The organism is Deefgea salmonis (genome assembly GCF_020531905.1).
GTDB lineage: Bacteria > Pseudomonadota > Gammaproteobacteria > Burkholderiales > Chitinibacteraceae > Deefgea > Deefgea salmonis.
Genome location: NZ_JAJAWG010000012.1, coordinates 1 through 57671 on the forward strand (window position 1 = coordinate 1; position 57671 = coordinate 57671).

52 protein-coding genes and 1 tRNA gene (1 of these 53 running past the window's edge) are annotated in these 57671 nt (G+C 48.1%); 30 read left to right on the forward strand and 23 right to left on the reverse strand.

Going from position 1 to position 57671, the window contains the following annotated elements; translation table 11 throughout:
* Positions 1-192 precede the first annotated feature (192 nt).
* Together aceK and LG219_RS13505 are read left to right on the forward strand one after the other, a co-directional pair.
* Positions 193-1950 carry a bifunctional isocitrate dehydrogenase kinase/phosphatase gene (gene aceK / locus LG219_RS13500; RefSeq protein WP_226764980.1) on the forward strand — a complete coding sequence of 586 codons (1758 nt, stop codon included), beginning with the start codon at positions 193-195 and terminating at the stop codon, positions 1948-1950.
* A gap of 129 nt (positions 1951-2079) precedes the next feature.
* A complete protein-coding gene (locus LG219_RS13505) occupies positions 2080-3087 on the forward strand; it encodes a M14 family metallopeptidase (protein ID WP_226764981.1) in 1008 nt (335 codons plus the stop codon).
* 50 nt (positions 3088-3137) lie between these two features.
* Here LG219_RS13505 and LG219_RS13510 read toward each other — a convergent pair whose 3' ends face one another.
* From LG219_RS13510 to LG219_RS13520, 3 genes are all read right to left on the reverse strand, one after another.
* Positions 3138-3518 (reverse strand): hypothetical protein, encoded by a 381-nt coding sequence (locus LG219_RS13510; RefSeq protein WP_226764982.1) that lies wholly within the window; start codon positions 3516-3518, stop codon positions 3138-3140.
* Positions 3519-3783: 265 nt separating this feature from the next.
* Positions 3784-4893, reverse strand: a complete 1110-nt coding sequence (locus tag LG219_RS13515) for a GGDEF domain-containing protein (RefSeq protein WP_226764983.1) — start codon at positions 4891-4893, stop codon at positions 3784-3786.
* Positions 4894-5003: 110 nt separating this feature from the next.
* Entirely contained in the window at positions 5004-5765 is a 762-nt protein-coding gene (locus LG219_RS13520) for a sulfite exporter TauE/SafE family protein (protein WP_226764984.1), read from the reverse strand.
* 138 nt (positions 5766-5903) lie between these two features.
* Here LG219_RS13520 and LG219_RS13525 point away from each other — a divergent pair, with 138 nt between their 5' ends.
* The gene (locus LG219_RS13525; protein ID WP_226764985.1) at positions 5904-6926 is read left to right on the forward strand and encodes a patatin-like phospholipase family protein; all 1023 of its coding nucleotides are present in this window, start codon (positions 5904-5906) and stop codon (positions 6924-6926) included.
* Positions 6927-7234: 308 nt separating this feature from the next.
* Positions 7235-8161: a TraB/GumN family protein gene (locus LG219_RS13530; RefSeq protein WP_226764986.1), complete on the forward strand. Its 927-nt coding sequence runs from the start codon at positions 7235-7237 to the stop codon at positions 8159-8161.
* On the opposite strand, the gene LG219_RS13535 is transcribed toward LG219_RS13530, so the two are convergent.
* Entirely contained in the window at positions 8155-9105 is a 951-nt protein-coding gene (locus LG219_RS13535; protein WP_226764987.1) for a hypothetical protein, read from the reverse strand. The genes LG219_RS13530 and LG219_RS13535 overlap by 7 nt on opposite strands.
* 70 nt (positions 9106-9175) lie before the next feature.
* Here LG219_RS13535 and LG219_RS13540 point away from each other — a divergent pair, with 70 nt between their 5' ends.
* Positions 9176-9718 carry a DUF924 family protein gene (locus LG219_RS13540; RefSeq protein ID WP_226764988.1) on the forward strand — a complete coding sequence of 181 codons (543 nt, stop codon included), beginning with the start codon at positions 9176-9178 and terminating at the stop codon, positions 9716-9718.
* Positions 9719-10485: 767 nt separating this feature from the next.
* Entirely contained in the window at positions 10486-11115 is a 630-nt protein-coding gene (locus tag LG219_RS15455; RefSeq protein ID WP_226764989.1) for a cell wall hydrolase, read from the forward strand.
* On the opposite strand, the gene LG219_RS13550 is transcribed toward LG219_RS15455, so the two are convergent.
* The gene (locus tag LG219_RS13550; RefSeq protein WP_226764990.1) at positions 11112-11333 is read right to left on the reverse strand and encodes a cysteine-rich CWC family protein; all 222 of its coding nucleotides are present in this window, start codon (positions 11331-11333) and stop codon (positions 11112-11114) included. The genes LG219_RS15455 and LG219_RS13550 overlap by 4 nt on opposite strands.
* Positions 11333-12127: a TonB C-terminal domain-containing protein gene (locus tag LG219_RS13555; protein WP_226764991.1), complete on the reverse strand. Its 795-nt coding sequence runs from the start codon at positions 12125-12127 to the stop codon at positions 11333-11335. Before LG219_RS13555 ends, LG219_RS13550 begins: the two co-directional genes overlap by 1 nt.
* 505 nt (positions 12128-12632) lie before the next feature.
* Between LG219_RS13555 and LG219_RS13560 the strand changes: the two genes are divergently transcribed.
* Positions 12633-12709 (forward strand) — tRNA-Gln (locus tag LG219_RS13560).
* Positions 12710-12842: 133 nt separating this feature from the next.
* Here the strand turns inward: LG219_RS13560 and LG219_RS13565 are convergent.
* Both LG219_RS13565 and LG219_RS13570 read right to left on the reverse strand, forming a co-directional pair.
* The gene (locus tag LG219_RS13565) at positions 12843-13349 is read right to left on the reverse strand and encodes a hypothetical protein (protein ID WP_226764992.1); all 507 of its coding nucleotides are present in this window, start codon (positions 13347-13349) and stop codon (positions 12843-12845) included.
* Between the two features lie 102 nt (positions 13350-13451).
* Entirely contained in the window at positions 13452-13976 is a 525-nt protein-coding gene (locus LG219_RS13570; RefSeq protein ID WP_226764993.1) for a DUF6841 family protein, read from the reverse strand.
* 245 nt (positions 13977-14221) lie between these two features.
* Between LG219_RS13570 and LG219_RS13575 the strand changes: the two genes are divergently transcribed.
* Positions 14222-14500, forward strand: a complete 279-nt coding sequence (locus tag LG219_RS13575; protein WP_226764994.1) for a peptidylprolyl isomerase — start codon at positions 14222-14224, stop codon at positions 14498-14500.
* An 83-nt stretch (positions 14501-14583) separates the two neighbouring features.
* On the opposite strand, the gene LG219_RS13580 is transcribed toward LG219_RS13575, so the two are convergent.
* From LG219_RS13580 to LG219_RS13595, 4 genes are all read right to left on the reverse strand, one after another.
* Positions 14584-15231 carry a YiaD family glycine zipper/OmpA-like lipoprotein gene (locus tag LG219_RS13580; protein ID WP_226764995.1) on the reverse strand — a complete coding sequence of 216 codons (648 nt, stop codon included), beginning with the start codon at positions 15229-15231 and terminating at the stop codon, positions 14584-14586.
* Between the two features lie 495 nt (positions 15232-15726).
* Positions 15727-16686 carry a YcjF family protein gene (locus LG219_RS13585; protein ID WP_226764996.1) on the reverse strand — a complete coding sequence of 320 codons (960 nt, stop codon included), beginning with the start codon at positions 16684-16686 and terminating at the stop codon, positions 15727-15729.
* A 68-nt stretch (positions 16687-16754) separates the two neighbouring features.
* A complete protein-coding gene (locus LG219_RS13590; protein WP_226764997.1) occupies positions 16755-17435 on the reverse strand; it encodes a class I SAM-dependent methyltransferase in 681 nt (226 codons plus the stop codon).
* Positions 17436-17593: 158 nt separating this feature from the next.
* The gene (locus LG219_RS13595) at positions 17594-18343 is read right to left on the reverse strand and encodes a substrate-binding periplasmic protein (RefSeq protein ID WP_226764998.1); all 750 of its coding nucleotides are present in this window, start codon (positions 18341-18343) and stop codon (positions 17594-17596) included.
* Positions 18344-18592: 249 nt separating this feature from the next.
* On the opposite strand from LG219_RS13595, the gene LG219_RS13600 reads away from it, so the two are divergent.
* Complete coding sequence (locus tag LG219_RS13600; protein ID WP_226764999.1) at positions 18593-19186, forward strand: NAD(P)H-dependent oxidoreductase; 594 nt, start codon at positions 18593-18595, stop codon at positions 19184-19186.
* A gap of 146 nt (positions 19187-19332) precedes the next feature.
* Here LG219_RS13600 and LG219_RS13605 read toward each other — a convergent pair whose 3' ends face one another.
* From LG219_RS13605 to LG219_RS13620, 4 genes are all read right to left on the reverse strand, one after another.
* Entirely contained in the window at positions 19333-19635 is a 303-nt protein-coding gene (locus LG219_RS13605) for a P-II family nitrogen regulator (protein WP_226765000.1), read from the reverse strand.
* Positions 19636-19643: 8 nt separating this feature from the next.
* Complete coding sequence (locus LG219_RS13610; protein ID WP_226765001.1) at positions 19644-20582, reverse strand: sodium-dependent bicarbonate transport family permease; 939 nt, start codon at positions 20580-20582, stop codon at positions 19644-19646.
* 312 nt (positions 20583-20894) lie between these two features.
* Positions 20895-21596: a PEP-CTERM sorting domain-containing protein gene (locus tag LG219_RS13615; RefSeq protein ID WP_226765002.1), complete on the reverse strand. Its 702-nt coding sequence runs from the start codon at positions 21594-21596 to the stop codon at positions 20895-20897.
* Positions 21597-22061: 465 nt separating this feature from the next.
* Positions 22062-22835 carry a TFIIB-type zinc ribbon-containing protein gene (locus LG219_RS13620; RefSeq protein WP_226765003.1) on the reverse strand — a complete coding sequence of 258 codons (774 nt, stop codon included), beginning with the start codon at positions 22833-22835 and terminating at the stop codon, positions 22062-22064.
* A 129-nt stretch (positions 22836-22964) separates the two neighbouring features.
* Here LG219_RS13620 and LG219_RS13625 point away from each other — a divergent pair, with 129 nt between their 5' ends.
* Entirely contained in the window at positions 22965-24119 is a 1155-nt protein-coding gene (locus LG219_RS13625; RefSeq protein WP_226765004.1) for a pyridoxal-phosphate-dependent aminotransferase family protein, read from the forward strand.
* 291 nt (positions 24120-24410) lie between these two features.
* Positions 24411-24776 (forward strand): hypothetical protein, encoded by a 366-nt coding sequence (locus LG219_RS13630; RefSeq protein ID WP_226765005.1) that lies wholly within the window; start codon positions 24411-24413, stop codon positions 24774-24776.
* A 100-nt stretch (positions 24777-24876) separates the two neighbouring features.
* Here LG219_RS13630 and LG219_RS13635 read toward each other — a convergent pair whose 3' ends face one another.
* The gene (locus tag LG219_RS13635) at positions 24877-25113 is read right to left on the reverse strand and encodes a DUF2061 domain-containing protein (RefSeq protein WP_226765006.1); all 237 of its coding nucleotides are present in this window, start codon (positions 25111-25113) and stop codon (positions 24877-24879) included.
* Between the two features lie 276 nt (positions 25114-25389).
* Between LG219_RS13635 and LG219_RS13640 the strand changes: the two genes are divergently transcribed.
* From LG219_RS13640 to LG219_RS13665, 6 genes are all read left to right on the forward strand, one after another.
* Positions 25390-27030 (forward strand): histidine kinase N-terminal 7TM domain-containing protein, encoded by a 1641-nt coding sequence (locus tag LG219_RS13640; protein ID WP_226765007.1) that lies wholly within the window; start codon positions 25390-25392, stop codon positions 27028-27030.
* A 70-nt stretch (positions 27031-27100) separates the two neighbouring features.
* Positions 27101-27667 carry a cytochrome b gene (locus LG219_RS13645; protein ID WP_226765008.1) on the forward strand — a complete coding sequence of 189 codons (567 nt, stop codon included), beginning with the start codon at positions 27101-27103 and terminating at the stop codon, positions 27665-27667.
* Positions 27668-28048: 381 nt separating this feature from the next.
* The gene (locus LG219_RS13650) at positions 28049-29119 is read left to right on the forward strand and encodes a 3-deoxy-7-phosphoheptulonate synthase (RefSeq protein WP_226765009.1); all 1071 of its coding nucleotides are present in this window, start codon (positions 28049-28051) and stop codon (positions 29117-29119) included.
* 177 nt (positions 29120-29296) lie between these two features.
* Positions 29297-30856, forward strand: coding sequence for an aminotransferase class V-fold PLP-dependent enzyme (locus LG219_RS13655; RefSeq protein ID WP_226765010.1), 1560 nt, complete (start codon positions 29297-29299; stop codon positions 30854-30856).
* A gap of 166 nt (positions 30857-31022) precedes the next feature.
* Positions 31023-31775 carry a substrate-binding periplasmic protein gene (locus LG219_RS13660; RefSeq protein WP_226765011.1) on the forward strand — a complete coding sequence of 251 codons (753 nt, stop codon included), beginning with the start codon at positions 31023-31025 and terminating at the stop codon, positions 31773-31775.
* Between the two features lie 59 nt (positions 31776-31834).
* Positions 31835-32011, forward strand: a complete 177-nt coding sequence (locus tag LG219_RS13665; protein WP_226765012.1) for a DUF1289 domain-containing protein — start codon at positions 31835-31837, stop codon at positions 32009-32011.
* Between the two features lie 14 nt (positions 32012-32025).
* On the opposite strand, the gene LG219_RS13670 is transcribed toward LG219_RS13665, so the two are convergent.
* From LG219_RS13670 to LG219_RS13685, 4 genes are all read right to left on the reverse strand, one after another.
* Positions 32026-32919, reverse strand: a complete 894-nt coding sequence (locus LG219_RS13670) for an endonuclease (protein ID WP_226765013.1) — start codon at positions 32917-32919, stop codon at positions 32026-32028.
* Between the two features lie 611 nt (positions 32920-33530).
* Positions 33531-34895, reverse strand: coding sequence for a pyridoxal phosphate-dependent aminotransferase (locus LG219_RS13675; protein ID WP_226765014.1), 1365 nt, complete (start codon positions 34893-34895; stop codon positions 33531-33533).
* Between the two features lie 8 nt (positions 34896-34903).
* Positions 34904-36109: a cysteine desulfurase family protein gene (locus tag LG219_RS13680; RefSeq protein WP_226765015.1), complete on the reverse strand. Its 1206-nt coding sequence runs from the start codon at positions 36107-36109 to the stop codon at positions 34904-34906.
* Between the two features lie 55 nt (positions 36110-36164).
* The gene (locus tag LG219_RS13685; protein ID WP_226765016.1) at positions 36165-37025 is read right to left on the reverse strand and encodes a hypothetical protein; all 861 of its coding nucleotides are present in this window, start codon (positions 37023-37025) and stop codon (positions 36165-36167) included.
* Between the two features lie 723 nt (positions 37026-37748).
* Between LG219_RS13685 and LG219_RS13690 the strand changes: the two genes are divergently transcribed.
* The 7 genes from LG219_RS13690 to LG219_RS13720 all read left to right on the forward strand — a co-directional run bounded on the left by LG219_RS13690 (position 37749) and on the right by LG219_RS13720 (position 46880).
* Positions 37749-37946, forward strand: a complete 198-nt coding sequence (locus LG219_RS13690) for a heavy-metal-associated domain-containing protein (protein WP_182076044.1) — start codon at positions 37749-37751, stop codon at positions 37944-37946.
* Between the two features lie 125 nt (positions 37947-38071).
* Positions 38072-40504 carry a heavy metal translocating P-type ATPase gene (locus LG219_RS13695; protein ID WP_284691693.1) on the forward strand — a complete coding sequence of 811 codons (2433 nt, stop codon included), beginning with the start codon at positions 38072-38074 and terminating at the stop codon, positions 40502-40504.
* Positions 40505-40612: 108 nt separating this feature from the next.
* Positions 40613-41047: a Cu(I)-responsive transcriptional regulator gene (cueR, locus tag LG219_RS13700; protein WP_226765017.1), complete on the forward strand. Its 435-nt coding sequence runs from the start codon at positions 40613-40615 to the stop codon at positions 41045-41047.
* 152 nt (positions 41048-41199) lie between these two features.
* Positions 41200-42543 (forward strand): esterase-like activity of phytase family protein, encoded by a 1344-nt coding sequence (locus LG219_RS13705; protein WP_226765018.1) that lies wholly within the window; start codon positions 41200-41202, stop codon positions 42541-42543.
* A 253-nt stretch (positions 42544-42796) separates the two neighbouring features.
* Complete coding sequence (locus LG219_RS13710) at positions 42797-43726, forward strand: methylenetetrahydrofolate reductase (RefSeq protein ID WP_226765019.1); 930 nt, start codon at positions 42797-42799, stop codon at positions 43724-43726.
* Positions 43727-44070: 344 nt separating this feature from the next.
* Positions 44071-44679, forward strand: a complete 609-nt coding sequence (locus tag LG219_RS13715) for a nucleotidyltransferase domain-containing protein (protein WP_226765020.1) — start codon at positions 44071-44073, stop codon at positions 44677-44679.
* Positions 44680-44981: 302 nt separating this feature from the next.
* Positions 44982-46880 (forward strand): ATP-binding protein, encoded by a 1899-nt coding sequence (locus LG219_RS13720; protein ID WP_226765021.1) that lies wholly within the window; start codon positions 44982-44984, stop codon positions 46878-46880.
* Positions 46881-47568: 688 nt separating this feature from the next.
* On the opposite strand, the gene metH is transcribed toward LG219_RS13720, so the two are convergent.
* A complete protein-coding gene (gene metH, locus LG219_RS13725; protein ID WP_226765022.1) occupies positions 47569-51327 on the reverse strand; it encodes a methionine synthase in 3759 nt (1252 codons plus the stop codon).
* A gap of 197 nt (positions 51328-51524) precedes the next feature.
* Between metH and LG219_RS13730 the strand changes: the two genes are divergently transcribed.
* The 3 genes from LG219_RS13730 to fabI all read left to right on the forward strand — a co-directional run bounded on the left by LG219_RS13730 (position 51525) and on the right by fabI (position 53412).
* Positions 51525-51854 (forward strand): hypothetical protein, encoded by a 330-nt coding sequence (locus tag LG219_RS13730; protein ID WP_226765023.1) that lies wholly within the window; start codon positions 51525-51527, stop codon positions 51852-51854.
* Positions 51855-51954: 100 nt separating this feature from the next.
* On the forward strand, positions 51955-52386 hold the full coding sequence (locus LG219_RS13735) for a hypothetical protein (RefSeq protein ID WP_226765024.1): 432 nt from the start codon (positions 51955-51957) through the stop codon (positions 52384-52386).
* 255 nt (positions 52387-52641) lie between these two features.
* Positions 52642-53412 (forward strand): enoyl-ACP reductase FabI, encoded by a 771-nt coding sequence (gene fabI, locus LG219_RS13740; RefSeq protein ID WP_226765025.1) that lies wholly within the window; start codon positions 52642-52644, stop codon positions 53410-53412.
* A 186-nt stretch (positions 53413-53598) separates the two neighbouring features.
* Here fabI and pta read toward each other — a convergent pair whose 3' ends face one another.
* Entirely contained in the window at positions 53599-55650 is a 2052-nt protein-coding gene (gene pta / locus LG219_RS13745; RefSeq protein WP_226765026.1) for a phosphate acetyltransferase, read from the reverse strand.
* Positions 55651-55864: 214 nt separating this feature from the next.
* Here pta and LG219_RS13750 point away from each other — a divergent pair, with 214 nt between their 5' ends.
* The 3 genes in view from LG219_RS13750 to LG219_RS13760 are tightly spaced (at most 16 nt apart) and all read left to right on the forward strand, a layout consistent with a single transcriptional unit that may run on beyond the window.
* Entirely contained in the window at positions 55865-56839 is a 975-nt protein-coding gene (locus LG219_RS13750; protein ID WP_226765027.1) for a quinone oxidoreductase family protein, read from the forward strand.
* On the forward strand, positions 56836-57411 hold the full coding sequence (locus LG219_RS13755) for a YqiA/YcfP family alpha/beta fold hydrolase (RefSeq protein ID WP_226765028.1): 576 nt from the start codon (positions 56836-56838) through the stop codon (positions 57409-57411). Before LG219_RS13750 ends, LG219_RS13755 begins: the two co-directional genes overlap by 4 nt.
* Positions 57412-57427: 16 nt before the next feature.
* Positions 57428-57671, forward strand: the 5' portion of a protein-coding gene (locus LG219_RS13760; RefSeq protein WP_226765029.1) for a Dyp-type peroxidase. 680 nt of this gene lie beyond the right edge of the window; 244 of the gene's 924 nt are visible here — the first part of the coding sequence; it begins with the start codon at positions 57428-57430; its stop codon lies beyond the right edge, outside the window.

A 57671-nucleotide genomic window follows, 5' to 3' on the forward strand; every position in this document is an offset into this window, starting at 1 on the left:
ATAGTGCGGATTGCCCGTGTGAAAGTAGGTCATTGCCAGACTCCCCATACCAGAAAGCCCGATTCGAAAGAGTCGGGCTTTTTGCTGTCCGTGAGACTTATATGCAACGTATATGTCTAACTGAGCATTTTGTTGCGTCGCAATAATTCAAATTGGCTAGAATGAATTGATTATTTCATTTTGAGACACATTATGAATGTTGCTGTTTCTCCTTTATCTACCCTGGATATTTTACGTGCAGCGGCAATTGCTCAGGCTTTGCTTGATGGTTTTAATCATCATTATGCTTTGTTTCGTGAAGCTAGCTGTATGGCTAAATTTAATTTTGAAGCCGGTGATGTCATCGCACAAAGAAATAGTGTGCGAAATCGGATTACTTTTTATGATGCGCGTGTATTGGAAAGCGTATCACGCTTGAAACAAGAATTTGCTGCAGAAACGTTATCTGATTTGATGTGGTCTGCGGTAAAGCAGCAATATATTGCTTTGTTGCTGAATCATCAACAGATTGAACTTGCGGAAACATTTTTTAATTCGGTGTGTTGTCGAATTTTGCACCGAACTTATTTTCATAATGATTTTATTTTTTATCGCCCGGCTGTTTCTACTGAGTATATTGAAGAGTCAGAGGCGACCTATCGTAGCTATTATGTGAATGATTTAGGATTAGTGGCTACGTTTAAACAGATACTATTGGATTTTTCTTGGAATTTATCCTTTGTTGATTTGGATCGCGATGTAATGCGGATTTTATCGACATTACGTCATCATTTAGCGAAGAAGCTATCGCCTGAGTTTAATTCGCATATTGAAGTTTTGGCATCGCCTTTTTATCGAAGCAAAGCCGCCTACATTATTGGTAAGGCAACGCATGGTGAGTTGGAAATTCCATTTGCGATTCCCTTATATCGAAATCAAAATAATCAGCTTTACGTTGATGCCGCTTTATTTGAAATAGTACATATTCGCCAATTATTTTCATTATCTCGGGCTTATTTTTTGGTCGATATGGAAGTGCCATCGGCCTATGTGCAATTTTTGCATGATTTAATTCCGGGCAAATCGCGTGCAGAGTTGTACACCATGCTGGGATTGGGCAAGCAAGGTAAAACGATGTTTTATCGTGAATTAATTCATCATTTACGCCATTCTTCTGATCCATTTGTGAGTGCCCCGGGAACAAAAGGCATGGTGATGATTGTCTTTACCTTACCGTCTTTTCCCTTTGTATTTAAAATTATTAAAGACATATTTGCGCCGCCAAAAGAAGTGGATCGAGCCACTGTGCGGATGAAATATCTATTGGTTAAGCAGCATGATCGTGTCGGGCGTATGGCTGATTCTTTAGAGTTTTCCGATGTTGCTTTACCACGGTCGCGTTTTGATCCTGCGCTGTTGGCTGAAATGCAGCAATTAGCGCCATCGATTGTGGAAGAAGATGGCGATTCTATTGTGTTTCGGCATATGTATATTGAGTGCCGAATGAAACCACTTAATTTGTATATTGAGCACCGTAAAGATCAAGAGGTGGAGGCGGTGATTCGTGATTATGGTAATGCCTTGCGTGAATTGGCCATTGCTAATATTTTCCCTGGGGATATGTTATTTAAGAATTTCGGTGTGACTCGTGCAGGGCGGGTGGTGTTTTATGATTATGATGAAATCGAATATATGACCGATTGCGATTTTCGGCGGATTCCACCACCACCAACGCCAGAATTTGAAATGAGTGGTGAAACTTGGTTTAGCGGTAATAAAAATGAGGTGTATCCAGAAGAGTTTGGTAGTTTCTTATTGGCTCGGCCGGATGTGAAGCTGGCATTTAATCAATATCATGCGGATCTATTAACGCCCAAATTTTGGCAAGATACCAAAATGCGAATTAAAAACGGTATTGTGGAGGATTTTTTTCCATATCCACAAGCATTACGTTTTTCGCAAGATGAATAAAATGAATTTTGTATTTAAGCCTCTTCTTTGAAGAGGCTTTTTTTATTTAAATTTTTAGGCTTGATGATATACAGCAAGATTAATTCGGCTGATAATTCGGGCACGATTTGTTTTTGTTCTGAGGTTTATATGACGAGTGCTGCGGATTTATTGCCTTATCAACGCCTTCATTTGAAGTCGTTTACTTATTCTGCTTTGGATGCGGGTCCGAGCTTAATCGTACTTGGGGCGGTGCATGGTAATGAAGATTGCGGTACTAAAGCCATCGCCCGCGTGATGGCTGAACTCGATTCTGGTGCTTTGCATTTGCAGCGCGGTCGAATTACCTTTGTGCCGATTACCAATCCGCTGGCATTTGAACAGCAGCAGCGCAATGGCGACCGAAATCTGAATCGTAATTTGCGGATGACTGATCAGCCATTGGATTTTGAGGATCGGATTGCTAATGCGCTCTGTCCGTTGTTGGCAGATCATGATGTTTTGCTGGATTTGCATTCGACGAATAATCCCGGTGAAGCATTTATCATGCTTGGCCCTGAAAACAATGACGGTGATTTGCAGCCTTTTGCTTTGGCCAAACAAGAAGAAGCATTGGCGACTCGCTTAGGGCCGCATCGGATTGTGGAAGGTTGGCTGTGTACTTATGCCGAAGGGGTGAAGCAGCGATTGGCGTATACGCCGCAGTGTGAGCGTTCGCATTTACTCAATACTGATCCGAGTTACGGCGTGGGAACCACCGAATACATGCGTGCCCATGGCGGTTATTCGCTGACTTTGGAGTGTGGTCAACATGCGGATGCGAGCTCGCCTGAAGTGGCTTATCAGGGGATTCGCAATGCGATTGCCTGCTTGCAATTAGCCGATGTACCTGCTGCGCCGGTGCAAACGGAAATTGAATTTTTAAAGATTAGCCGTGTGATTGATCGACATCATGCGGGGGATGTTTTTGTGAAAACTTGGGCAAGCTTTGATCCGGTTCAGGCCGGTGAAGTGATTGGCTTGCGCCATGACGGTCAGCAGGAGCTCGCGCCGTGCGACGGTTTTGTATTGTTTCCAAACCCGAGTGCGGTGCCTGGTAATGAGTGGTTTTATTTTGCTCAATCAAGTGAGCGTCAACTCAACGCTTTGAATCAATAAATTAAGGTATAGCTCGCTAGGTCATGATACATATGGCCTAGCGCTTTATACTATGGGTGAATTAACGGGCTAACTGATTTAGGTTTGGCGGCTAAAATGGCTTCATGTACGGCGTCATCTTGTAAACCATGCCAAAACACATGGGCAGCAACGGCGTGGCTATGATCATTGATTTGTTGCCATGCGCGAACGGCATCACTGGCAAATTCAAATAGAATAATTGATTTGTGCGCTTCAATGGCCTGTGCTTCGATATTCATCCCAATATCACTTAAATAATCGAGCAAAGCATTGCGCGACTTCGTGGTGCGTTCATCGGTGGTATCGTAAGTTAAAAAAATGACGGCTTGTGCCATATCGGTGGTGGCTAAGCGAATAAAATCCACTCGCGATAAAATATTGACTTTGCCTTTGGTTTGAATCGCTTGCATGATGCGCTCCTGATCAATTTAGCCGGTGTCTGCGGTGTTACAGTGCTGCGGTTGTCGCTGGTTTTGCAATAAAAGCATTCAAATGATCCTGAAGCTAATTTGTGGATAACTCAGTAATTAGGTTGTTATTTTCTGCTTTTAACGCCGTCTATTTTTTATTTTTACAAGGGTATATCTATACAAGCTATTATTTAATTGGTTTGTATTAACATACCTTGTCAGTGCTATTTTTTATTCAGCTGTGTGTAAAATTGTGGATAAGCTGTTATTTTGTTGTTGGCTCATTGCTTAGGCTCTGGGCAAGTTGTTTGGATTCTTTGTAAATATGTTTCATGGCATACATTTGTTGATCGGCTTTTTCGATCAGCTCGATGCCTGATACATAGTGTTCTGGCCCGGTTGCAGCGCAACCTATGCTGAGTGAAACGCAGTCTTCTGATTTGTACATTTCTTCAAACAATCGGCGTAAATAAACCGCCTCGGCTTCAATTTTATTGCAACGACTCATTAAGATACAAAACTCATCTCCGCCATAGCGAAAACAGTAATCATCGCTACGCGAAATCTGCTTAATTGACCTGGCGACATAACGTAATACTTCATCGCCTTTGGTGTGGCCATGCACATCGTTAATTTGTTTGAAGTCATTGACGTCGATGTAGACCACCGCCACCGACTCCGCGCGTCGTTCAGCGGCGCGTAGCATGCGGGTCAGGGTTTCATGCAGATCACGCACATTGAGCAGGCCGGTTAATGGGTCGGTGCGGATCAATTCTTCGAGCTGCTGGGTGCGTTCTCGTACCTTGTCTTCGAGTGATCGAGCGTAGTCTTCGGATTTATTTTTTGAGCTTTCGATTTCAGCCACCAAGCTGCGAATATAGGTTTCAAACACCAAGGTGATATCAAACATAAACAATTTTTCTAGCGCCAAGCTCAGATTATTGCGCTCATGTTCTTTACCGATTGAGGTGGTATAGATGAGCTCAAGTAATAATTGTTTGAGGGTATGAATGCCTGAGAGATAGAGCTTAGGTTCAACGCCGATTCGTTTGTGCACCAGACCAATGCGTAAACGATTGTTAACGTAATCTAGGTTGTAAATGCCGCTGAATAAATCGAGGATGTATTTTCTTTGGGCATTACGTAAGCGATCTAAAGTATCGAGATCGCCGATGAGTAACGCAATTTCTGGAATGCTGGTTTGTAAATCATAAAATTGCCTGACAAGGATATCTAGATTGGCAATGACCGTCGTTTTAAAATGCAGCAGTAAGGCGATGTCTTCGCCGTTGAGTCCGACCAACGTTTTTCGGTGACTGATGTCAAACTCAGTGATCCTCATCTGTTCGAGTAAGGTTTGATCGGTTTGCCGCATAATTGAATCCCAAGCAGAGCGGATGAATGCTTGAGTATAGACTTCATCATAAAAAGTGCTTTCAAAACAACATTGTTTTCTTTTTGAAGTTTGAAAGTATTTCCGGATGATTAGCCATATTGTTGCCATATTAATTTGGCCAATAAGCTAACAGCCAGCATTAAAAATAAGCGGCGTATCCAAGCATTGCCACCGCGAAATGCCAAATAACTACCTACTTGTGCGCCAGCAATATTGGCCATGGCCATGGGGATGGCATAGCTAAATAGCACCAGTTTGGCGGGAATAAAGAACAATAAAGCGGCGATATTGGTCGCTAAATTAACGATTTTGGCGCTGGCGCTAGCGCGTAAAAAATCGAAATGGAAAAAGCGCACAAATAAAAACATCAAAAATGAGCCGGTGCCCGGGCCAAACAAACCATCGTAAAAACCAATCGCTGCGCCCATCACCATTCCGAGGATTAAATCGCGACGGGTTAAAATTCGGCCGGCATCTTCCTCACCAAAGTTGGGTTTGCGCCAGGTATAAACTAGCATCACTGCCAGTAAAACAATCACCAGCGGCCGAATGATATCGGCGGGTAAGTAATGGGTGATTCGAGCGCCAGCTAAAGAGCCAATAAAAGCGGTCGCTGCCGCAGGCAGAATCACTTTCCAGGGTATACGTATGCGGCGTACATAGCTAAAGGCGGCTGAAGCAGTACCCCATACGGCAGTAAATTTATTGCTACCAAGTAAGGCCGCAGGTAGTTCTTTGGGTAGGGCAGTGAGTAAGCTGGGCAATAAAATCAAACCGCCGCCGCCGACCGCCGCATCGATTAAGCCAGCAATAAAAGCCATTGGGACAAGTAAGAAAAGTGCGGTTTCCATCGGTGATTCCTGTCATTTATGTCAGCATAATCGCAGATTTGCTACGCGCTGCCTATCGCAATGATCATGTAGAAAACAATGGTTGCTGTAAATTTTGGCAAAAGGTATAAGTCAGACTCAACCCTTTGGAGATTCAGCATGGCAAAAACGGCACTGATTATTAGCGGCGGCGCACCGAATGCAACGCTGGTGGCTGGCGCTTTAGAGGCCTTTCATGAGCTTGGCCTGCAATTTGATGTGATCTCCACGGCGGGAGCAGGTGCTTTGCTAGGGTTGATGTATTTGGCCCCCAAAAACGCCGACCCAGTTAAAACATTACGTGGCTTACAGGAAATGGGGATTGCCGATTTTTTATATCGCGCTTTTCCCGTTAATTTTAAAGTCTTTAATAAACCCGGCAATATGGCCGATGGCTACCGGCAAATGACGGCGCCTTTGCAAGCCATGTTGGCGCAATGGCAGCCGCAAGATCCTTTGTCGCAAACGCTCAAAGACGCCACCCAGCTGGGCATTGCGAGTGGATGTCCAAGTGATGTGAATACGCGCTCTTTAGGCTTGTGTGCACACGCGCCTTTTGTGGAAGACGTGATTGATTTTGCACGCTTGCAACAGCCGGGAACGGATATCTGGGTGAATGCGTATAACCTGAGTCAGCATGAAATGGCCAATTGGCCACGGCAAAAAATCGGCGTGCAGCAATTGCAGGCGGCGCTATCGTTTCCATTGCTCTATGCGCCGACCGAGATTGACGGCGATTTTTATATGGAAGGCGCGGCGATTGATTGTTTGAACTTTAAAGATTTGCGTAAAAACTATCCCGAGCTGGAAGAAATCGTTATTTTTGATCTGCTTGGCGCCGAAAAACTATTGCGTAAACCCAAAGATTTGTACGACGCGTGGGTGATGTCGATCATCACGCCCTTGGTTGAGATTGCGCGCGATGACGTTAAAATTTTTGAGGCGCTACATGGCGAAGGAATTACTTTGCACAAAGTACCTTTGCTCGAAGCCGTACCGCATGAAGCTTTACCGGATGTGTTTGATTGGTCGCGCAGTAATTTAACGCGCTTGTATCAACTGGGCTATCACACCGCTAAAGCTTACGCTCAACAACACTTAACGCATTTGTATGCAGTTCAAGCACAGTGCGATTTGGTTTGATGGACGCTGGGCGCGACTTCGTTCGTTTGAATCCGCGCAGGTGCGGCGCACCTTAAACGTTAATCGGGTTTTGTCGGCGATGTTTAAATGGTGATTTGCGGAGTGATGTTAAACCATCCATATCAAGTCTAAATAGATAAAAATAATCGTGGGTATATGAATCTAAGCCTTATTAATCAAAGCTTGTAATTAAATACCTGTTATTTTATGCAAACACCTACTGGCTGCAGGCCGCACCGCAGTATGCTGCAAAAGCAGATGCAGTGATTGTTTTCTAAACGGCATATACCGGTACTGAAGGAAATTTGATGGCGATGAGACGTTGGGGTGGCTTGCTCTGCATAGTGCTGTTTAGTTCGCTATTGCATGCTGAATGTTTGCCGCCGCCCATTGCGCCGAGCGCGAGTGAGCTGCAAAAACTGCAGGCGGCGGCGAAAGACCAAGGGTTTTTGTGGAAAATCAGCAAAGACGGCCATGATTCGTGGTTGTATGGCACGATTCATGTCAATGCTTTGGCTGGGTTTTTTCCGGGGCCCAAGGTTAAACAAGCACTGCAGCGCAGCAGTATTTTGGCTTTAGAGCTGGATTTAAGCGATGCCAAAACGCAGGTGGAGCTGGCTCAATGGGCGCGAATGGGCGCCGGTCAAGTTCCCGCTCATTTACAGTCGCGGTTGGACGCCCAGTTGGCGCAAGTTTGTTTACCTGCGAGCATGGCGCAGACGATGCATCCGGCTTTGCTGTTGATGAGCATTGGCGTGCTGGGTTTGCGGCCATTGGGTTTAGAGGCTGAATATGGTTCCGAGCCGATGTTGCTGGGTTTGGCGCAGGCTGGGCAGCAAAAAATTCTAGGATTAGAAACCGCGGCGATACAGATGCAGGCTTTATTGGGGACAGACTCAGCGGTGAGTGCCGAGGATTATGAGCTGGCCTTGCAGCAATTAGAAAGTCAGGAAGATCAGGCGATTGCATTAAAGTTGGTCAAACTGTGGGCTGACTCGGATTTGACGACCTTAGCGCAGTATGAACAGTGGTGTTGTAACCATGCTCCAAAGCAAGAAGCCGATATGCTGCGCTTACTGGATGAGCGCAATCCGGGTTTGGCCAATGGGATTACACAATTACATCGTGAAGGCGCTAGTATTTTTGCTGCTGTAGGTAGCTTGCATATGGTGGGCAAAAATAGCTTGTTATTTTTATTGGCCAAGCAAGGCTTTAAAATTGAGCGGATTCATTGAGCTTTTCTTTGAAATACCCAAACCCCAGCGCCAAGCTCTGGCGGCAGCACTAATTGGCTTAAATCACGGCGTTCTTGCCAGTCAAATGCCGATTGCGCCTGATATTCGTCCCAATTGCCGGTAATAAAGCGCGAGCGGCTGCCGATGACAATATAGGTTTGCACTTCGCGCTGACGAAAAATCTGTTTTTCAAAGGTATTCCCCGCCGGTGGCCAGCAGCATACAACCACTTTGCTTGGAAAGCGTTTAAGCGCAGCACTGGCATCCAGTTGTAATACGTCAGCCGGATAATCGACGACTTGTCGCCAGCTAAAGTCATCACAAGCGGTGATGTCGACGTGGTGTTGGCGTAAAAATCGGCTTAAAGTGCCGTCGCCAGCGGCGATTTCAAGGCAGGGTTGCTGACCAATCAGTTGGGCTAAACCGGCAATGAGCTCTTGGCTGTAAAAACAATAAATCCCGCGTTTAGCGACCAGAGGCATTAATAAATGCTTTTGACTAATCAGCGGCCAAGTCCATTTAAAGCGCTGCATCGATACCGGTTTGCGAACTAAATCGCGCTCAAATAATAAGCGCTGGGCAATCAAGCCATTCCATAAATTAAACCGAACCTTGCCTTGGCTAACGCCAGTGGCCACTGAAAAAGCATATTGGCGCAACGCCAGCTCGATTAAGCGTTGCCGTTCTTGTTGGCTGACGAGCTCAGCAAAAGCCCGGCCGTGTCGCTCGCCGGATAAAAAATGCGCGTGGTAATCGATGCGAGTGCTCGATTGGCGAATGAGGGCTTTGATTTCTGCAGCATCTTGCCGGGCAAAAACGCCTTCCAGTTCCTCGCGAACCGCCTGCCATTGCGCGGGACAGGCGGCACAGAGTTGGCTAAAGCTTGGATTTTGCTGCAAAAACAGCAAACGTTGTTCTGGGCTGATTGGCGTTTTAATAGACATAGTTTGGCGATGATAGCGCCAGCTGTTGTGGCTAAGATGGACATATTGTTGCATTCATAAGGTGAGAGAGATGAATCAAGCGCAAGCGGTGTTGGATTTTTGGTTTCATGAGATTGATCCTGCGTTATGGTGGGCGAAAAACGGTGAGTTTGATCGCTTGGTTGAACAGCGGTTTTTGGCTTTGCATACGGCGGCCAAACGCGGCGAGCTGTTTACTTGGCGTGACAGCGCTGCGGGGCGCTTGGCGGAGGTTATCGTGTTGGATCAGTTCTCGCGCAATATCTATCGCGACCGGCCCGAAGCGTTTGCTCAAGACCCGCAAGCATTGGCCTTGGCGCAAACGGCAATTGCGGCGGGGGCTGTGGCGCAATTAACGCCGATTCAAACTAGTTTTTTGTATCTGCCTTGGATGCACAGTGAATCGTTGCTGATTCATCAACAGGCGCTCACTTTATTTACCGCGCTGGGTTTGCCCAATTCATTGGCATTTGAACTGCAACATCAACAGATTATTCAACGCTTTGGTCGCTATCCGCATCGCAATGCGATTTTGGGTCGAGTCTCCAGTGCCGAGGAATTAGATTTTTTGCAGCAAGCCGGATCGGCGTTTTAACGGGCTAAATCGATGGTCGTTTTTGTCTGGTGTGTTGATAAATGCTTCATTATTTGGAGTGCTCGCCATAAATTTGCTCTGTTCTTATTCTGCGTTAAATCGCTTTTTTGATCCAACCATGCGCCTTGTTCGTCAGTCGCGCAGCCTTTTCTCTATTAAGGAACAGGGGTGAATTGGATCGCAGTGACTGGGGGAATGTGTTTGGTAGTGATTAAATTTCAGTGGTGAACGCCTTGGTTTTTACTTAAACAGTGCTGTCGACAGTAGAAAGCGAGAGCAAGATGATTGGGTTTGATTTTTTGCTGTGCGCAGCCAAATGATGGTGATTTTTGGCTTGGATCACATACGGTATTTGGCTCTGGTCTAAGTGTTGCTTGCATCTGCACTGGGGTCGATTCATCGCGGTATTTGGTTTTAGGTTTAGGCGAAAAGCAGCTTAATTCAGGGTGCTTTTTTTTATTGGCATGGAATGAAACGAGCGGAAAAATCGGGGGTGAGTTGGTCATTGGATTGATTTTTTAAGTCCTGACCGTATCGCAGCTCGTCTACATATCGGGTCTATTTTTAAGAATCCTCTGTATAAAAGTACACAGATCCAATGCATTTAGCATGGTTTTGCTGGGGTTGGTGTAACTATGTCACTGAAAATAATCAGTTTTCTCCTTAAGATGCGCAGGGTTATTTTAGAACAAATGCATAACACCCTGTTTGAATGGTGTCGCGTTCTATTCCGTTGTGATGGATGAATGCGAGCAAAAGGAGAGTGAGTGGGGATAGCAGTTCAACTGACAACAATTTTAGTGGCGTGTAGTTTTATTGCTGGCTGTGCATTGAATGAAGCTGCGCCAAGCCAGCCAATGGCCGCGCAGCAGATTGCCAGTGAGGGCGCAAATAAACTGCGCGATAAGTCGCAGGCATCAGCAGCATCGGGCGTGAAAGCTTCGGCGGCTTCGGTGGTGTCTGAGGCGAAGGTGTGTAAGGATAGTGATTATGTGTTTAGCCAAAAAGACATTGATGCGCTGATTTTGAATGCGTTTAATGAGGCGCGTGGCGAATCGAATGCTGGTATTTTGGCGGTGTTAGGCGTGACGATGGCGCGAGTGGGTTCGGCGTGTTATCCCGATACCGTGCACGGCGTGGTGTATCAACGCAAACAGTTTTCGTGGACTTGGCAGCGTGGCACGCCACGCACCTTGTCGGCCGCCAAAGCGATTGAGCCCAAAACGTATGCCAAGGTCAAAACCTTGGTCGAAAACTATATCGCGCAGGGCGCAAAACCGAATGGCTCATTGTTGTATCACGCTAAGAGCGTGAGTCCGAGCTGGTCACGCTCGGCGTCGATTGAGCGAACCAAGGTGATGGGCTCACATATTTTTTATGATCATCGACGCTGTTAAGTGGGTGGATCGTTCGCCGGCACTTGAATCATGCCGTGTGTGCGAACGATATCGCTAAGGCATTGCGGACAATAGCAATCACCTTGGCTGGGTAGTGGTAGACCGTGTGGCTGGTCCATACACCAGCAGCCGCCTTTGCGGCCACCGCTACCGCAGCGAAATTGTTGGCCACATTGCTGGCACTGTAGGTCTCGAATTTTAAGCTCGGTTGGCGACATTATTGTTTCCAGCGCACGTGGCGTTCATCGACAAATTCATAGTAGCGTAGCAACATAATCTGCCGGTTGGCATCGAGCAATTCGACTGGCACCGGGCCAAACGGCGCGGCAAGTCGGATGATTTGCAAGGCATCTTGATCCAGCTTGAGGTTGCCCGATTCTCGGGTGAGGCTGAGCGCAGCAATGCTACCGTCGGCATTGAGGATGACGCGAAATTGCATTAAGCCAAATAGGGCGCGGCCATTGTCATCTCGCGGGAAGTTTTGCTGGCCGATGCGTTCTACTTTCTGCCGAATTTGTCGCTCCCAAAGACCAAAAATCGCTTTGTTTTTGTCTGAGCTTTGGCTGCGAATCGCGCCGTCTTCGGCTTGCGGCGCTTCGAGGTGCTTAATATCGGCGTAGTGCGTGAGTAATGGTTGGCCTTGTCGGCTGGTGCCGAGTGCAGTATCTAGTCCGGCGATTTCAACTTCTTTTTGATTACTCGGCGCTGCGCTGGTTTTGACCATGCTGGCGGCGACGATTTTTTTGGGTGCCGGTTTGGCGCGATACCGCGGTTTTTCGGCGCTCGCCGCTTTGGTCATTAATGGTGGGCTAGGCTCGGGCGGAGGGGCTTTCGGTGTTTGCCGTTGCTGCAGCGTCATCTCGATGGCACCACCGCTGGCGACCTTGGCTTTTTGCGGCGCTTGGGCCGGAATCAGCAATACCAGCAGGTGCAATAAAATCGCCAAGATAAGCGCCTGCAGCAGCCAGTGTTGGCGCGTTTGAGCAGGGGGAGCTAAATCATGATGCGACATTCAAAAAAAAGTCCGAGTGGGAAAGCGGCTTCATTCTATCGTGAAGTTTGGATAGGCGGGCGATGTTGAATAAATTGTTGAGTGCTAGGGTCTGTTGACGTTTGGTTTCCCGCCGCGCTGGATCGATTTTCGCGGCGAATCAAGGCGCAGTAAGCGATGCATAGCATTCTATGTGAGCTTGCTACAACACAGAGTCGCCGCGAAAAGCGCCCAGCCCTTAGGGTTTGGCGGCAGATTTTTTAAAATAAAGTCAGCCTGATGCTGCGTTACCAAGCGCTGGCGTAGAATGACTACGCTGCGCGCTTCGTGCCTTGCCTCAGGCCAAAATCCGCGCAAACGCGGTTGGCAAACCAAATGTCAACAGACCCTAAGGTACTGATTTTTATCAGAGTGGGAAAAAAAACCAAAATAATTTAAAAAAGGCTTACGGTTTTAAAAAATATAGGGTATTATCCGCCCCCTAACTTGATGAATGTGATTCACACAGTCAACAAGGCTAGTCGCTAGGGGAGTCGCCAAGTTGGTTAAGGCACTGGATTTTGATTCCAGCATGCGAAGGTTCGAATCCTTCTTCCCCTGCCAAGAATTGTATAAAAAAGAGTCGCGATGCGGCTCTTTTTTATTGCCTATTACTTTGACGTATTTGTTGCTAGCGCTTTATTTATAAAGGCTGGCTGTTAATACCCCATTGCCTCCTCTTTGCTTGTCGCTGGCTTTAGTGTGCCAATACGGCCTTGATTTCTCGCTCGCCTAAATCTGCGGCACCGCGATAACCTGAACGGCGCAGTGCAACTGCCCATTGCTCGACAATCGGCGCAAAATCTTCCGCACGGCGAACGGTACTTAGTAATTCAGCCAAACGATTTTCCCAATTTTGTCCGAGATATTCCTGTGTTACTTGCATAATGACTTGGCGTGCGGCTTCGATTTGGCGCTGTTGCTTGAGGTCTTGCACTAAATCGGGCGTGAGGGTGCTGGGGGCTGTCAATGCGTGCTGATTGAGGGCTTGTTCCGCAGGGGTTGAGCGGATTAATCCGAGGTGTTGCAGCTTTAAGAGCGTATTGAGTATATCGACCTGCGGCATCATGTCGATTAAAGCATGCTGAGATCGGCGACCATCAATCAAGAGCAAGGTTTGGCGCTCTTTTTGACTGATTAAGCCGCTGCGCTGGGTGATCTCATGTTGACCGATTTGAGTTTTTGAATAAATTATATTTTCCATGATGACACCCGGTGGCAATGACATATGGTTTATATATAAGCTCAAACTGATGTAGTCAGTAAAAACTAACTACGCGCTGTTGTATAAAATAAACAGCCGGATTTATGAGTGCTGAGTGGGTCGGTGAATGATGTCGCGCAGTGCGTCTTCAGCTTGTACCAACAGCGGGGCTTGTTGCTTGCGGCGATCTACATCCAATAACAGCGCTTGCTGCTTGCGACGCTCTGGATCATAAAAATGAATTTTTTGTGCTGCCGCGCCATTTTCAAATTGAATCACCCCGGCGATTTTCCACGTTTGTTCGATGCGCTTGAGGTGATAGCTGGTTTGGTATTCCCATGGAATGCCATCATTGCGAATGACGCGCCAACGCAGCTGGGCACTGGCTAAATCATGGTTGATTTGCATGAGGCTGAGCACGGTATAGGTAGCATCGTGAAAGCCTTGTGCTGCGTACCAAGTAAATAAAGCTTGCGTGGTATCGCGTAGCGTTTCCATCTCTGGCCAGTCGGTGCGTTCTTCGTTGATCAGTGTAAAAAAAGGCATGGCAAACAGATTGCACACGCCATCGACATCGAGCTTGGTATAGACCGTTGCAAAGTGTTCAAAAAATTCTTCTAGGTCCATGTAATGCCTTTCCTCAAACTAACATCAAAATTATTTTGTCATAAATTATAAATGATACGTAATAAGGCATGGGTTTTTACTTATATGTTGATGTATTTTTGCTGCAGAATTTCCTGCTTGGAAATGGCAATGTTGCTGATCGATTGAATCGGGTTGTGCTGCTTGAAATTATGCTTTTCATCGCCATCTATTCAAATAATTAGGTATATTCTTTTTTTAAAGCCAAGTCTTTGTAGGAGTTGTTCATGGTTCAAGCTACTGCCAGCCATTTATTGGTAAAAACTGAAGCCCAGTGCGAAGCACTGAAACAAGAAATTTTAGCCGGTGCTGATTTTGCTGCCATTGCTAAAGCCAATTCAAGCTGCCCATCATCGGCACAAGGTGGTGCTTTGGGCTCGTTTGGCCCTGGCATGATGGTGCCCGAGTTTGATAAAGTCGTTTTCAGTGCGCCATTAAATGAAGTGCAAGGTCCAGTGAAAACGCAATTTGGTTATCACTTATTGGTGGTAACGAGCCGCGGCTAAGTCTTAGGTCTTACGCGCGAATAAAAAAACACCGCCAATATTAAATGGCGGTGTTTTTTTATGCCCAATTGCGCTAGCAATGATTATTGCTGAGCAGGTTCGGCAACAAAAATTTCAACTCGGCGATTTTGTGCGCGACCCGCAGCGGTATCGTTGCTGGCGACAGGATTGCTCGAGCCCATGCCGTCAATGGTCATGCGCTGACTCGCAACGCCTTGGCTGGCGAGATAGTTACGCGTTGCTGCCGCACGATTCACTGATAATGGATTATTGATTGCATCGCTACCAGTATTGTCGGTGTAGCCAACAATACGCACTTGAGTCGATTGGTTTTGATTCAGTGTTTGCGCTAGGCGGTTCAAAATCGGCTGCATGCTCGGTTTAATGGTTGAGCTACCAACGGCAAATGAGAAATCAGCCGGGATTTCGAGTTTCAATTCATTGTTGGGGGTTTTGCTGACTTCAATGCCGGTACCTTGCGCTGCTTGTTCCATGGCGAGGCGTTGTTTTTCCATATTCGATGACCATAGGTAAGCACCTAGAGCGCCAGCTGCCGCACCAATTGCAGCATCGCGGCCAGTGTGGCTGCCTTTAGAGGCTTTACTAATCCCGGCACCTAGGGCTGCGCCACCGAGGGCACCTAGTACTGAATTTTGGGTTGTTGACATGTTTGAGCAGCCCGTTGCGACCAAGCTGAAAGCAACTAACGCAGGTAGAAGAGCACGTTTCATGGTGTATTCCTTTCATAAAAATTGATGAGGGCAATCAAAACACTATCTATGCCATTAAGCTATAGAAAAATACCCAAATTCAGGTGATTTTCATCACATTATCCGTTGTCCGTTGAGTTTTCCGTGGCGGATGAATCATCATAAGCAAAAATATCACGCTGTTTTTGTCTTCAGCTCAATGGTCGATTAAGGGGGCGCAACGTTCTAAAGGAGTGCGGTCTTGAGTGAGGCTGTGGTTTGCTGGTGCTGATGATTTTAGTTTTTTAAGCGCGGCGATATTGCTTGGCGCTGGTGTGGATGTTGAGTATCGATGGCAATGGATTGAGTGGTGAGGCGAGGCGATGAGTCAGATGAACATCATGATGGTTTGCTGAGTGTGTCAATTGGATCGATCCAATTTTGCTTGGCGGTGTTTTTTTTATGCTCGAAAATCAGCCGGTACAAAGGGTATAACGATGCAGCCTTTTATTTAAAAGGGCTACATCGATATACCTATTACTTTCCTTTCACTAAGGCCATGATTTCTGTGGCATTGAGCGTACTGGCTCGCTGCTGAATTTCTGGCAGGTATTGTGTTTGTAGATCTTTTGCAGGAGCCAGTGTTTCGGTAAAGCTTTGCTGGAGTAAAGCGGCGCTCATTTGACGACCACCGGCGTAATAGCGTTTGGCGACTTGCCCTAAGGCGTAGGTGCTGGCAAAAGAAAAAGCCATGCCGGTTGCGGTGCCACCTAAAGTCTTGCCCCATTTACCGCCGACTTTGCCAAATAAACCCCCAATGAGTTTGCGGCCAAATTGTTCAAGGTATTGCGAAGTTAAACCGACGCCAACGGTGGATAAAAATTCGCGAATATGGCCTTGATCTAATTCGTAACCATAGTGCTGACCAATGTTGTAGACCATCTTGATTTGCAGCGGAATAATCGCGACCGACGCCCATGTTTGCGGCAGTATTTCGAGCGCGCCATTGAGGATGGCGGATTTTAAAATACGGCGATCGAGTGCGGCTTGATCGACGATGGGCTGGGTGGTGGGGACGGCGTTGACTGGCGGGGTCTTGAATAAGGGCAGGCTACTTTGTCCGGCAGCGGCTAGGGTATCGGCTTCTTGTTGAAACAGCGTGGTTGTCGGGTTATTGAGCGCAAGTCGTGTTTTAAGATCGGCTAAAAATTGTTGTTCTGCCGCGCTGGTGCTGCCATCGGCATCACACACGCACACCGCCATTTCATAGGCAAACTGGCGCTCGGCTTCGCTGCTGAGTTGGTGGCACACCGAGGCCAAGTCAATCCGTTTGAATAAAACATCTTGATATAAGCGACTTAAATCAAGGCCACTATCTTGGCCTAAAGATTGGGCCAAGCCTCGGATGTGCTCGCGCTCGCGTTCATCATTATGGCCATCGGCAAAGGCGGCCAGTAGCGCAATGGTCAGAATGGCTTGTTGTTGTTCGGCTTGCATGGTGTGCCTTCATAGCGTGGTTTTTTACTAGACCCATTCCTTATGGCTTTGTTCCCAATGGTTCATTTTTACTGCGGCTCACAGCGTAGATATTGTAGAAGTCGACCACGATAGGCGCTGCCGTCATGCAGTGCTTGGGTGAGCATGGTTTCGTGCAGGCTAAAGCCTCGGCTGGCCATTTGTTTATGAAATGCGCTGCGATTGCTGCGATTGGGATCGATGATCAAAACCTCGGCTTTGGTGGCCGCATGTTGATCGATAAATGCCGCTAATACTTCAGGATGACCGCGTTCATACAGTACGTCGCTGCCAATAATCAGATCAAATTGGCCTAAATCATGATTGCTACGGCCCCAGTTGCCGGTGCGATATTTTAATTTGGGCAGCGTGTTGAGTTGTAAATTAGCATTTAGAAATTGCTCGGTTAAGGGGTGGCAATCGCTGGCGGTAATGTCGCCCAGTCGCCGGTGAATGACCAAGCTGGCTAAGGCTAAGCCACAGCCGATTTCCAGCACACGGCGATCGGCTAAATCGTAGCTTTGCATTAAATCGGCGAGTTTTTGTGATGAAGGCCAAATTTGCCCAAATAAAGGCCAGCAGGCTTCAGAAATCCCTGCCGCTTCAGCTTGACCAAGTGGATCATAAAATTGCTGCCGATCGAGTAAGGCACGAATATGAAGGTCGGCCCCGCCAGCGACGGCGACGGGGAGTTGTTTGACTTGATAGCCAAACGGGACAGCATGGAGCATGACAGCCTTGGGCATGTGCAGCACTGAATGCTAGTCGAACCGACGAGGCGCAGAGCGCTGTGTAAGGCGAGGAGTAAACGGCGGGGCAGAGGTGCAGATGGTGAGTAGTTGTCCATACTAACACCCACTGCGACTTGGCGGCGCGCACTGATGTGGTGTTAGCGCTGTTGGGCAGCACCTAAAATTGCATTCAATTCTCCGCTGGCTTGCATTTTTGCCTGGCCTCGATTAAATCGTTGCAGCAACATCTCGGCATTGGGGGTTTTTCGACTAATCAATAAATACATGGGTTCTTCATGAATCATTGGTGCGCTGATACTCAATTGTTCAAGCGCTTTGCCACCTAAAGCATGACGAATGAGGTACATGCCGACTATTTCTTCGCAAGGAAAACCATCAACGCGCTTGGCGAGTAGTTTGGCGAAATTTTGTGCATCGCTATTGCCAATATCGCTGAGCACTTGCTGGCTAAGTAATAACTGGCTTAATGCTGCGCCGTAATAGTAGCCATGGGTGATGCCCAGTCGACGACCTTTTAAATCATTGAGCTGTGACCAATTAATAGGTCGATCACGATTAAAAAACAGCACGACCTTGCTGCGATAAACCGGTTGGCTGTATAAAAAATCTTGTCGCCGCTCGGCGCTGTCAATCCATAACAAGCTGCCTTGCACATTGCCGCGACGCGCTTCATCGAGCGATCTTTTCCATGGATAAAATCGATATTTAACTTGGATATTTTCTAGCGCAAAAGCGCGGCTAACGATTTGGCTGGCGTAGCCATATTGTGGCAACGATGCGCTAAGTAAAGGTGGCCATTCGCCGTTAGCCAGCTCGATCTCTTGGGGTACGGCAAAACAGCGAGCCGCAAAAAAGAGCACAAGATAAAAAAATAAATTTCTAGGCATAGATTAGATAAAGAGCAGCCGGTTTGGAGTTGTGTTGGTAAGCTATTCGACAGGTTTGAAGTGAAAGTATCATCTGCTTCGCGAAGATTCACGTCAAGCTAGCTGCGTTATGGATTAAAAAAGACGCGTTTGAATGAATGCCAGTCATCGTTTTTATGCGTATCGATGGGTTTATTTCCTTTATTTTGATCTGTTCTCTTGGTAAGTTATTGATCTTAAACTTCAAATTAAGAAGAATAAAGGACGTCTATGTCACGGATTTTAATTATTAATGCAGCAAAAGAATTTGGGCATTCCAAGGGGCGATTGAATCAAACCTTGAGTGATTTCGCACAGAGCACCTTGCAAGCGCAAGGACATGAAATTCAAGTGAGTCATATTGATCATGGGTATGAGCTTGAAGCTGAGATTAATAAGCTGCTGTGGGCAGATACCGTCATTTATCAAATGCCTGCATGGTGGATGGGCGCGCCGTGGATTTTGAAAAAATACATTGATGAAGTTTTTACCGCAGGGCATGGTCAGCTTTATCACAGTGATGGTCGCTCACGCTCGCATCCTGAGCAAAAATATGGATCGGGTGGATTATTGCAAGGCAAAACATACCTACTCTCTGTGACGTGGAATGCGCCAATGAGTGCTTTTACCGAAAAAAATGATTTTTTTGCCGGTGCGGGGGTCGATGCGGTGTATTTACCGTTTCATAAGGCAAATGAATTTTTGGGAATGAGCGCATTGCCGACGTTTATTTGTTTTGATGTGATGAAGCAGCCGGATATTGCGGGTGATCTTTTGCGCTATCAGCAACATTTGCAGCAGTATTTCGGCACCGTTGACGTTTGACCCCCCGCCGCATCAACGCGGCGAGCAAGCTCAATGTCAACAGACCTTGGTTTGAATTCATCGTATTGAGCGCGCCGCCGTATCGCTACGGCGGTTTTTTGGCTTTGCCAAAAGCAAAGCCATGACTGATGACACGATGGTGGAACTTAAAATTTTTCGCCGCGCAGTACACGAACTTCACTAAGCCATTGCACCAAAGCGAAGTGCGCGCCAAATTGATGATGCACTGCTTGGGCTAATTGCTCGGCTTGGTAAGTTTCGATAATGAGCTCAATTTGAATATTTTCATTGGCATCAAAATTGCCATGTTTTTCACCGTGCTCACCATTGCCGCGTGCGGCAATAATCGTCCAGCCCCGAATTGATTTGGCTTCAAATAGGGCAATTAAATCATTTTCAAGAACCGCTTCGGCAACGATGGTCAGTAGTGTTCGGGTATGGAAAGTCATCACAGTCCTTAAGCGGCGTAGCCAGCAAATTGATGATAGAGCGGTACGCCCACCAGGATATTAAACGGGAACGTCACGCCCAGTGCGGCACCCAGCGATAATGCCGGATTAGCTTGGGGTAAAGCCATGCGCATTGCCGCTGGTGCTGCAATATACGATGCCGATGCCGCCAAAATCGCCATCAAGGTTAAGCCGCCCAGCGAGAGCCCCATTAACAAGCCAAAACCAATACCGACCCAGCTGAGTAGTAGCGGTAAAATAATCCCGATGCTGAGGACCAGCAAACCTTGCTGGCGTAAAATCCCCATTTTCCCAGCAACGACTAAGCCCATTTCAAGTAAAAACAGCGTTAATACCGGTTTGAACAAATCGATATACAACAAATCAAGCGGCTTAATGCCCTCTGGCCCAGCTAGCGCGCCGATGAGTAAACCGCCCATCAGTAGCACCATGCTTTTGCCAAGAAAGACTTCGTGTAATAGCTTGCGCCAGCCATGACCCGATTGGGCGGCATTGGGACCGAGCCGAGCGAGCACGACGCCAATCATCAGTGCCGGCATTTCAAGTAGCACTAAAAATAAAGTGGTTTGTGGCTCAAAGCTAATTTGTTTTTGCGACAGAAAAGCCACCCCAACAGCATAAGTGACGACCGACACCGAGCCATAATGCGCCACCATACTGGCGGCATCGACTTGGCTGAGTTTGGTGCGTAGCAGTGGATAAATCAGCAATGGAATTAGCGCCCCCATCGTGATGACCAACGCTGCTTGTGGCAATAGCGTCAAAATCGGCTGTTTGGCGAGAATTAAGCCGCCTTTAATGCCGATGGCCAGCAACAAAAAAACCGAGAGTGTTTCATATAATGCGCTGGGTAATTTTAAATCTGATTTTGCCAAGCCAGCAGCTAAGCCAAGCAAGAAAAACAGCACAACGGGATCGATTTGCATGTAGGAATGTTTCTTATTTATTGGCAATATTTACGAATTTACTACATTTTAAGAAAATAAAAAACATATAAAAACAAAGGGTATTGTCGCCATTCAATGAGACAAAAATACGTAGTTAAAATTAGGATATAGGCATGTTTTAGAGGGGCTGAATTTCAATTCATGTGCAAGCCAATTGCTTGCTGTTGATGCGCTTGATCGGTGCAAAATGCAATACAAAATGCCGCTCATTATTACAATGAGCGGCATTGAATTTGATTGGGCGTTGAGGGCGAAATCGAAGATGACGCGATGAATGTGGGTCCGCTCAAATTAGTGCGTATGCAGTAATTTTCGGCGGCGGGCCGCGAGTAAGCCAACTAAGCCGATCCCCATCAAAGCATAGGTTTCTGGTTCTGGAACCGGTGCCACGCTGTCCACGCGGACATTATCCAGATAAGTGCCGTAGGTATCGGCAGTACCGGTAGCTTTAAAGACTAAATAGCTAGTACCCGTAGTGCCGCCCAGCACGTTTGCACTAAAGGTATGCCAAACATTGCTGCTACCCCCAGCGCCGGGGGATAGATTGGCGATCATACTGCCAGGGGCTGCTGCTGCGATAATGTTGGCAGCGGTTGCGCCAGCGCTGAGGGTGTTAACCCAAAAAGCTTGTAAACCATTGGTGGCGGCACTGGTGTTGAGACGAGCGGCATAATCAAAGCTTAAGTTGTAATTTTGACCGTTTGTAGTGCCGATCGATTGCGCCATGGTGCTGTTGGTGTTGGTGGACGTGGAGCCAGTGTTCGTATGGCTATCGAGTTCAACAAACTTCGTGCCGTCCGAAGCTAGGCCAGCGACACCGTTTTGAACTTCAATCCCTGTGCCAGCAAGGGTTGACCAGGTACCATTGATGCTCTGAAAGACCGACCAACTCCCTGCTGCAACGGCGGAGTCTTCAAAACTACCATTGGTTACTAAATTGGCCTGCGCTAGAGCAGGGGCAGACAAAAGTAAAGCAATCAGGATGTTACGCATGGGAAGCTCCAGTGCAGGTCAATGAAGTTGGTAATATTGCCGATTGGTTGTCAGCATTCAAGGCCGATGGTCATTCATGAGTGAGGAGCACTCAAGTCGGTGTTATCCCGTGCTGACAGTGCAATTCACCAAGCTTTCTTTGTTGTTTTACTGTGATGAGCGATCGATCGCCGCGCAAGTGTGCTGCTGATTTATTTGTCGATCCAAATAATGCTTACGGCATGTTTTGGATTTGAAAGACACTGTGTAGAAAATGCACGCAGTGAGGGAAATGCGAGTCGATGTCAGTTTTGAGTAGGCTCAGGCTTTCTGATTAACGGTCGAGAATTCACGCCGATACCGCGTTTTTTGCGGTCGATTGAGGTTGATACAAAAAAAGAGTCGGATTTGAATTATTGTCAGGGGTATATATAAATAGCGCTTTAAATAAAAGGCGTGTAGCGATATACCCTATATAAGCAATGGTTAGCGCCAATGCCAAGCGCAACCCGTGGCGAGTGCGAGTAAATAAACTGGCCAGCTCAACCCGAGTAAAAATAACAGTAAAAGGGTTAAGACGGCGCCAACACACCATGCAGGTAAATTCTCACTGAACGACGCGTTGGGCTTGGGCGAGCGGAAAAAATCGTCGATGCTTTGTGTGGTTGCGCTGGGCTGGGGTGAGTCGGCGGCGTAGCGAATCGCATCAACTTGGCCGTTGGCGGCATCGACTCTGGCTTGGCGTTCGGTTTCAGCCTGTACATATTGCTGGCCGCCCGCTTCCATCCATTCAGCCAAAATACTAAATTCGCCCCCATCGAGCCAAACACCATGCTCGCGGCATTCATCGACAATCACCGCAATGTGCTGGCTAAAAGCCCGACGATTCATCATTTTATGGCAAGCAGGGCAGGGTTTATAGCGTACGACTTCAGGTTTGATGCGCGCAATGATGATTTGTCGAATTCGCCCATGATTGATTTCGCGCACTTGCGCGGCCACATGGTCGAGCACGATCGGCAGCGCGCCGGGTGAAAAATGCAGCCCTTTACAACTCGGGCAATGGCCGACCGTGGTCTGTTGTACGCCTAATTGTAAGAGTTGCAGATCACCGCAGCGATTAGGGCAATGTAATTCACTGTGCTCAGCCAGTATTTTGAAATCGCGGATGGCCAGTAAATCAACCGCATTATATAAACCGCAATAGCTGCAAACGAGTTGGTCAACGGGCAATGCTGCGCCGCATCCGGTGCAATTCATGGTGTATTCCTATAAAGCGGTGCTTATTTTTGCCGAACTGTCTTAGATAAGTACGCCCGATGGCAAAGGCGTGACCGCTTGGCGACAGCCAGCCATAATAGGCCATCACTTATTCTAGCGGAGTTTGTTATGCCGATGTCAACACTGCTTAAGCCCAGCATTCAACCCTTTTTTCCTCCACAACGCACCCTAATGGGGCCGGGGCCTTCTGATGTTTATCCTTCGGTATTGGCCGCTCAAGCCAAGCCAACGCTAGGGCATTTAGATCCAGTGTTTGTTGGCATGATGGATGAAGTGAAGTTGTTGTTGCAGTATGCATTTCAAACACAAAACGACATGACTTTGGCGGTTTCAGCGCCGGGTTCGGCGGGGATGGAGGCGTGTTTTGTTAACTTGGTCGAGCCGGGTGAAACTGTCATCGTGTGCCGCAACGGCGTATTTGGCGAACGAATGCGACAAAACGTTGAGCGGGTCGGGGCGATTGCCGTTTTGGTCGATAGCGAATGGGGATTGCCGGTCGATCCCAATGCCGTAGAAGCCGCGCTGCAGGCCAATCCTGATGCCAAGTTTTTGGCGTTTGTTCACGCCGAAACGTCAACTGGCGCGCGATCAGATGCCAAAGCGCTGTGCGCTTTGGCCAAGCAATATGGCTGCTTGAGTATTGTGGATGCGGTGACGTCGCTCGGTGGCATTGAATTGCGCGTTGATGAATGGGGAATTGACGCGATCTATTCGGGCAGCCAAAAATGTCTATCCTGCGTGCCGGGCTTGTCACCGCTGTCGTTTTCACCTGCAGCGGTCGAAAAACTCAAAGCGCGTAAAACGCCAGTACAAAGTTGGTTTCTCGATCAAACCTTAGTGATGGCCTATTGGGGAAACGGTAGCGGGGCCAAGCGCAGTTACCACCATACCGCACCGGTGAATGCTTTATATGCTTTGCACGAGTCTTTGCGTTTATTGGCCGAAGAAGGTTTAGAGGCCGCTTGGGCGCGGCACGCGGCCATGCATCTTGAATTGCGCGATGGCTTAGAAAAACTCGGCATTGAATTTGTCGTGCCTACCGATGCGCGTTTGCCTCAACTGAATGCGGTCTATATCCCTGCGGGGGTGGATGATGCTGCGGTCCGCAGCCAGTTGCTGCAAGACTATAATTTAGAGATCGGTGCCGGTCTTGGCGTTTTGGCCGGAAAAGCCTGGCGAATTGGTCTGATGGGCTATGCGGCGCGGCGTGAAAACATTGCTTTATTACTACAAGCATTGGGCAATGTTTTAGCCAAAAAATAAATTCATGATTAGCAATCAACAACGCACTGCAGATGATGATCTGCGGTGCGTTTTTTATTTGGCGTTAAGGATGTTGTTTTCGCTGAAAAAACACGGCGAATTGTTGATTTACTGGCCGTGTTTTGGGTTCGCGGCTCGGTGCTGATTCGTTGTCGTTGGGTAATCGCAGTGCAAAAGCGTTAAAAATGCGCTTTGCCGCGTAAATCAGCGCATAAAATGCGTGTTGAATTTCCCTATGGCGAGCATGGACGCGTACCATGTCGAGCAATAAAGCGAATTGAGGTGTAACTGATGAGTACGAAATTATCTAAAGATGAAATGGCGGCGCTGGTTGAAGTCAGCCGTGGTTTGAAAAGTACCCGTTTAAGCCATACGGTATTTAAAAATGTAAAAGCCCTTACTGGGCAAAAATTAGCCGCCTATGAGCGCAAAACCGGGATTTTAAAAATCACTGATCTGGGTAAACAGACTATTTTTATGACGCTGTGTATCGAGAGCCTGCGCCAGCTCAAAATAAATCCAACACTCAAAATCAACGGTGAAGCGTTAGCGTTTTTATTGCGTAAAGGCCATATCGAAACGCGTGAAGGCGAAGTCGGTCATTTCATCACCACCAAAGGTGAAGAATCGCTAGTGGATATTGATTCGCAAAAATAAATGCCTCGGCCCAAATGCATTTGGCGATTGAGTTTGTTTTGCTGAAGCAGCCAGAGTCTGCGATACAATTTTTGCATTCGGCTAGCCGATAGCATGATGATTATGCTGCGGCATGGCCCGAGTCGATTGCTGTTGGCTCGGCAGTCTGTGCTGCAGATTGCCTGCGCCCCAAGCGATAAGCATCCCACGCTTTTTCATGGAAAAAATACGCTACGGTATTGACCATCGGTTCAATCAAGGCCAAAAATCCGGCCATCCCCAAGCTGCCGGTGACTAAATACGCCACGCTAAATGCCACGGTAAAGTGTACTAGCGCAAAAGTCATTGTCTTAGCCATGATGTCGTCCTATTGAACAGGTGGTTGATTTGCAAATGATAGCTATTCTCATTTGATTGCGCCAGTTGAATGTAAATAAGAGCGTTATAGATAAAAACTATTAAAATGGATTAGGGATGGTTTTTTCTAGCATCTAAAAATGCCAAATTGTCTATGAAATTAGACAGCGGCTCAGCGAATTCAATTGAATGGACAGTGATGCTTTACAATCAAAAAAATGAGCATTCACCTCGACTCTTTGATATCGATAGCGAGTAATCAACGTGGGCCAGCACGATGAATTGGCCCGCGTTGTTATTATTTAGCTGTGCGCTATTCACCCTCGTTTTAGCGCTGTATACCGCGCGACGTCAGGCGTTCCCCGCTAAATTTTATTACGTGTGTATGTTGCTCGCTTCGGCTTGGTGGAGTGGTGCTGCGGGGATGGAAAACTGGCAAAGCGCGGCAGTAGATAAAATTCTGTGGGCCAAACTCGCTTGGCTCGGCATCGTCACAGTCCCCTGCTATTGGACCTTATTTGTTTGGGCCTATGTTAAAGGCGATGACCGTCGACCGACTTGGCTGGGCCAATTGGCGCTGTGGTTGATGCCACTACTCACTTGCCTGATTGCTTTTACTAATGACCAGCATCATTGGCTGTATGTGAGCACAATACCGGTTAGCGATGCGCTAGGTGCGGCGATTCGCTATCAACATGGGCCATGGTTTTATTTATGCGCCTTGTATTTATATGGCTATATGACCTTGAGCATGCTGGTCATTATTAATGCGCTGGCCCGCGCCAATGCCTTGTACCGTCAGCATTATCTTGGCTTAGCGGTCGCGATGGCGATTCCATGGTTAGCCAATGCCGCGCATTTAACCGGTTTGGTCACGCTGTTTGATTTTGATCCAACACCATTTAGTTTTTTAATTATGGGTGGGATTTTTTATTGGCTGATTACCCATCGGCAATGGTTTGATTTATTGCCGATCGCGCATGATGCGTTGTTTGATGCCATTCCTGATGCGGTTTTGGTGGTGGACGATCAGCAGCAGATCGCCAGACTGAATCACGCCGCGCAAGCGTTACCGAATATGCCAGCCAACGCCATTGGCCTGCCACTCAAATTACTGCCGTATTTTGACAATTTATTACCAACGTTATGGGATCGACTGCTGCCGGTTGAGTTTGAACTGCAATTGGGCGATGCGTATTACGATTTGCGCTCGGTCACTATCTATTATTTGCAGCAACCGATTGGCTTATTGCTGGTGCTGCGTAATATCACCCACCACAAGCACGGGCAGATTGCTTTGCAGCAAGCACTGCTTTCACTGGAAGCGCAATTGGAATCAAACGCGCAACTGCAACAGCAGCTCCACCAAGCGGCGATTCTTGATCCATTAACCCATTTGCACAATCGGCGCTTTCTAGACGAAATCACGCCAAGTTTGCTGTCAACGAATACGCGCAAACAGCAAGCATTAAGCTTGGTGATGATGGATTTAGATTTTTTTAAAACCATTAATGATCATTACGGACACGCTGCTGGTGACGAAGTTTTGCGGCATATGGCGCAATTATTGCGCCGATATACGCTGCAAAGTGATGTGCTGTTTCGTTTAGGTGGCGAAGAGTTTTTAGCTATTTTGCCCGACACCACCGCAATGCAAGCACTGCGGCACACTGAAGTTTGGCGTGAGCAATTGCTCGCACAACCAGCGCTAGTCAATGGCACGCCAATGCCGGTGACTTTTTCGGCGGGGATTGTCGAGGTCGCCTATGCCAGCAATACCTTTGATACCGCCATTGCTTATGCCGATATGGCGCTGTATCGGGCCAAAGACGCCGGCCGCAATCGCAGTGAATTAGCCAGCCCGACCAGCAAGCTGCTGATTCAGTCAGTGCGCGATACATCTGCCATCATTGACTAAGGCTTGCATTTGTTCGTCAACAAGGTGAAAGTTTAACCTCGCTTGGATCACTCATACCTCGGGATCAAACATGCTAAAAAATACCATTCATAGCTACGGTAAAGTCGCTCGTTTATTGCATTGGCTCTGTGCCATCGCAGTGATTACCGCTTTGGCGTGTATTGAGCTCAAGGGGTATTTTCCCAAAGGCGATCCGTGGCGCGGTAATTTGCAAATGGCGCATATTCAAGCAGGCATCATCGTTTTTTGGTTGGTAATCCCACGCTTTATTTGGCGCACCGCCAATCGCACGCCGCAGATTACGCCCAGCCCAGCACCCTTGATTATGAAAGTCGCCGATTTAACGCACTGGGTTTTATATGCGCTGATGTTTTGCATGCCGATTTTGGGCGTGGCCTTTATTCAAGGCTTTGGTAAGCCGGTAGATTTTTTCGGTTGGATTTTGCCAACGCTGTTCACCATGACCCCAGAAACCGCCAAAGACGTGAAAGACGTGCATGAATTTTTGGGCAATACGCTGCTGTGGTTAGTGATCTTGCACGTCGGCGCGGGGTTGTGGCATCAACGCATTATTAAAGACGATACGATGAGCCGAATGATAGGGCCGATTCGTAACGATGATTCATCATTGCTGTAATGCCGATCTTGCGATGGCTTAGGCCAGTTGAGCTTAGTTGCTGAGCCACGCTGGTTGGTCTGGGACTTAACAACCCGTCCAAGCGCACCGAGTGAGTCAGAGACAAACAGTTTTATCGTTTGGCTCACGATCGATCGAGGGAGCCGCCACTGACTGCGACTGTAAAACAATGTGCCGTAGGCGCTTAAATTAAAATCATCAAACCTAATCTAAATCCCCGCAATTTGAATGGGTATTGCCATCTAGCCTTTATTTTTTATAAGCTACCTAGCAATACCCATAGTTTGTATGATTTCCCCATTGCCAAAAGCATGACTCGTGCTCGACGGTGCAACGCCTTCGTTTATACTCTTTGACTTTCCTCTTTTGATCGACTTCACGATGAACAGCCAAGACCTAGAGAATATCAACGTCACTTCGTTTGACGCGATGCCCTCACCCGAAGAATTACACGCCCGTTTACCGCTTTCTGAATCCGCCGCCCAAGTGGTGGATGCGGGGCGTGAAGCCTTAAAAAACATTCTGGATCGGCAAGATGATCGCCTGATTGTGGTGGTTGGCCCGTGCTCGATTCATGATCCAGTGGCCGGTTTAGAATACGCGCGCCGCTTGAAGGCACTGCAAGCCGAAGTCAAAGACAGCTTATTGCTGGTGATGCGGGTTTATTTTGAAAAACCACGTACCACGACCGGCTGGAAAGGCTATATCAACGATCCATTTATGGATGATTCATTCCAAGTCGATTTGGGCATGGAAAAAGCGCGGCGCTTTTTGCTCGACGTGTGCGAGCTGGGTTTGCCAACCGCCACCGAAGCGCTCGACCCAATCTCGCCGCAATATCTAGGCGATTTAATCGCTTGGACGGCAATTGGCGCGCGCACCACCGAATCGCAAACGCATCGTGAAATGTCATCCGGCCTATCCACGCCAGTGGGGTTTAAAAACGGCACCGATGGCGATATCAGCATTGCGATTAATGCGATTTTATCGGCGTCGCACCCGCATTCATTCTTGGGTTTGAACGGCCAAGGCCGAGTATCGATTGTGCGCACGCGTGGTAATCAATACGGGCATGTGGTGCTGCGTGGCGGTGATGGTCGACCAAACTACGACACCGTATCGGTGGCGATGGCCGAGCAAGCGCTGAAAAAAGCCAAATTACCGTGCAATATCATCGTCGATTGCTCGCATGCCAATAGCTATAAAAAGCCGGAATTACAGCCACTGGTGATGAATGACGTGATTAATCAAGTCGTCAACGGCAGCCAAGCTTTGGTGGGCGTGATGATTGAGTCGAACTTGGTCGTTGGCAATCAAAAAATCCCCGCTGATTTATCGCAATTGATTTACGGCTGCTCGGTCACCGATGGCTGTATTGATTGGGCCAGTACCGAAAAAATGTTGCGCGACGCCGCGCAACGCTTGGCCGCCGCCAAAGCCAATCGCGTTTAAAGCCAACTCGCTGGGGCGTCATCGCCTCAGCGTGCTTGCGCTCATTTGGCCATCATTTGATGGTGATCTAACTTTGGCCGATTGTGGTTACGCTGGGTAATTTGTCAGCCGTTTCTAGATTGAATTGCCTGGTTATTGGTCGCACAATGACTCAATCCAAATAGAAGGTGAGCCCCGATGAGCGACGCGATAGCGACAACTAGCAGTGAAATTTATCTGGACGCCAATGCCACCACGCCGATTTTACCGGCGGCGCAAGCGGCGATGATACGGGTGCTCAGCGATAATTTTGGTAATCCGGGCAGTCCGCACGGCGCGGGGATTCGGGCGCGAATTGAGCTCGACCGCGCCCGCACTGCCGTGGCGGCGGTGCTGCAATTGCCTGCGAACAGTTTGATTTTTACTTCTGGCGCGACTGAAGGCATCCAAACTGCGGTGTTATCCGTACTGCATCCGCAGCGTGGCGCGGCTTCGCTGCGGGTGTTATACGGGGCCACTGAGCATAAAGCCGTTCCCGAAGCGCTGGCGCATTGGGGCGAAATTTTGGGCCTCACGCTGGAATTGCTGCCGATTCCGGTTGATCAACACGGTCGACATGATTTGCCTTGGCTGGCTGAAAACGCCAAGGATGCCACCTTGGTGTGTACCATGGCGGCCAATAATGAAACCGGTGCGATTAGCGATTTAGCTGGCATTGCCCGTGTGCTCGATGCGCTGCCAGTGCGGCCCTTATGGTTGGTTGATGGCGTGCAGGCTTTGGGCAAATTGGCCGTCGATTGGCTGGGCTTGCGAATTGATTATGCTCCGTTCTCAGGGCATAAACTGCACGCCCCCAAGGGCATTGGCTTGCTGTATGTACGCGCCGGTGCGCCGTTTACGCGGTTATTGGCCGGTGGCGGGCAAGAAGGCAATGCGCGCTGTGGTACTGAAAACCTACCCGGCATTGCGGCATTGGGGGCCGTATGTGAAGCCATATTGGCGGGGCAGTGGCAAGCTGACGCGTTGGCGTTGGCGCATCAGCGCCTAAAAACCGCGCTGCTACACGCCTTTCCTTCGCTGGTGATGAATAGTCCTTCCCAGCACTGTTTACCCACGACGATTAATTTTTCTTTACTCGGCATTCCCAGCAAATGCGTACTCGATTTATTTGACTCGCTGGGTTTACGGCTGAGCGCGGGCTCGGCGTGCAACAGCAAAAACGCCAAACCGAGCTTTGTATTAATGGCGATGGGCTTAGGTGAAGCGCGTGCCTCCAGCGCGATTCGTTTATCGATTTCGCCCAACGTCTGTGCTGCCGATATCGACGCCGCTATCGAGCGAATCGCCCTTGCTGGACAAATTTTGCAAACGCATCTGGACGACATGCTGCAGCTGGAACAAGTGGCGTTGCCAGACGAAAACCTTGAACTCTCTAGCCGCTATGCCGTTACCGCCGAGCAACTTCCGGCGTGGCAGGCTGTGTATCCAAAGGGGGTATTGGTCGACATCCGTGAACACTGGGAGCAAATCGCTACAGGCGCTTATCCGGTGGGGATGATGATTGAGCATCATTCATTAAGCCAATTACCGCGCTGGCTTGGTTGTCTTGCACTCGATCGGCCGCTGTTACTTGCTTGCCGCAGTGGTCGGCGCAGCGGGCAACTACTCAGCCTGATGCGTGCTAAAGGCTACACGCAAATCTGGCATTTGGCCGATGGTCTGGCGGGATTGCCGATGCCGAGCGCAGTCGAGCAATGATAGGCATCTTGTGATGCGGCGGATGAATTAATTAATTTTAAGGGCGCTGACGAAATTTCTGCTGCGGCGATCAACGGCTGCTAATCTAAATGTGAACGTTGACGAATCGCGTTCGGTGTCTCGATCATGGATTGAGCGTGCTTACGAACGATTTGGCGAGGAGTCCATGATGCGTTTGATTTTAGGAATGTTGTTGGCGAGCTTGAGTTTAAACTGCGCGGCACAAAAACTACGCCTACTGGCCGCCGAATATCCACCGTACACCTCGCAAGCTCTACCCAAGCAAGGTGCTTTGATCGAAGTCGCCAAAAAAACCCTTGCACCGCACTATCAGTTGGAGATTGTCTTTGTACCGTGGGCGCGGGCGCTCAATGAAATGAAGGCCCGTCGCGCCGATGGCATTATCGGCGTTTGGCCCAATAGTTATGTGGACACCGGCTTTCGGGCGTCGAGCCCGATTTTTATCAGCAAACTGGGCTTTTATGTCCCCACCGCGCAGCATGTGGCGTGGTTAAATTTAACTCAATTGCAGGGGCAGGTTGCTGGTGGGGTCCGCAATTATGGCTATCCAACGGCGCTGTATAAAACCGGCGTGCACATTGATGTTGCCAACGACGATCAAAGTAATTTAAAAAAACTCGCGGCTGGGCGAATTGCTTTTGCGATTTTAGAAAAAGCCGTTGGCGAATATTTGCTGTCGCAGCCGGATTTAGTCGCTATCGCCCCCAAAGTGAGCTGGCAAGAGCCGGCTTTTTCTGAGCAAGCACTCAGTATCGCTTTTGCCCCGCAAGACAAAGTGCCATTGGCGGTTTTTGAGCGGGGATTGCGCCAACTTCAGCATTCGGGCGAACTCAAGCAAATCGCTGCCCGCTATCGTGTTGATCTACCTAGTCGCACTGCAATGCTTGCCGCGCCGTGATAAGACTTGTCAGCGCGCTCGCATTCGCGTTCAATACGCGCTTTTTTGCAGGCTAGGCCATGACTGTCGCATCACCGTGTATTCAGCAATGTAAACTCGACCCCGCAGGCCAATATTGCCTAGGCTGCCGCCGTAGCTTGGACGAAATCAAAGCTTGGTCGAGCAGCAGCGACGCTGCCAAACATGCCGTTTGGCAACGCCTAGCGCGCGTGCCGCCCAGCGCGACATCGAACTGATCGAACTCAACGAACTAAGTCGGGCAATACTGCGCCAATACTTCCGGGTTACTCACCAAAGGATTGCCGCTGCCTTGTAGCCCGACAATGCGCTGATCGCGTTTGATCTCCCACGCATCCACCGGATAGGTTTTGGCCCAAGCGCACATCAGCTGGCGATCTTGCTTACTCAGATTGAGCTGGTACTGCTGGTGCATATATAAAGTAATCCGCGCAGCACGGCCGCGCACTTCTTCGCGCGGCTGAACTTTCTTGGCTTGAAAATCAACAATCGTTTGGCAACTGCCATACATTGGCTGTGGATTACGCGTCCACGCGCTAAAGGCGTAATTGCTGCGATCGCCATTCACCTCGCCGACTGCCGGCACCAAATTGACCAAATCACCCTCGGCAATTTGATAGATGGCATCGTTTGCGCTGCAATTTTTGCGGCCACCGTTTTTCCAGCATTGGCGTTGATGACCAATCACCCACGCGGGCACCACATGCTCCCATTCCAAGCGGCGCGCGCGCTCGGCATTTTTACGCGGCTGATAATTACAACTGGCCCAGTCGATGACTTTGCCGGAGTATTGGCAGCCACAGTAGAAATCTTCTTCCATGCCGGCAAATACCCTAGGTAATACCTTTTTGGCCTGCGAAAAATCCCGATGCCCGACCGGATTTTGCCGCGTTGCCATGACGACATTTTCGGCATTGAGCGGCGGAGAATCGCCCGCTGGTGGTGGCGTGGGCGAAGTTAGCGCCGCCAAACCTTGCTCGGCCCAATCGCCAATTTGCTGCACGCCAGCGCTATTAAAAAATTGCTTAATTTGCTCCGTCGCCTGCGTCACGCAGCCGGATAAAGCCAGCGTCAACACGCCGCTAAGCGCCAACGACATCACGCGGCGAGAATTTAAAAAGGACATGGGGAATCGATCAAAGAAGGGAGAAAAACAATTGAAGCAGTGGCAATACCGCATGAATTCAATCAAACCGCCGACAGTATAAAATCGTCGTCAGAAATCAACTAGGGTATTCGTAAGATTTGGCACGGTAATAAGTACAAAACCAATCGCACCGCGCGCCGCACTTTGGATCAGAGACGGCAGTTTATACGGATAACAAGTGAATAACATTGCCTAACAATTTCAAAACCATTCACTCGCGATGAATGAGCTTTGCTTTCGGCTGTTTGTTAATTGAATTGGAGTCTTTGCTTGATCATTATGCTGATTGGTTTATCTCAAGTGCATGCCGAAACACCGCCGATTTGCATGAAGTTCGACAGTCAGATTACTGGGAACATACGAAATAAGTCGCAACCGATGCATGCTGCGGTATTAGTGGTTGGATTAAAGATGAAGACCTTGAAGATCAATCAGCAGAATCACTAGGGTTGTTATGAGCTTAATTCTCCGCTGCGAAGCCGCAGCTACGAAAGTCATTGATCATATTTCACGACGTCAGTAGTTCAATGACACTGAATAGGTTTCCATTCATGGTGAGCATGTCAAGTTATAAATGGAAACCTAATTCGTTATGCTGCAATATTTAATTTGAGAATTGCTTCTCGAAGTCTTGGAATCGTTGCTGCGATTTGTTCTGGCGCGATAGTACAAATAGCCGCTCGAAACCAATTATCTGCTTCAATTGAAGTTGTACCAAAACTAGTAAATGGAACTATCGCAATTCCTGCCTGATCGATAAAATACAAACTAATATCTTTTGCAGTTTTTATTTTTTTTCCATTCGGCATCACCTTGTTTTTTAGATCAAAATTAATAGAGATATAAATACCAGCCATTGGCAGCATAGAGTCAACGGGCAAGCCTTCTTGCTTCATAGTCTGAATTGCCGTATGAAGTACAAGCATAGAATTAAGTATTTTGTTTTTAAATAAATGTAAATAATCTAGAAGATATTTATCATTTTTTAATAAAGCTGCCATTGCTAGTTGCTCTGCTTTAGGCGCTATTGCGCCGATATGTTCTATCATTAATTTCATTTTATTAATGACTAATTTTGGTCCCATCGCCCAACCAACTCTAATGCCTGTCGCGGCAAAAGATTTTGAGCCACCATCAATAACGATCAAATAATCTTTTATTTCAGGGCAAAGTGAAGCGGGGTTGTAATGCTCAGCATTCTGCGTCAGCATCCAATATATCTGATCATAAATAAGGTACAATGGCTTCTCAGAATACATTAAACGCCTTTTGTTTTCATAAATGACTAAATCACATATTTCTTTCAAAACTTGCTTGGAAAACATGGTACCGACGGGATTCTGTGGGGAGCATAGCGACAATACGCGAGCTTTTTTTAATGAAAAGCTAAGATCACGGGCCGTTGGTAAAAAGTGATTCGCTAATGATGTCTGTATGGCCATCGATTTGGCACCACACATTTTTGCATAGTACATATTATTCCAAGATGGTGCTGGATAAACTACCAATTCACTAGGACTCACTAAGCTTAATAATGCTGCATACAATAAAGGCCGTGCGCCACCTGATATAATTATTTCGCCAGATGGATCGTAATCGACATTAAAATTTTTACGCGTCAATTTTGCGATTTCTTCGCGTAATGAATATACACCCTCTAGTGGTGGATAATCATTATGCCTTGCTTCATACGCGTTCTGGATTTCTTGCCGTAGAAATGCAGGAATAGGAAACTGAGTCGTATCAAAATCACCAATAATCAAATCACAAATTTCTTTCCCTTTGGCAATTTGCTCTTGCACATAAAATTCAAGCTGAATTATTTCAGAATAATCCAATTCGTTCGCCAAATTAGATAATTTATTTTTCTCAGTCGACGCAATTGAAAATTTTGTTTCCGCTGATAAGCTTGAATAAATCGTGTCGGTTTTATTCAATAAAGAATCAATAAACATTTTATATCCTACTCATAACTTAAATGAGGAGCTGTCATACGTAAAACTCTTTTTACTTCTGCTAACGTAAAATCAATTTCTTGATCGGTAGTTTTTTTTCCTAAGCTAAAACGAATAGTGGCTTGTGCCAAATCATCGGGCAAACCGATCGCTGCCAATACATGGCTAGGAGATAAGCTACTTGAAGAACACGCAGAGCCAGTACTCACAGATATACTTTTTTTCAACATGCTGAGAAGTTTTTTTCCATCGGTATTTTTGAATGAAATGTTGCTTACATGGGGTAGCCTAGAATCTGTACATCCATTAATTTGTACATTGTTTAATATGGATAATTCTTGCTCTAATTTATTGCGCTGTTGGGCAATACGTTCTAATTCGCCATTTTTTAAGGCTAGACAAGCTATTTCAGCTGCTTTACCAAAACCGACAATTCCCGGTACATTCAACGTGCCCCCCCTCATTCCTTGTTCACTACCTCCGCCAGTAATCTGAGGTAATAGATCAACCACTCTTTTACCTTGTTGATTCCGTAAATACAGCGCACCTACACCTTTGGGGCCATAAATCTTATGTGCAGAACAAGTCAGAATATCAATTGGGCATTGCTGTAAATCAATATGAATTTTACCCAGTGCTTGAGTGGCGTCGGACATAAATAAAATATCATTTTTTTGAGCAATAGCGGCAATTTCATGTATAGGATTAATCGTCCCTAATTCATTATTTGCATACATCACAGTAATTAGAATTGTTTCATTGGTAATTAATTCTTTTAGTCGTTCAATATCAAAACTGCCATCTGGTAATGGATCAATATAAGAAATTCTAGCTCCTTTGCACTCTAAATCTTTTAACGTCATTAAGATGGATGGGTGTTCTATTGATGAAGTGATAATATGCTTGCCTTTGTTCTTGCAAGCACGAAAGACCCCTCTAATTCCTAAGTTATTACTTTCTGTCGCGCCTGAAGTAAAAACTATCTCTTTCGGCTGCCCACCAATTGAATGAGCGAGTTGTGCTCTCGCCTGTTCTACCGCTTGGTATGCATTCCATCCATGCAGACCAAACATACTGGCAGCATTGCCAAAAGTAGTACAAAAATAAGGTAACATCGCTTCTAAAACAGCTTCATCACAAGGCGTGGTCGCATTGTAATCAAGATAAATAGGTAAATTTAGTTTTTCGGTATTCGAATTACCTAGCAAAGACATTTTAACGCTCCTAAATTAATTTATTTTAAATTTATGCACTGAGATAAAATGGTTTTTAAAAAATCTCAGATAAATCCATTTCAAAATTGCTCATGGTTTTCAATACATAATTCTCATGATCAAAATCCGACAAGAAAACATTGCTAATTTTAACTAGACTATGGTTTGTTTGTTCGCGCTGTAAAAATAATTTTAACCCCACCTCTGTCCCAGTAATTACTTTGTTGTAATCTTCTGTTTCTGAAAAATCAATAATGTGGAAAGCATTAGTGTGTGGGTTTAGTTTTGATATCTTTTGATAAGTATCTTTGTAATGCTGGGCCATAATTAGTGGGCATTTAGCAGTCCAAATATCTTTCATTTTTGATTCGGCCAAAGTTATTTTCTGACCTTGTTCATTTTTAAAAATAATTTTTTTAAGGCCTGAGGTTTCTTCGATCGACAGTTCTGGATAAAGATGCATCGAATTAGCAATTATTTTTCTTAAGGCTTGCAAACCGCGATTCTTGCAATTGCGCTCACCTTGAAGTAGCAATTTATCACGCTTCACAATACTGTATTGTGCTAGTACGTTTTCTAATTCATTTGGCAGTTTTTCAGGTTCAATGGATTCCACATTAGCGAGGGGAATGGAAATGTCACACACTTCGGCTCCGCACTGCAAACCCAAATCATCAATTAATACACCAAGTACAACCTTTAATTTTTTTTTATGTTGAACAATTGAATTGTTGGCAATCCGTAATACTTTATGCAAAGATTCAATTGAAAATTCTGTGATTGGGTAACGTGGATCATAATGTCCACCCTCTAAATAAAAAGCCGAGACGATGGGATAATTAATATTGACATCATCATGAATCATTTTTAGTAAAACACGCTCTACATTCCCGACTAACTTTTCTGTTAATTGCATTTATCGACCTCTAGATTTTCAATTAAAAATTGATAAGTAATGTTATTTGAGGCTTAAGTCATCACAGTGCGATCAGCATTTATTTTGATAAAGCTTGACCCGCTGTAATGTGCTTTCTTAATGGTTACGTGAAAGTAACACGAGCATGGAGATACTAGGGTTTACCATTATGGTAATGTCAAGCTTTTGTTCGATGCATCGTTCTCAGTGGCGATATCGCAACAACTGGATCGCCCTTGAAAGAGGGATGGCTTGTTGCTGATCAAATCATGTGCAGTTGTCAGTTCAGGGATTAAGGCTGTAAGTTTGAGCGACGAATAAAGCGGTGCTGTATTTCGGCGAAGAATCACGCCCCTATTTGGGGAAACGTGGAGCTCAAATTTTCCTAGCGCACACTCAGTTGTGACGCCACAGCAAATCCAAGCATCCATGGCAACGGGGGCGTGTGTGGTCTTGCGGTGTTCCAAGACGCGTTCACTCGGCGACGCAAATATAAAAGCGGAGTGGGCTGCTTGGGGTTGCGTCAGTCAATGAATCGCGAGCAGCCTTTTGCGAGGCGGTGTTTCACCGCGCTTAATGCTTGTCCCTGCTTGGATGAGAGTTAGATGCTGACATTGGCATTGGCATCGGATAGTGCTGCTGCAACCACTCTTGACTTTCCCACTATGACAGCCTGCATAGTGAATTTACGGTCAATTGATCGGCATAATAAAGGAAGCCCCAATGTATAGCCTTAAAGTTGAAAAATTAACGTGTAGCAGATGCGTCACCAAAATTAATAATGCGCTGAAGTCTGTTGACGATAGCGCTGAAATTGTCATTGATCTTGCGCTTAGTCAGCTTCAAATTACCACTAATGCGTCGCTGGAAGCCGTGAGAGCATCACTTTTAAATATGGGTTATCCAACCACCGTCCTCTAAGTATCACTAGCCGCTAAGCGCTTCAGATCGGCGCGCTTAGCATGCACTCGCCAGTTAGCGCTTGACCTTGCCGCAATGGGAAGGTTGAAACTACCGCCATGATGACTATGGAAGGAACCGCAACAATGACCCCATCTGCCTTAGTAATGAGTTCGAATCGATTATTAAAATTTGATATTGATGGTATGAGCTGCGCTAGCTGCGTTTCTCATATTGAGAATGTGCTACGCAATACGCCTGGCGTCGTGAATGCCAATGTTAATTTGGCCATGGAAAATGCCCAAGTTACTTTGCAAGATGGCCACTCTGAGGCCAGCATACTCGCCGCAGTGAATGCGGCAGGTTATCAGGCAAGGCAAGTGAATGCCTTAGCAGATACTGAAGTTAAAATGAATATTCAGGGCATGAGCTGCGCCAGTTGTGTTGCCCATATTGAAAGTGTGCTGCTCGCTAGCCACGGCGTTGTTTCGGCCGCAGTGAATTTAGCCACAGAAACCGCCCAAGTGGTATTAAAAGCCGGGGTCGCTCCCAGCACTTTATTGGATGCCATTGCAGCAGCAGGCTATAAAGCCAGCCTAGTTCTTGCCAACAGCCCCGCCCCCGCTCGTGAATCAGCGCCAGCGCTATGGCCGATCTGGCTTGGTGCCTTATTATCTTTGCCACTGGTTTTACCCATGCTGTTGGAACCCTTCGGTTTTCATCACTGGGCATTGGCAGCGTGGATACAATTTTTACTCGCCACCCCTGTGCAGTTTGGCTTGGGGGCTCGATTTTATCGCTCGGCATGGCAAGCGGTACGAAATCGCCGTGGCAATATGGACTTATTGGTTGCCCTTGGCACCAGTGCTGCCTATGGGCTTTCGGTTTATCACTGGTTATTTGAGTCATCGACTGGGAGTCCGGGCGCTTTGTATTTTGAAGCCTCTTCCGTCATTGTGACCTTGGTGTTATTGGGTAAATGGTTGGAATCACGCGCCAAACAAGAAACCACCGCCGCCATTCGAGCGCTGCAGGCATTACGTCCAGCCACTGCGCGATTGCGCCAAGCCGATGGTCAGACGATTGAAGTTGCATTAGAACAGCTGCGCTTAGGGGATCTGGTGCTTATTTTACCTGGCGAGCAAGTGCCAGTTGATGGCGTAGTGCGTGAAGGTCAAAGCGAGCAAGACGAATCGATGCTCACCGGAGAAAGCATCCTGATCAACAAAGAAATCGGGAGCAAAGTCACCGGCGGAGCCATTAACCATGATGGTGTCTTGCTGGTAGCAACCACGGCCTTGAGTACGGAAAGTACGCTGTCGAATATTATTCGCATGGTGGAAGATGCTCAGGCGGGTAAGGCGCAAATTCAGCGTCTTGTCGATCAGGTTAGCGCTGTTTTTGTTCCGGTGGTGCTGGTGCTAGCATTGATGACTTGCTTGGGGTGGTGGTATTGGGGCGGCCAACTAGAAACCGGCATTGTGTATGCCGTTGCCGTGTTGGTGATTGCATGCCCTTGTGCTTTGGGCTTAGCAACCCCCACCGCGATTATGGTAGGAACGGGGGTGGCGGCCAAATTTGGCATCTTGATCAAAGATGCAGCCGCTTTAGAGTTGGCGCATAAAGTCGATGTGGTGGTGTTTGATAAAACAGGCACTTTAACGCAAGGCAAGCCTAGTCTTGTGCAGCTGATTGCACTCGACAACGACCAAACTCGGCTATTGGAGCTTGCCGCGGCATTGCAACGCGGTAGCGAGCACCCATTAGCGCAAGCGGTTCTTGCCAAAGCTGACGAGCAGCAACGCTTCAAAGCAGAAAACATTCAAGCCTTACCTGGCCGCGGTATTGCTGGAGAGATTCTCGGGACGCAGTATTTACTGGGTAATCAAAGACTGATGCAAGAGCATCACGTTGATACTGCGGCCATGCAGCAAGCACACCGGCAAGCGCAGGCGAACGGCCAGACCGTATCATGGTTAGTGGCGCAAAATGAGGCGCAAAGTCCTAAGCTCATCGGCATGCTGGCCTTTAGTGATCAGCTAAAAAGCACCGCCAAAGACGCGATCATTCAACTTCGCGCTTTGCAGGTAAAAACGGTGATGTTATCGGGAGACAATCGAGCCGCAGCATTACGGGTTGCCGAACAATTGGGCATTGATGAAGTGATTGCCGAGGTTTTACCACAAGAAAAAGCCCTGCATATCGAAGCGATACGCGCTCGGGGTCACGTTGTGGCGATGGTTGGGGATGGCGTGAACGATGCACCTGCACTCGCTGCTGCCGATGTTGGTATCGCGATGGGAACGGGAGCCGATGTTGCAATGCACGTCGCCGGTGTGACCTTGATGCGGGGTGATCCACAATTGGTCAGCCAAACCATTGAAGTCTCGCGTCTGACCTATAGAAAAATCCGACAAAACTTGTTTTGGGCTTTTATTTTTAACACCATTGGCATTCCTTTGGCCGCATTCGGCCTGCTCAATCCAATGATTGCCGGCGGGGCAATGGCGTTTTCGAGTGTGAGTGTTGTATCCAATGCTTTGTTATTAAGACGCTGGGGCCCAAGGCGGCAAAAATAATATGGTATATCTGTTTTTTACGATTAAATCAGCCGGTCAACGCTGGCTGCAATCCGGGCGAGACAACGACGCAAGCAATTGCTTGCTTAATCTATCAGAGGGCAATTAATGAATATCGGACAGGCAGCAACGCTCAGTGGTCTGAGTAGCAAAATGATTCGGCACTATGAAAGTATCGGCTTGATAAAACCGAAAGGACGCAGCGCTGCAGGCTACCGAATTTATAATGAGTTTGATCTCAGCCAACTGCGTTTTATTCATCAAACTCGGCAATTTGGCTTTTCACTAGAACAAATTGGCCAATTACTGATGCTTTGGAACAAAGAAGATCGCGCCAGTATTGACGTAAAAAAACTCGCCGAACAACACATTCTGATGCTCAATTCAAAGATCCAAGCCATGCAGCAAATGCAAAGTACGTTGGCGCAATTTGTTGAAATTTGCCCAGCCAGTGATGATTCCAATTGCCCAATTTTAAATGCATTAGCCGGAGGGCAGTGGCATGTATCAGAGCCATGCTGCGCGCAGCATGAATTGATTTAATCGCGATATGGTCAGTCAGTCGATCGCCTCTGGCCATCGGCGGGCATAGACGGCGCTAGAAGCTTTTTATGCTTGCAGATTAAGTTGTCATCGATATGTCATTGAACTGACTTAATATCGCAATCCATCATCAATTCTTTTGCGGGTTTGGCATGTTGAAGTTATCGCTCATTACTTTATTGCTCGCTGGTGCTGCCCATGCGGCGCCGTTGTTTGAAATGCAGCAGGTTGATCATCCGGCGATTGCTTCGATTGAGCGCTACACCTTGCAAAGCCCAAGCACTGAAAATATCGTTTATCACGGTGAATTTGCCAGCGCCTTTCCACAAGGATTTAGTTTTGCGCCGGGCTCAGGCTTGGGATTTAAAAAAATGGATCGCGACGGCACTTTGTATTTTTGGGCCACCGGTGATCGTGGCCCCAATGGTGACGCGCCTAAAGTGCAAGTAGGGGATAAAAAGCGCGAAGCCAAATTCTTTTTGGCCCCCGATTACGCGCCGCGCTTTGCTGAAATCAAAGTTCGCCGCCAGCGTTCTGCCGACGTGATCTCGAGCAAGCCGTTTTTAATTGATGGCCAAGTCGCTAGCGGTCTGCCATTGCCGCAAGGCCGCGTTGGCGCTACTGGCGAAGTGGCACTCAGCGACACGCTGAAAACGCTAGACGCTAGCCCACGCGGTATTGATCCCGAAGGCATTGTGGCCGGCAAAAAAGGCCAATTGTGGGTGGTGGATGAATACGGCCCATTTTTGCTGCAAGTCGATGCCGCCAGCGGCAAAGTGTTAAAGCAACTCGCCCCCGGCGCGGGCCTGCCTGATGTGATCAAACATCGCCAAGCCAATCGCGGCTTTGAAGCCGTCGCCTTTACACCCAATGGCAAAGTGTATGCCATGCTGCAGTCGACGCTGAATATCGACGGCGAAACCAAATCCAGCGCCCAATTTATCCGCTTGGTTGAATATGACCCAAGCAGCGGCGCAACACGCACCTTGGCCTATCCTTTAGATGTCGACGCGTATAAAAAAACTGCCGACGCCAAAATTGGCGATTTGGTCGCCATCGACAACACGCACTTTGCCTTGATTGAGCAAGGTAAAGGCAAAGATAAACAGCTGCGCAATGTGCTGTATGTGATTGATATCGCGGGTGCTGATACGCTGGCGCCCATCGCGGGCAAAGAGCCGGAATACGCCAGCAAAGCCGATTTAGCCAATGTCAAAATGATCCGCAAACAACGCGTGCTGGACTTACGCGAACTGGGCTGGCAAGCCGAAAAAGCCGAAAGCCTCGCCTTATACAATGGCGGCATCGCCATCATGAACGACAACGACTTTGGCCTAAAAACCGAACTCGCTAGCGGCAAAGACGTTGATGATGTTGTCATCGACAACGGCCAACTCCCCAACAACGAACGCCTGGTCGTCAAACCGAGCAACGAAGCCACCGATCTGTGGCTACTCAACCTGAAACAACCCCTGAGCCACTACTACCCAAAGTAAACATATCGCCGATAACCCTCCAAGCTTGGCCCCGCAGATGCGGGGTTTTTTTATGGGTATTGCTAGCTAGGCTTTGATGATGATGGTCTGCGGTTAAATACCTCGATATAAAGGTTTAGCCGTAGGGCGGCTTAACCACAGGCGTAACCCGCCAACCCGCTTACGGTGTTACACCGCATAAGCCGATTAAGATTTTTTGTAATTATTCGGTCAAAACTGCGTAAAATCGCAGCAAACGAATCCGAGTCTATTCATGCCTAATTCATTGCACACCAAAATCGCTCAACGTCAGTCTGGTATCTTGCTGTATGGCATTACGCCGCCCAAGGCCAATAACACGCCGGAAAAAATCGCCGAGATTGCTGCGCTGCAAATTGAACGCATTGCGCCGCTGGGCTTGGATGGCTTGGTGTTGTATGACATTCAAGACGAGGCCGATCGCACGGATGCCACGCGGCCGTTTCCATTTATGGCGACGCTCGATCCGCGGGTATATAGCCGGGATTACCTTGCGGCGTTAGACATGGCCAAAGTGGTGTACCGCTGCGTGGGTAAGTATTCGCCTGAGCAATTTGGCGCTGATTTGCTGGCGATGAACGATGGCGTGTCGGTGTTTGTTGGCGCGGCCTCTCGCCAGCAGCAGGTATCGCTCACCGTGGCCCAAGCCTACGCGCTGCGCCGCGAGGTGAATCCCCAGCTGCTAGTCGGTGGCGTGGCGATTCCTGAGCGGCATTTGGTCAAAAACGACGAGCATCTGCGCGTGGCGCATAAGGTGACGGAGGGCTGCTCTTTCTTTGTAACGCAATGCGTGTACAACGTTGAAGCGGCCAAGAATTTTTTGTCGGATTACTACTACGCTTGCCAACAAACTGGCACGGCGATGGTGCCGATTATTTTCACCATTACGCCATGCGGCTCGGTGAAAACGCTGGAATTTATGCAGTGGCTAGGGATTAGCATTCCCAAATGGCTAGAGAATGACCTGATTCATTCTGGTGATATTTTGGCTAAATCACTGGATGTATGTAAGGGTATATTCGCCGAGCTGTTGCAATACGCTGGCGAGAAGGGCATACCTGTTGGCTGCAATATTGAGAGCGTTGCCATTCGTAAAGACGAAATCGAAGCCTCACTGCAATTGGTGCGTGATGTGCAGCAGATGTTTGTAGCCAATCAGGCGTAAGCGCCCGAGCGATTCTGCTTTGGCTTGATCTATTTTGCCACCGCCTAAAAAATCACCCCAAACCTCGCATCCGCGAGGTTTTTTTATGGGTATTGCTGGCTAAGCATTGCTCAGCAACACCTACAGTCAAATACATCGCTGCCGTAGGGCGGGTTAGCCTTTAGGCGCGCCCCGCAGCAAGTCCCCTTGGGGGATAAGCCGCCAATCCGATGCGGTAATCACTCATCGCAATCAGCGCGGGTCTCGACCCGCCCTACATGCCGGCATCCAATCAAACCCATTTTGGGTTTGATCATACCCAAAATGGGTTTGATTTCTTGACCATACCCAAATTGGGTTTTATCATGCCCAATATGGGTACTTATACAGATGCGCTTTTTAGCAAAACTCAGCAGCGGGTGCTGGCGGTGTTGTTTGGCCAGCCGCAACGCTCTTTCTATGCCAACGAAATCATCGCCTTGGCGGGCGGCGGCTCGGGCGCGGTGCAGCGCGAGCTGGCTAAATTGGCCGATGCGGGGCTGATTAAATCGCAGCGAATTGGCAATCAAAAACATTATCAGGCCAATGCCGATGCGCCGATTTATGCCGAGCTACGCAGTATTGTGGTCAAAACCTTTGGACTCGCTGACGTTATACGTGTGGCCTTGGTCGATATTTGGCCGCAGATTGAGCTGGCCTTGGTGTATGGCTCGGTGGCCAAGGGCAATGAACACGCCGCGAGTGATATTGATTTAATGGTCGTGGGCGAGCAGATATCGCATGCGCAATTGCTGGCAGCATTGCTACCGGCGCAGCAAACTTTGGGTCGCCCTATCAATCCAACGCTCTACACTGCTGCAGAATTCGCCCAGCGCGTGATGGAAGGACGATCGTTTATTCGCCGCGTGCTGGAGCAGCCGAAAATTTTTGTAAAGGGGAATGAGGATGATATCGCCCGACTTAGCGCCGCTTGAAAATCTGGCGAAGATTGGCAAATTAAAGCCCGAGCCATCCGATGCACGCGAATCGGCAGGGTTGATCCGCTCGGCCACGGTTCGGTTGCATGATGCGCGCAATAAATCAAAGGGGTCAGACTCGATTGATTCCACGGAAAACTAGAAATCAATCGATTCTGACCCCATTGATTTTTGTAAATTTAGCAAACTTCAATTAATTTGCTGACTGCACACTTGCAAAAGGTATATGCTTCTAATGCGCAAAGTTGATTACTTTTTATTTTATAGCGGCATCAATCTTTACAATTTTGGAGTCAATCGTGGATATCGAAACATCAAATGCAATTAGATTATTTTTTCCAAATCCGTCATTGTCTCTTGTATTTTTTGAAGCTATCGCAAATGCATTTGATGCCGATGCTACAGAAATAAAAATTGATATAAATCTAACCTCATTTGATGTGTCAGAATCATTAAAAGTGACAATTGAGGATAATGGCAATGGTTTCACGGATGAAAATTTCGATAGATTTAAAAGTCTTCTAAAACCTAGAGACAAATATCATAAGGGAGTTGGCCGATTAGTATTTTTGAATTACTTTCATCAAGTAGAAGTAATTAGCACACTAGAAAACCAAGTGCGATCATTTGTTTTTAAAGATAAATTTGATGGCTCGTATCTAAAAAATGAAACAACCAACAAAAACAATAGAACAAAATCAACAAAATTAATTTTTACAGGGTTCGCAAACAAACAAATAAAGTCATATGATGATATAAAACCCGATACTCTGAAAAAAAGAATAATAGAACACTTCTTACCAATGCTAAGTGAGTTCAATAGAATTGGCAAAAAATTTACTATACAAATTAACCTAGAAACGCTAGAAAGCAATGCGACAAAAGACTTCTTCACTAAAGAAACAACAATAAAACCAGAAGACTTACCTACACTTTCTGTTATTAACATAAGCAACATTGGTATTGATGCTATTTCAACAATAGAGATGCACTATCATATACAGAAAACCAAAGAAAAAAGCAATCTACTTACAGCGGTTTGTATTGATGGAAGAACAATACCAATTAATCTAATTCAAACTTCAGCGATACCTTTCGGATATTCAGTGGTATTTTTATTTGTTTCTGATTTTTTTCATGCAAAATCAGATAGCTCTCGTCAGAAATTATCTGTTCCAGATGGCATAAACGAAAATCGACTTTACAAAATGTTTAGAAATGAAATATCCACAGTACTTTCAAAAGAAATACCAGAAATAAACAAAGAAAACTTCAAAGTTAAAAAACAATTTGAAACAAAATTCCCCCATCTATTAGGATACTTTGACGAAAATACTGTAGGACTTATTGATAAAGACGAAGCTCTCAACAACGCAAACCAACAACTTTTTTCAACTCAAAAAGAACTACTTCAGTGCGATAAAATGGATGATGCCACATTCAAAAAATACCTCGACATTTCATCCAGAGCCCTAACCGAATACATCCTTTATCGCGAAGGAATTATTGAGAAAATGAAAGGGATGACGGAAAGTAATTCAGAATCCGATCTGCACAATTTAATTGTTCCGAGATATCAAGAGTACAGACAAGAAAAGATGGCCAACGAAATTTACCAAAACAATGCTTGGCTACTTGATGATAAATTTATGACATTTAGAACTGTTCTCAGCGAAGCAGATATGGGGAAAGTAATTAATGCAATTAGCTTAACGGATGATAACGTAGAAGAAAATGGAAGACCTGATATTGCAATGATTTTTTCTGCTGACCCTAATGATAAAAATCCCGTAGATGTTGTCATAGTAGAGATAAAAAAGAAGACCGACAACGAGAAGGAAAATATTTATGCAGTCAATCAGCTGCTAGACAGGGCTCAAAAATTAGTAGATTTTTGCCCTAACATTCAACGAGTTTGGTATTACGCTTTGATTCAAGTAAATGAAAATCTTTCAAATCGTTTAAGACAAATGAAGTGGGCTCCTTTATTTTCAAAAGGTAAAGTTTTTTATCAAGAATTTGAAACATATAGAAAAGACTCAAAAATTGTTCCAACACCAACATTTATTATGTCATTTGATGCATTGGTATCAGATGCTGAATCTAGGAACCATGCATTTTTAGAGGTACTAAGAAATACAATTAAAAAACATGTTGCCCTTAATTCGAATGCTATAGTTAGTAAATTAGAAATATAATTACACTTAGCAAAGCTTTATAGATCCCGTTTTGTCGGTCAAGTATTTGGTGCTTAGCTTGAGCGATAAGACGACATTTACGGTATTGATGTATTTGCTTGCAAGCCTTTATTTGCAATGTTTAGAGAGCAATACATCGATTTAAAATCAAACCTCGTTGCGCTGCGGGAGATCCCGTGTAGCAAGCCGAGCGAGGAACAAGCGGGGCGGGGTTTTTGCGATCATTGTTTGAGGCCGCAGGCCGAGTTTTGATCGCAACCGCCTCGATTGTCCGCAGCGAGGTGTGGCGCAGCTTGGCAACTTGTTGCCTTAGCGCAGCCCATGGCCTTAGGCCAGCACGGGCGTAGCCCGCGCAGATACTAGGGCGGATTTCTTTTGCTTACTTTTCTTGGCCGCTCAAGAAAAGTAAGTGCCGCGCGGCATTAGCGCGACTCACTATGCAAGATCACCATTCATTCAGATGAAACAAAAAAGCCTCGCATCCGCGAGGCTTTTTCGTACCATGTACGGCGCAATGGATTAGGGTGCTGAAAGCTACGCGAATCGTGCCGTTGCGATGCTTATTTGCGGCGTATTCGGCGCAATTCGCTGCGCTCATTGCGCCCTACGGTTTTTGCGAATTAAAAAAGCCTCGCATCCGCGAGGCTTTTTGATGGGTATTGCTGGCTAACTAATATTCAACAAAACCTTAAGCCACATACCCCAAGTTTGGCGCTAAGTCGCGCTCGGCTTGCACTAAGCTCACGCCACGGCGTTGGGCGTAGTCTTCGACTTGGTCCAAGGTGATTTTGCCGACGCCAAAGTAGCGCGATTCGGGGTGGCTAAAGTAAAAACCACTGACCGCTGCGGTTGGCAACATGGCGTAGCCTTCGGTGAGCGTCATGCCGATGTTCGGCGCATTGAGCACTTTGAATAAATCGACTTTTGGCGTGTGGTCAGGGCAGGCTGGGTAGCCCGGCGCTGGGCGCACGCCGACGTATTTTTCGTCGATTAAATCGTCGTTGCTGAGCGCTTCATCTTTGGCGTAACCCCAAAGTTCAGTGCGAACGCGGTAGTGCATGTGTTCGGCAAAGGCTTCGGCAAAACGGTCGGCTAGCGATTTAAGCAAGATGGCGTTGTAGTCGTCGTTGGCGTCTTCAAAAGCTTTAACCGGCGCATCAATGTCGATGCCGCCGGTGACGGCAAAGGCGCCGATATAGTCGGGCACGCCGCTTTCTTTGGGGGCGATAAAGTCGGCCAAGCACCAGTTGGGTTTGATTTCACCGGTTTTGGGTTTGGGTAATTGCTGGCGCAGATTGTGCCAAGTCATGATGGGTTTGCGCTCGGCGGCGGCGGCTTGGTCGACTGAAGTCGACCCTACATCACTTGGATCGTAGAGCTCGATGTCGTCGTGATTGACGCTGTTTGCGGGGAAAAAGCCAATTACGCCAGCGGCGGCAATCCATTTTTCATCGATGATTTTTTTCAGCATTGTCTTGGCATCGGCGTACAAGCTACGCGCGGCTTCGCCGACGATTTCGTCTTGCAAAATGGCCGGGTAGCGGCCGTGTAATTCCCAGCTTTGAAAGAATGGCGTCCAGTCGATAAAGGGCTCGATATCAGCCAAGCTATAGTCGGTATATTCACGCACGCCAAGAAAACTAGGCTTTGGCGGGGTATACGTCGACCAATCTGGGCTGAACTTATGCGAGCGCGCCTCAGTCAAGCTAATCAATTTAGTGCGATCTTTGCTGGCAAAAATCTCCCGCGCCTTGGTGTATTCGGCTTTCACGCCAGCCACAAACGCGGGTTTTAACTCATCGCTGAGTAGATTCGAGCACACGCCCACCGCGCGGCTGGCGTCGGCAACGTAGATGACTTGGTCGTTTTGATAATGCGGCTCGATTTTAACGGCGGTATGCACTTTGGATGTGGTTGCGCCGCCAATCAGCAGCGGAATGGTAAAGCCTTGGCGCTGCATTTCTTTGGCCACGTGGCTCATTTCTTCCAGACTTGGCGTAATCAGCCCCGATAGACCGATGATGTCGGCGTTGATTTCGCGCGCGGTATCAAGGATTTTTTGTGCCGGCACCATCACGCCCAAGTCGGTGACTTGATAGTTATTACAGCGCAGCACTACGGCGACGATGTTTTTGCCAATGTCGTGCACATCGCCTTTGACGGTGGCCATCACAATCACGCCTTTGGCGGGTGCGTCTTGCAGGCCGAGGGCGATTTTTTCGGCGTCGATAAACGGCTCTAAATGCGCCACGGCGGCTTTCATCACGCGGGCGGCTTTTACCACTTGCGGCAAGAACATTTTGCCGGCGCCAAACAAATCACCGACCACGTTCATGCCGGTCATTAAATGGCCTTCGATGACATGAATCGGCCGTTCCACTGAGACGCGAGCGGCTTCGGTGTCTTCGACGATAAAGGTGGTAATGCCTTTGACGAGCGAATGGGTAATGCGCGCTTGCAGCGGTAATTCGCGCCAGCTTAAGTCTTCGCCTTTGGCCACATTGGCGTCGCCTTTAAACGATTCGGCCAGCGTAATTAAGGCCTCCGTCGCGGCAAGGGCATCGTCGGTCTGCATCAACACCACCGATTCAATCGCATCGCGCAGCGTTTTCGGTACTTCGTCGTAGGTTTCGAGCGCACCGGCGTTGACGATCCCCATCGTCATGCCTTTGGCAATGGCGTGGTACAGGAATACGGCGTGAATCGCTTCACGTACTTTGTTATTGCCACGGAACGAGAACGAGACATTCGAGACGCCGCCGCTGATTTTGGCGTGCGGCAGATGGTGCTTAATCCAGCCAGTGGCTTCGATAAAATCAAGGCCGTAGCGTGCGTGTTCGTCGATGCCGGTGGCAACGGCAAAAATATTCGGGTCAAAAATAATATCGGCGGGGTGAAAGCCAATTTCGTCGACCAAGATGCGGTAGGATTTTTCGCAAATCTCGATTTTGCGCGCATAGGTGTCGGCTTGGCCCAGCTCGTCAAACGCCATCACGATCACGGCCGCGCCGTACATTTTGAGCAATTTGGCTTGCTCAATAAATTTGGCAACGCCTTCTTTCATCGAGATCGAATTGACGATGCATTTGCCCTGCACGCATTTAAGGCCAGCTTCGATGACTTCCCATTTGGACGAGTCGATCATGATGGGTACGCGGCTAATATCGGGCTCGGCAGCAATTAGGTTGAGGAAGGTGACCATCGCCTTGTGGGCGTCGAGCATGCCTTCGTCCATATTAATGTCGATAATCTGCGCGCCGTTGACCACTTGTTGCCGTGCCACGTCGAGCGCGGCGGTGTAGTCGCCAGCCAAAATCAAGCGCGCAAAGGCTTTTGAACCGGTGACATTGGTGCGCTCACCCACGTTCACAAATAAATCGTGGTCGCCGATATTAAATGGCTCTAAACCAGAAAGCCGGCATTTGGCTTCGATGCTGGGTTTTTTACGCGGCGGCAAGTCTTTGACCGCTTGATACATCGCGGCAATATGCTCGGGCGTAGTGCCACAGCAGCCGCCGATAATATTGGCAAAGCCCGATTCGGCCCATTCGCGAATGTCGACGGCCATCATGTCCGGATCAAGATCGTAGCCGGTGGGCGCGAGTGGATTGGGCAAGCCTGCATTGGCGTGGACGGATACATAGCAGTCCGAAATCCGGCTCATTTCTTCTACATACGGGCGCAGCAAATCGGGGCCGAGCGCGCAATTCAGACCAAACGAGATCGGGTCGGCGTGGCGCAGCGAATTATAAAAAGCTTCGGTGGTTTGCCCGGTCAGCGTGCGGCCAGATTGGTCGGTAATGGTGCCGGAAATCATAATCGGCAATTCTTCGAGCTCGGGGCGATCGGCGAAGTATTTCTTGATGGCAAACACCGCCGCTTTGGCGTTGAGCGTATCAAAAATGGTTTCCACCAATAAAATATCCGCGCCACCTTGCACCAAGCCATCGATGGCTTCGAGGTAGGTTTCGACCAACGCATCAAACGTCACATTGCGAAAGCCCGGATCGTTTACATCCGGAGAGATCGAGCAGGTGCGGCTGGTGGGGCCGAGTACGCCAGCGCAAAAGCGCGGTTTTTCTGGGGTTTTCGCCGTTTGCGCCACGCACAGGTCTTTAACCACTTTGGCGGCAGCAAAATTGAGCTCCCAGACTAATGCTTGCATTTCATAATCGGCCATCGCAATCGCGGTGCCGTTAAAGCTATTGGTTTCGATAATATCCGCGCCAGCATCAAGGTAGGCTTGGTGAATATCGCTAATGATCTGTGGCTGGGTCAGCACCAGTAAATCGTTATTGCCTTTGACGTCGGTATGCCAATCGGCAAAACGCTCGCCACGGTATTGCGCTTCATCGAGCTTATATTGCTGGATCATCGTCCCCATGCCGCCATCCAAAATCAGGATGCGTTGTTCAAGTAAGCTTTGCAGTTGCGCGAAACGAGTCATGAATGAATCCAAAAAAAATAAGGCGATGAACCTGACACTTTACCATGCAAAAGCGGGCTTGCCTTACCACTAACCGCGATTTTCCGCAGCAAAAGGTGACTATTTTGGTAAAAATGCCGCGCTAGAGCGGACTTAATACATTTTTTATCGCGATTGAGCGGCTTAAGCTAAGCGTATGATTTAGTGGAGTTCTTCCTATGCCGCGTGCCATTGCTATGCCCACCCTGAAAGTACCGAGCGTGTCGCGGGTTCATCCGCTGTCAGCGCGCACGTCAGCGGCGGATTCTCAGGCTTGGCAGGCAGAAATCGCGGCGGCCAAGCAGCGCTCAGCACCCAATCGGGTCTTGGCGGCGCAGCGGGTGGATTTACAAAGCAAACCGATTAGCACTTTTCCGCATCTATCCTCGATGCTGATTCAGCAAATGCAGCCAAATCGTGGCGTGTCGCAAGCTCGAATGATGGCTTATCAAGCGGTTGCTGACGATTCGTCTACTGAAGTGGGTCAGCGTGTTGATTTATTGGCTTAATTGCTGATTTCACCTGTTATCGGCTAAGGCGCGTGATTGCCGTGTTCGGCTGGTGATGACGCCGCTATGCTGCAGTATGTTGGTTTTACGGTGGCGCATGATGTCTGAGATGATGGTTTCCCGCACTAACCCTTTAGCTCGCGCAGCCAATGGCATGAATAATGCCGCTGCGGCGATGCTTGAGTTGCAAAAATCGCCGCGATCCGACTCTTCCAATCGGCCCGATCAGCCCGAGCCGTCGGATTTAGCGTCGCGCCGCAGCGCAGAAAAACCACCGGTAGATGCGGTGTCGATTTCGGCAGAGGCCAAGAAAAAGCAATCCGAAGACGCTGAACAAATCGCCAGTCGCCAAACTGCACTGAGCCCTGCACCGCCAGCAGCGGAGGCGAAAGCGGCCGAGCCCGCCGCTGAATCCACGTCAAAAAATACCAACTCTCGCCCAGCCGCAGTGGCTGCCGCGCAATATGCGCAGCAACAAGCTAGCGCCAATGCCCAAGCCCGTTCTGCGCCCAATCTGAGCGAATCCGCTTAGTCGCGGTATTTATGCCATCGACCTCTGGATCGTGAGATCGGTGGTCGATTGAGTCTGCTGGCGTTCAATTCCCATATATTTTGTTTTGCCGCAAAGCGATGGCGCTTGCTGGTTGGCTTGGTAAAAAGCGCATATCAGCAGGCTGAGCATGCGAGTATGATTTTTGCTCAAGCGCGTCGGGCTATTGGCATTTTGTCGCGTGAGGTAGCGGATTGTTTTTCGGCCAGCGAATGGCTTGTATGGATGGAGAAAGTAATGACGGTAGGTTCTTTAGCAGGAAAAGTCGCACTGGTAATGGGTATTGCCAACGAAGATTCAATCGCCTACGGCGTGGCCAAAGCGTTAAAAGCGCGTGGTGCTGAATTGATTTTGACGTACCAAACCGAGAAAACGCTGAAGTATATTCAGCCCATCATCGATGAATTGCAGCCCGGCATCGTGCAGTTGTGCGATGTGCAAGATGAGGCGGCGATGGCGGCGGTGTTTGCCGCGATTGCGCAAAAATATACGCGGCTGGATATCGCAGTGCATTCGATTGCTTTCGCGCAAAAAGACGATTTACATGGCCGCGTCGTCGATAGCTCGGCGGCCGGTTTTGCTTTGGCAATGGACGTTTCTTGCCATTCGTTTATCCGCATGGCGCACCGTGCTGAGCCTTTAATGGACCAAGGCGGCACGCTATTGGCGATGAGTTATTACGGCGCAGAAAAAGTCGTCCCCAATTACGGCATGATGGGGCCGGTGAAGGCCGCGCTGGAATGCGCGGTGCGCTATATGGCCACTGAGCTTGGCCCGAAAAAAATCCGCGTGCACGCGGTGTCTCCCGGCCCAGTTAAAACCCGCGCCGCCAGTGGCATTCGTGAGTTTGATTTGTTGATTAGCAATGGCGCGGGTAATGCGCCACTGCGCGAATTGCCAGGGATTGATGACGTTGGCGAGGCGTGCGCCTTTTTGTGTGAAGACGGCGCCGCGCGGATGACCGGCAGTACTTTGTATATTGATGGCGGGATGAATATCCTCGCTTGATTAGCGGTAGCGTGTTTTGCAGCCATAAAAAAATACCCCAGTTTAAGCTGGGGTATTTTTATGCAAGCTATTTAATACAATGGCTAGATGGATATACCTAGTCTTGCATTGCTGTTTCGTCTTGTCGTACTCAAGTACGAACTGCGGCTTTAACGCCTTGCGATAAAACTTTTGGACAGATACCGATTAGGCGAGCATTTGCTCGGCTTGAATTGCCGTCAATGCAATTGTGAATACGATATCGTCGACCAAAGCACCACGCGACAAGTCATTCACTGGTTTACGCAAGCCTTGCAGCATTGGGCCAACGCTGACTACATCGGCACTACGTTGTACCGCTTTATACGTGGTATTACCGGTGTTTAAATCAGGGAAGACAAATACCGTGGCTTGACCGGCAACCAGACTACCCGGCGCTTTTTGTTGACCGACTTCAAGTACCGATGCCGCATCGTATTGCAATGGACCGTCAATCATTAATTGTGGATGGCGCGCTTTGGCGATTTCAGTCGCGCTGCGTACTTTATCCACATCCACGCCGGTGCCTGATTGACCGGTTGAGTAGCTAATCATCGCTACTTTTGGATCAATACCAAAGGCTTTGGCTGAGTAAGCACTTTGTGCGGCGATTTCGGCTAATTGCTCGGCGTCTGGGTTTGGATTCACCGCGCAATCGCCATAAACCAAGACCTGTTCTGGCATCAGCATAAAGAAAACTGACGACACAATCGACGAACCCGGTGCAGTTTTGATTAATTGCAAGGCCGGACGAATGGTGTTGGCGGTGGTATGGATTGCACCTGACACCAAGCCATCCACTTCATCAATCGCCAACATCATGGTACCGAGCACCACATTGTCTTCGAGTTGACGCAAAGCTTGGATCTCGGTGAGGCCTTTGCTCTTACGCAATTCAACCATCGGTGCGACGTATTGCGCGCGGATTTCTTCTGGATCAAGGATTTCCAACGAAGCAGGTAACGTCAAACCTTGTGAGGTAGCAATGCCTTCAATCACGGCGCGATTGCCGAGCAATACACAGCGAGCAATGCCTTTTTCTTCACAAGTAATCGCGGCATTAATCGTGCGTGGCTCTTCGCCTTCTGGCAATACAATGCGTTTATTGGCGTTGCGCGCTTTTTGAATCAATTGGTAGCGGAACGCAGGCGGGCTTAAGTGATGCGCGCTTTTGGTTTGTACACCCACATGCAAAGCGTCGCTATCGAGTTGTTCGGCGACTGAATTCATCACCAAGCTCATCCGATCTTTGTCGTCCGCTGGCACGGCGGTTGGCACTTGGCTAATCGCCAGTGCGGTACTAAAGCTATCGCCTTCGGTACGCAATACTGGAATACCGGTGTGGAAGGCCATTTCAGTAAAGGCGCGGACGGTTTCGTTGAGCTCGGTATTGTGCGTCAAGATCAAGCCGGCCAATTGCACGCCGTTGCTGGCGGCCAATGCCGTTGCCAAAATCACATCATCACGATCGCCCGAGCTCACAATCAATGCGCCCGGTTTCAGGCGGCGAATCACTTCAGGTACGGCGCGGGCGGCAACTACGGTTTCGCTGACGCGGCGCTTAGTGAGTTCACCTTTAACAATGATCTCGGCATTTAAATGCAACGCCACATCAATCGTGCGCGGGGCGAGTAGTTTTGAATCAAATTGCACCACGCCCCAGATTTTGAGCTCGCCGATTTCGGCTTGTAGCGCGGCGGTATCAAAGTCGGTCGGTGCTTTATTGAGAATCACACCACCGACTTGCACGCCTTCATTGCGAAATTGACGTTCGGCGATTTTGATTTCTTCGCTAATATTTTTTTCGCTGGCATCGCTGACCAAAATCACCGTGGCTTGCAAGCCCAGCGCCATTTCGGTATTCAATTGGGTGGTAAAAGGATTGCTTGGGTCTGGGTGCAAGCCTTCAACCACTAACACATCGGCGTCTTTGCCGGCGGCCATGCTCATGGTGATGATTTCTTCGAGTAAATCATCGGTCTCATCGATTGAAACTTGCTCAATCGCGTAATTGGCTGGCAATGCATCCGGCACGTCGAGCTGGCAGATTTGACGAGCAAAATGCGTTGAGCGTTCGATATCGCAGGCATTGCGATCTTGGGCAACCGGCTTAACAAAACCGACTTTAAGTCCTTGATTTTGCAGGCAACGGACCACGCCTAAAGTGACTGAAGTCAGGCCGACATTTAAGCGAGTTGGAGCGATAAAAAATGTTTGCATTTGGAAAACCTAAGTCTAGTTCACCCGTAACAAGGGCAGATCGCGTGACTATAACGCGGCTAAGGTTTTCTTTATATGACACAACTCTATTTTTAATGAATTTATTCGCGGTACTTTTCCCAACTGACTATGTGCAATGCTTATCTTGTGCCTCACTTTCTCCAGCGCGGTTAAGCTTGCTAGAATAAGATACAAGATCAATAAGGAGATACGAATGCAAACCGTGCGAATTGAAATCGAGCAGCAAGGTGGTCCTGAAGTCATGCAATTGCGAACCGCCCAATTGCCGCCGCCCGGTGCGGGTGAAGTACTGCTGAAGCATTTGGCGATTGGTCTTAATTTTATTGATACCTACCACCGCAGTGGCTTGTATCCAGTGAGTTTGCCGTCGGGCTTGGGCTTAGAAGCTTGCGGCGTGATCGAGGCATTGGGCCATGGGGTGCATGATTTAAAAGTCGGTGATCGAGTGGCTTACGCTGGTGGTGCAGTGGGCGCTTATTCAACGTATCGCATGGTTGCGGCCGATAGATTGGTGTTGGTGCCAGATGGCGTTTCCGATGAAATCGCTGCCGCCACCTTACTGCGCGGCATGACGGCGCAATATTTATTAAAGCGAACTTTCCCAGTTCAAGCAGGGCAAACCATTGTGTTTCATGCTGCCGCCGGCGGCGTGGGGCAGATTGCTTGCCAATGGGCGCAGGCGTTGGGTGTGCGGGTGATTGGCACGGTGGGCTCGGCCGCTAAAGCCAAAATGGCGGCCGCTTGGTGTGATCATGTTTTGGATTATAACGACGCCACTTGGCCGCAGCAGGTGCGGGATTTAACCGAAGGGCTCGGGGTGCCGGTGGTGTATGACGGCGTGGGGGCGGCAACGTTTGAAGGCTCGCTCGATTGTTTGGCATTGCGCGGCATGTTGGTGAGTTTTGGTAATGCATCGGGCGCGGTACCGAGTTTTAACCCGGGCATCTTGGCGCAAAAAGGTTCGCTATTTCTAACTCGACCGACCTTGGGGCATTACACCGCCAATCGCGGTGAGTTGGTGGAAACAGCGCAAGATTATTTTACTGCGCTGGCGCAGCACCGCATCGTGCCGGAAATTGGTCAGCGCTATGCTTTGGCCGACGTGCAGCAAGCACACCGCGATTTAGAATCGCGTAAAACCACCGGATCGACTGTGTTAATCCCATGAAACTGATTTTTCTGCACGGATTTTTATCCAGCCCGCTATCGCAAAAAGCGCAAGATACGGCGCAGTGGATGCGCGAGCAAGGGCTGAGCGAAAGCTTTATTTGCCCAACCATTCCGATGGAGCCGGTGGCGGCAGCGCAGATGCTGCGCGATTTGCTCACGCCACTCAATGGTGACTTTTGTTTAGTGGGCAGCTCTTTAGGTGGTTTTTTTGCCACATGGGTGGTTGAAACGTTGGGCGGGCGGGCGGTATTGGTGAACCCTGCCGTACAGCCTTATCACTTGATTGCTCAATATTTGGGTGAGCAAAAAAACTATCAAACTGGTGAAATTCACCATATTGATCTTGATTTTGCTGATAAACTTTGTCAGCTTGAGCGCCGTCCAACTGACTTAAATCGCTATTGGCTGCTCACGCAAACTGCCGATGAAGTGCTCGATTATCGAGACGCAGTGCAATGGTATGCCGGCTGCCGACAAAATATTATTTCTGGGGGTGACCATAGCTTTGTCGATTACCCTCACTGGTTAGCTCAAATTTGGGCCTTTGCCAATCAAGGCCCGACTCATTAGATAGAAAAGGAATGGCGTGTCTACACCACAAAGTGGCATTCTGCCCCCACCATCCAGTCATGGTTTATTTTTATTATTTCGCCGCCGCTTAGGTCGTCGCGCCGATGCCGAATTAAAACAATTTTTTGCCAAATTACCGCTTAAATCCGATGAACTGGCTGCGGCTAATCCTGATGCGGCGTTTTATTCCGCCGTTGGATTTGGCGCTGAAATGTGGCCTGAATTTTATACCGAGAGTAAACCGGCGCAATTGCGTAGTT

Bases quoted from the DNA above. Each gene is read 5' to 3' on its own strand.
- aceK (WP_226764980.1), top strand. From the start codon at position 193: ATGAATGTTGCTGTTTCTCCTTTATCTACCCTGGATATTTTACGTGCA.
- LG219_RS13505 (WP_226764981.1), top strand. From the start codon at position 2,080: ATGACGAGTGCTGCGGATTTATTGCCTTATCAACGCCTTCATTTGAAG.
- LG219_RS13510 (WP_226764982.1), bottom strand. From the start codon at position 3,518: ATGCAAGCGATTCAAACCAAAGGCAAAGTCAATATTTTATCGCGAGTG.
- LG219_RS13515 (WP_226764983.1), bottom strand. From the start codon at position 4,893: ATGCGGCAAACCGATCAAACCTTACTCGAACAGATGAGGATCACTGAG.
- LG219_RS13520 (WP_226764984.1), bottom strand. From the start codon at position 5,765: ATGGAAACCGCACTTTTCTTACTTGTCCCAATGGCTTTTATTGCTGGC.
- LG219_RS13525 (WP_226764985.1), top strand. From the start codon at position 5,904: ATGGCAAAAACGGCACTGATTATTAGCGGCGGCGCACCGAATGCAACG.
- LG219_RS13530 (WP_226764986.1), top strand. From the start codon at position 7,235: ATGGCGATGAGACGTTGGGGTGGCTTGCTCTGCATAGTGCTGTTTAGT.
- LG219_RS13535 (WP_226764987.1), bottom strand. From the start codon at position 9,105: ATGTCTATTAAAACGCCAATCAGCCCAGAACAACGTTTGCTGTTTTTG.
- LG219_RS13540 (WP_226764988.1), top strand. From the start codon at position 9,176: ATGAATCAAGCGCAAGCGGTGTTGGATTTTTGGTTTCATGAGATTGAT.
- LG219_RS13550 (WP_226764990.1), bottom strand. From the start codon at position 11,333: ATGTCGCCAACCGAGCTTAAAATTCGAGACCTACAGTGCCAGCAATGT.
- LG219_RS13555 (WP_226764991.1), bottom strand. From the start codon at position 12,127: ATGTCGCATCATGATTTAGCTCCCCCTGCTCAAACGCGCCAACACTGG.
- LG219_RS13565 (WP_226764992.1), bottom strand. From the start codon at position 13,349: ATGGAAAATATAATTTATTCAAAAACTCAAATCGGTCAACATGAGATC.
- LG219_RS13570 (WP_226764993.1), bottom strand. From the start codon at position 13,976: ATGGACCTAGAAGAATTTTTTGAACACTTTGCAACGGTCTATACCAAG.
- LG219_RS13575 (WP_226764994.1), top strand. From the start codon at position 14,222: ATGGTTCAAGCTACTGCCAGCCATTTATTGGTAAAAACTGAAGCCCAG.
- LG219_RS13580 (WP_226764995.1), bottom strand. From the start codon at position 15,231: ATGAAACGTGCTCTTCTACCTGCGTTAGTTGCTTTCAGCTTGGTCGCA.
- LG219_RS13585 (WP_226764996.1), bottom strand. From the start codon at position 16,686: ATGCAAGCCGAACAACAACAAGCCATTCTGACCATTGCGCTACTGGCC.
- LG219_RS13590 (WP_226764997.1), bottom strand. From the start codon at position 17,435: ATGCTCCATGCTGTCCCGTTTGGCTATCAAGTCAAACAACTCCCCGTC.
- LG219_RS13595 (WP_226764998.1), bottom strand. From the start codon at position 18,343: ATGCCTAGAAATTTATTTTTTTATCTTGTGCTCTTTTTTGCGGCTCGC.
- LG219_RS13600 (WP_226764999.1), top strand. From the start codon at position 18,593: ATGTCACGGATTTTAATTATTAATGCAGCAAAAGAATTTGGGCATTCC.
- LG219_RS13605 (WP_226765000.1), bottom strand. From the start codon at position 19,635: ATGACTTTCCATACCCGAACACTACTGACCATCGTTGCCGAAGCGGTT.
- LG219_RS13610 (WP_226765001.1), bottom strand. From the start codon at position 20,582: ATGCAAATCGATCCCGTTGTGCTGTTTTTCTTGCTTGGCTTAGCTGCT.
- LG219_RS13615 (WP_226765002.1), bottom strand. From the start codon at position 21,596: ATGCGTAACATCCTGATTGCTTTACTTTTGTCTGCCCCTGCTCTAGCG.
- LG219_RS13620 (WP_226765003.1), bottom strand. From the start codon at position 22,835: ATGAATTGCACCGGATGCGGCGCAGCATTGCCCGTTGACCAACTCGTT.
- LG219_RS13625 (WP_226765004.1), top strand. From the start codon at position 22,965: ATGCCGATGTCAACACTGCTTAAGCCCAGCATTCAACCCTTTTTTCCT.
- LG219_RS13630 (WP_226765005.1), top strand. From the start codon at position 24,411: ATGAGTACGAAATTATCTAAAGATGAAATGGCGGCGCTGGTTGAAGTC.
- LG219_RS13635 (WP_226765006.1), bottom strand. From the start codon at position 25,113: ATGGCTAAGACAATGACTTTTGCGCTAGTACACTTTACCGTGGCATTT.
- LG219_RS13640 (WP_226765007.1), top strand. From the start codon at position 25,390: ATGAATTGGCCCGCGTTGTTATTATTTAGCTGTGCGCTATTCACCCTC.
- LG219_RS13645 (WP_226765008.1), top strand. From the start codon at position 27,101: ATGCTAAAAAATACCATTCATAGCTACGGTAAAGTCGCTCGTTTATTG.
- LG219_RS13650 (WP_226765009.1), top strand. From the start codon at position 28,049: ATGAACAGCCAAGACCTAGAGAATATCAACGTCACTTCGTTTGACGCG.
- LG219_RS13655 (WP_226765010.1), top strand. From the start codon at position 29,297: ATGAGCGACGCGATAGCGACAACTAGCAGTGAAATTTATCTGGACGCC.
- LG219_RS13660 (WP_226765011.1), top strand. From the start codon at position 31,023: ATGATGCGTTTGATTTTAGGAATGTTGTTGGCGAGCTTGAGTTTAAAC.
- LG219_RS13665 (WP_226765012.1), top strand. From the start codon at position 31,835: ATGACTGTCGCATCACCGTGTATTCAGCAATGTAAACTCGACCCCGCA.
- LG219_RS13670 (WP_226765013.1), bottom strand. From the start codon at position 32,919: ATGTCCTTTTTAAATTCTCGCCGCGTGATGTCGTTGGCGCTTAGCGGC.
- LG219_RS13675 (WP_226765014.1), bottom strand. From the start codon at position 34,895: ATGTTTATTGATTCTTTATTGAATAAAACCGACACGATTTATTCAAGC.
- LG219_RS13680 (WP_226765015.1), bottom strand. From the start codon at position 36,109: ATGTCTTTGCTAGGTAATTCGAATACCGAAAAACTAAATTTACCTATT.
- LG219_RS13685 (WP_226765016.1), bottom strand. From the start codon at position 37,025: ATGCAATTAACAGAAAAGTTAGTCGGGAATGTAGAGCGTGTTTTACTA.
- LG219_RS13690 (WP_182076044.1), top strand. From the start codon at position 37,749: ATGTATAGCCTTAAAGTTGAAAAATTAACGTGTAGCAGATGCGTCACC.
- LG219_RS13695 (WP_284691693.1), top strand. From the start codon at position 38,072: ATGACCCCATCTGCCTTAGTAATGAGTTCGAATCGATTATTAAAATTT.
- cueR (WP_226765017.1), top strand. From the start codon at position 40,613: ATGAATATCGGACAGGCAGCAACGCTCAGTGGTCTGAGTAGCAAAATG.
- LG219_RS13705 (WP_226765018.1), top strand. From the start codon at position 41,200: ATGTTGAAGTTATCGCTCATTACTTTATTGCTCGCTGGTGCTGCCCAT.
- LG219_RS13710 (WP_226765019.1), top strand. From the start codon at position 42,797: ATGCCTAATTCATTGCACACCAAAATCGCTCAACGTCAGTCTGGTATC.
- LG219_RS13715 (WP_226765020.1), top strand. From the start codon at position 44,071: ATGCCCAATATGGGTACTTATACAGATGCGCTTTTTAGCAAAACTCAG.
- metH (WP_226765022.1), bottom strand. From the start codon at position 51,327: ATGACTCGTTTCGCGCAACTGCAAAGCTTACTTGAACAACGCATCCTG.
- LG219_RS13730 (WP_226765023.1), top strand. From the start codon at position 51,525: ATGCCGCGTGCCATTGCTATGCCCACCCTGAAAGTACCGAGCGTGTCG.
- LG219_RS13735 (WP_226765024.1), top strand. From the start codon at position 51,955: ATGTCTGAGATGATGGTTTCCCGCACTAACCCTTTAGCTCGCGCAGCC.
- fabI (WP_226765025.1), top strand. From the start codon at position 52,642: ATGACGGTAGGTTCTTTAGCAGGAAAAGTCGCACTGGTAATGGGTATT.
- pta (WP_226765026.1), bottom strand. From the start codon at position 55,650: ATGCAAACATTTTTTATCGCTCCAACTCGCTTAAATGTCGGCCTGACT.
- LG219_RS13750 (WP_226765027.1), top strand. From the start codon at position 55,865: ATGCAAACCGTGCGAATTGAAATCGAGCAGCAAGGTGGTCCTGAAGTC.
- LG219_RS13755 (WP_226765028.1), top strand. From the start codon at position 56,836: ATGAAACTGATTTTTCTGCACGGATTTTTATCCAGCCCGCTATCGCAA.